The organism is Streptomyces sp. NPDC001750 (assembly GCF_042892615.1).
Classification (GTDB): Bacteria; Actinomycetota; Actinomycetes; order Streptomycetales; family Streptomycetaceae; genus Streptomyces.
In genome coordinates this window covers 1-54,950 of the sequence record NZ_JBIAUE010000019.1, presented here as the reverse complement: position 1 = coordinate 54,950, position 54,950 = coordinate 1, and the positions used below count along the sequence as shown (strand labels likewise).

At 71.2% G+C, this 54,950-nt stretch carries 53 protein-coding genes, 5 pseudogenes and 1 riboswitch (1 of these 59 running past the window's edge); of the genes and pseudogenes, 26 read left to right on the top strand and 32 right to left on the bottom strand.

Going from position 1 to position 54,950, the window contains the following annotated elements; translation table 11 throughout:
• The 3 genes in view from crcB (ACFYY6_RS26190) to crcB (ACFYY6_RS26180) are tightly spaced (each overlapping or abutting the next) and all read right to left on the bottom strand, a layout consistent with a single transcriptional unit that may run on beyond the window.
• Positions 1–27: the 5' end (the start) of a fluoride efflux transporter CrcB gene (gene crcB, locus ACFYY6_RS26190; RefSeq protein ID WP_351519430.1), read on the bottom strand. The gene continues 348 nt to the left of window position 1, outside the view; 27 of the gene's 375 nt are visible here — the first part of the coding sequence; its start codon is at positions 25–27; the stop codon falls past the left edge of the window.
• Positions 24–401 (bottom strand): DUF190 domain-containing protein, encoded by a 378-nt coding sequence (locus tag ACFYY6_RS26185; RefSeq protein WP_386608306.1) that lies wholly within the window; start codon positions 399–401, stop codon positions 24–26. Before ACFYY6_RS26185 ends, crcB (ACFYY6_RS26190) begins: the two co-directional genes overlap by 4 nt.
• Complete coding sequence (gene crcB, locus ACFYY6_RS26180) at positions 398–868, bottom strand: fluoride efflux transporter CrcB (protein ID WP_351519491.1); 471 nt, start codon at positions 866–868, stop codon at positions 398–400. Before crcB (ACFYY6_RS26180) ends, ACFYY6_RS26185 begins: the two co-directional genes overlap by 4 nt.
• Positions 869–1,269: 401 nt before the next feature.
• On the opposite strand from crcB (ACFYY6_RS26180), the gene ACFYY6_RS26175 reads away from it, so the two are divergent.
• The gene (locus ACFYY6_RS26175; RefSeq protein ID WP_389195430.1) at positions 1,270–1,836 is read left to right on the top strand and encodes an inorganic diphosphatase; all 567 of its coding nucleotides are present in this window, start codon (positions 1,270–1,272) and stop codon (positions 1,834–1,836) included.
• Between the two features lie 23 nt (positions 1,837–1,859).
• The gene (locus tag ACFYY6_RS26170; RefSeq protein WP_389195427.1) at positions 1,860–2,519 is read left to right on the top strand and encodes a SixA phosphatase family protein; all 660 of its coding nucleotides are present in this window, start codon (positions 1,860–1,862) and stop codon (positions 2,517–2,519) included.
• Between the two features lie 2 nt (positions 2,520–2,521).
• On the opposite strand, the gene ACFYY6_RS26165 is transcribed toward ACFYY6_RS26170, so the two are convergent.
• Positions 2,522–3,022, bottom strand: coding sequence for an inorganic diphosphatase (locus ACFYY6_RS26165; RefSeq protein WP_389195513.1), 501 nt, complete (start codon positions 3,020–3,022; stop codon positions 2,522–2,524).
• Between the two features lie 278 nt (positions 3,023–3,300).
• Positions 3,301–3,786: a hypothetical protein gene (locus ACFYY6_RS26160; protein WP_389195424.1), complete on the bottom strand. Its 486-nt coding sequence runs from the start codon at positions 3,784–3,786 to the stop codon at positions 3,301–3,303.
• A gap of 158 nt (positions 3,787–3,944) precedes the next feature.
• On the opposite strand from ACFYY6_RS26160, the gene ACFYY6_RS26155 reads away from it, so the two are divergent.
• Positions 3,945–4,616: a hypothetical protein gene (locus ACFYY6_RS26155; protein WP_351519440.1), complete on the top strand. Its 672-nt coding sequence runs from the start codon at positions 3,945–3,947 to the stop codon at positions 4,614–4,616.
• 231 nt (positions 4,617–4,847) lie between these two features.
• Here ACFYY6_RS26155 and ACFYY6_RS26150 read toward each other — a convergent pair whose 3' ends face one another.
• The gene (locus ACFYY6_RS26150; protein ID WP_351519442.1) at positions 4,848–6,257 is read right to left on the bottom strand and encodes an FAD-dependent oxidoreductase; all 1,410 of its coding nucleotides are present in this window, start codon (positions 6,255–6,257) and stop codon (positions 4,848–4,850) included.
• 313 nt (positions 6,258–6,570) lie between these two features.
• A pseudogene (locus ACFYY6_RS26145) lies at positions 6,571–7,257 on the bottom strand (rhomboid-like protein); the annotation flags it as partial.
• Positions 7,258–7,281: 24 nt separating this feature from the next.
• On the opposite strand from ACFYY6_RS26145, the gene ACFYY6_RS26140 reads away from it, so the two are divergent.
• The 3 genes and pseudogenes from ACFYY6_RS26140 to ACFYY6_RS26130 all read left to right on the top strand — a co-directional run.
• A complete protein-coding gene (locus ACFYY6_RS26140; RefSeq protein ID WP_389195510.1) occupies positions 7,282–8,295 on the top strand; it encodes an aminoglycoside phosphotransferase family protein in 1,014 nt (337 codons plus the stop codon).
• Between the two features lie 249 nt (positions 8,296–8,544).
• Complete coding sequence (locus tag ACFYY6_RS26135; RefSeq protein ID WP_386608309.1) at positions 8,545–9,021, top strand: GNAT family N-acetyltransferase; 477 nt, start codon at positions 8,545–8,547, stop codon at positions 9,019–9,021.
• 84 nt (positions 9,022–9,105) lie between these two features.
• Positions 9,106–9,774 (top strand): annotated as a pseudogene (locus ACFYY6_RS26130) (pentapeptide repeat-containing protein); the annotation flags it as partial.
• 103 nt (positions 9,775–9,877) lie between these two features.
• Here the strand turns inward: ACFYY6_RS26130 and ACFYY6_RS26125 are convergent.
• Positions 9,878–10,375 carry a hypothetical protein gene (locus tag ACFYY6_RS26125; RefSeq protein ID WP_351519450.1) on the bottom strand — a complete coding sequence of 166 codons (498 nt, stop codon included), beginning with the start codon at positions 10,373–10,375 and terminating at the stop codon, positions 9,878–9,880.
• Positions 10,376–10,569: 194 nt separating this feature from the next.
• Between ACFYY6_RS26125 and ACFYY6_RS26120 the strand changes: the two genes are divergently transcribed.
• The gene (locus tag ACFYY6_RS26120; RefSeq protein WP_351519452.1) at positions 10,570–10,845 is read left to right on the top strand and encodes a hypothetical protein; all 276 of its coding nucleotides are present in this window, start codon (positions 10,570–10,572) and stop codon (positions 10,843–10,845) included.
• A gap of 10 nt (positions 10,846–10,855) precedes the next feature.
• Here ACFYY6_RS26120 and ACFYY6_RS26115 read toward each other — a convergent pair whose 3' ends face one another.
• Both ACFYY6_RS26115 and ACFYY6_RS26110 read right to left on the bottom strand, forming a co-directional pair.
• Complete coding sequence (locus ACFYY6_RS26115; protein WP_389195421.1) at positions 10,856–11,485, bottom strand: response regulator; 630 nt, start codon at positions 11,483–11,485, stop codon at positions 10,856–10,858.
• Positions 11,482–11,640 carry a hypothetical protein gene (locus tag ACFYY6_RS26110; protein ID WP_389195523.1) on the bottom strand — a complete coding sequence of 53 codons (159 nt, stop codon included), beginning with the start codon at positions 11,638–11,640 and terminating at the stop codon, positions 11,482–11,484. Before ACFYY6_RS26110 ends, ACFYY6_RS26115 begins: the two co-directional genes overlap by 4 nt.
• Positions 11,641–11,649: 9 nt before the next feature.
• On the opposite strand from ACFYY6_RS26110, the pseudogene ACFYY6_RS26105 reads away from it, so the two are divergent.
• Positions 11,650–12,033 (top strand): annotated as a pseudogene (locus ACFYY6_RS26105) (heme-binding protein); the annotation flags it as partial.
• 365 nt (positions 12,034–12,398) lie between these two features.
• A complete protein-coding gene (locus ACFYY6_RS26100; RefSeq protein ID WP_389195507.1) occupies positions 12,399–13,850 on the top strand; it encodes a M1 family metallopeptidase in 1,452 nt (483 codons plus the stop codon).
• A gap of 79 nt (positions 13,851–13,929) precedes the next feature.
• Here the strand turns inward: ACFYY6_RS26100 and ACFYY6_RS26095 are convergent, their stop codons facing one another.
• Together ACFYY6_RS26095 and ACFYY6_RS26090 are read right to left on the bottom strand one after the other, a co-directional pair.
• Positions 13,930–15,510, bottom strand: coding sequence for a M4 family metallopeptidase (locus tag ACFYY6_RS26095; protein ID WP_389195418.1), 1,581 nt, complete (start codon positions 15,508–15,510; stop codon positions 13,930–13,932).
• 346 nt (positions 15,511–15,856) lie between these two features.
• Positions 15,857–16,432, bottom strand: a complete 576-nt coding sequence (locus ACFYY6_RS26090; RefSeq protein ID WP_351519458.1) for a TerD family protein — start codon at positions 16,430–16,432, stop codon at positions 15,857–15,859.
• A gap of 306 nt (positions 16,433–16,738) precedes the next feature.
• Here ACFYY6_RS26090 and arfB point away from each other — a divergent pair, with 306 nt between their 5' ends.
• Positions 16,739–17,173 (top strand): alternative ribosome rescue aminoacyl-tRNA hydrolase ArfB, encoded by a 435-nt coding sequence (gene arfB, locus ACFYY6_RS26085; protein WP_389195415.1) that lies wholly within the window; start codon positions 16,739–16,741, stop codon positions 17,171–17,173.
• Between the two features lie 230 nt (positions 17,174–17,403).
• Here arfB and ACFYY6_RS26080 read toward each other — a convergent pair whose 3' ends face one another.
• The gene (locus tag ACFYY6_RS26080) at positions 17,404–17,910 is read right to left on the bottom strand and encodes a flavin reductase family protein (protein ID WP_073789241.1); all 507 of its coding nucleotides are present in this window, start codon (positions 17,908–17,910) and stop codon (positions 17,404–17,406) included.
• Between the two features lie 525 nt (positions 17,911–18,435).
• Between ACFYY6_RS26080 and cdgB the strand changes: the two genes are divergently transcribed.
• Complete coding sequence (gene cdgB, locus ACFYY6_RS26075; protein WP_351519461.1) at positions 18,436–20,082, top strand: diguanylate cyclase CdgB; 1,647 nt, start codon at positions 18,436–18,438, stop codon at positions 20,080–20,082.
• 162 nt (positions 20,083–20,244) lie between these two features.
• The gene (locus ACFYY6_RS26070; RefSeq protein WP_351519463.1) at positions 20,245–21,198 is read left to right on the top strand and encodes a CBM35 domain-containing protein; all 954 of its coding nucleotides are present in this window, start codon (positions 20,245–20,247) and stop codon (positions 21,196–21,198) included.
• 161 nt (positions 21,199–21,359) lie between these two features.
• Here the strand turns inward: ACFYY6_RS26070 and ACFYY6_RS26065 are convergent, their stop codons facing one another.
• The 4 genes from ACFYY6_RS26065 to ACFYY6_RS26050 all read right to left on the bottom strand — a co-directional run bounded on the left by ACFYY6_RS26065 (position 21,360) and on the right by ACFYY6_RS26050 (position 25,761).
• Positions 21,360–22,211 carry a ketose-bisphosphate aldolase gene (locus ACFYY6_RS26065; protein WP_386608313.1) on the bottom strand — a complete coding sequence of 284 codons (852 nt, stop codon included), beginning with the start codon at positions 22,209–22,211 and terminating at the stop codon, positions 21,360–21,362.
• A 118-nt stretch (positions 22,212–22,329) separates the two neighbouring features.
• Positions 22,330–23,358: a 1-phosphofructokinase family hexose kinase gene (locus ACFYY6_RS26060; protein WP_389195411.1), complete on the bottom strand. Its 1,029-nt coding sequence runs from the start codon at positions 23,356–23,358 to the stop codon at positions 22,330–22,332.
• Between the two features lie 316 nt (positions 23,359–23,674).
• Positions 23,675–24,829, bottom strand: a complete 1,155-nt coding sequence (gene nagA / locus ACFYY6_RS26055) for an N-acetylglucosamine-6-phosphate deacetylase (RefSeq protein WP_386608314.1) — start codon at positions 24,827–24,829, stop codon at positions 23,675–23,677.
• Entirely contained in the window at positions 24,829–25,761 is a 933-nt protein-coding gene (locus ACFYY6_RS26050) for an ROK family protein (RefSeq protein ID WP_351519471.1), read from the bottom strand. The genes nagA and ACFYY6_RS26050 overlap by 1 nt, the downstream gene beginning before the upstream one ends.
• Before the next feature lie 411 nt (positions 25,762–26,172).
• On the opposite strand from ACFYY6_RS26050, the gene ACFYY6_RS26045 reads away from it, so the two are divergent.
• The 4 genes from ACFYY6_RS26045 (at position 26,173) to ACFYY6_RS26030 (ending at position 30,267) form a co-directional block, all read left to right on the top strand.
• A complete protein-coding gene (locus ACFYY6_RS26045) occupies positions 26,173–27,417 on the top strand; it encodes an extracellular solute-binding protein (RefSeq protein WP_351628488.1) in 1,245 nt (414 codons plus the stop codon).
• Positions 27,418–27,638: 221 nt separating this feature from the next.
• Complete coding sequence (locus ACFYY6_RS26040; RefSeq protein ID WP_351628539.1) at positions 27,639–27,920, top strand: DUF3263 domain-containing protein; 282 nt, start codon at positions 27,639–27,641, stop codon at positions 27,918–27,920.
• Positions 27,921–28,173: 253 nt separating this feature from the next.
• Complete coding sequence (otsB, locus tag ACFYY6_RS26035; RefSeq protein WP_386608315.1) at positions 28,174–29,070, top strand: trehalose-phosphatase; 897 nt, start codon at positions 28,174–28,176, stop codon at positions 29,068–29,070.
• Between the two features lie 150 nt (positions 29,071–29,220).
• Positions 29,221–30,267 carry a hypothetical protein gene (locus ACFYY6_RS26030; protein WP_389195407.1) on the top strand — a complete coding sequence of 349 codons (1,047 nt, stop codon included), beginning with the start codon at positions 29,221–29,223 and terminating at the stop codon, positions 30,265–30,267.
• A gap of 174 nt (positions 30,268–30,441) precedes the next feature.
• Here the strand turns inward: ACFYY6_RS26030 and ACFYY6_RS26025 are convergent, their stop codons facing one another.
• Both ACFYY6_RS26025 and ACFYY6_RS26020 read right to left on the bottom strand, forming a co-directional pair.
• Entirely contained in the window at positions 30,442–31,833 is a 1,392-nt protein-coding gene (locus ACFYY6_RS26025; RefSeq protein ID WP_351628496.1) for a trehalose-6-phosphate synthase, read from the bottom strand.
• Between the two features lie 186 nt (positions 31,834–32,019).
• Positions 32,020–33,015 (bottom strand): glucosyl-3-phosphoglycerate synthase, encoded by a 996-nt coding sequence (locus ACFYY6_RS26020; RefSeq protein ID WP_351519501.1) that lies wholly within the window; start codon positions 33,013–33,015, stop codon positions 32,020–32,022.
• Positions 33,016–33,168: 153 nt separating this feature from the next.
• Positions 33,169–33,296: riboswitch (SAM riboswitch) on the top strand.
• Positions 33,297–33,314: 18 nt separating this feature from the next.
• Between ACFYY6_RS26020 and thrC the strand changes: the two genes are divergently transcribed.
• The 4 genes from thrC to groL all read left to right on the top strand — a co-directional run bounded on the left by thrC (position 33,315) and on the right by groL (position 37,710).
• Entirely contained in the window at positions 33,315–34,649 is a 1,335-nt protein-coding gene (thrC, locus tag ACFYY6_RS26015) for a threonine synthase (protein WP_351519481.1), read from the top strand.
• 33 nt (positions 34,650–34,682) lie between these two features.
• Positions 34,683–34,961, top strand: coding sequence for a MoaD/ThiS family protein (locus tag ACFYY6_RS26010; RefSeq protein WP_351519483.1), 279 nt, complete (start codon positions 34,683–34,685; stop codon positions 34,959–34,961).
• A gap of 489 nt (positions 34,962–35,450) precedes the next feature.
• The gene (locus tag ACFYY6_RS26005; protein WP_003967346.1) at positions 35,451–35,657 is read left to right on the top strand and encodes a cold-shock protein; all 207 of its coding nucleotides are present in this window, start codon (positions 35,451–35,453) and stop codon (positions 35,655–35,657) included.
• A 430-nt stretch (positions 35,658–36,087) separates the two neighbouring features.
• Positions 36,088–37,710: a chaperonin GroEL gene (groL, locus tag ACFYY6_RS26000; protein WP_351519485.1), complete on the top strand. Its 1,623-nt coding sequence runs from the start codon at positions 36,088–36,090 to the stop codon at positions 37,708–37,710.
• Between the two features lie 163 nt (positions 37,711–37,873).
• Here groL and ACFYY6_RS25995 read toward each other — a convergent pair whose 3' ends face one another.
• From ACFYY6_RS25995 to ACFYY6_RS25980, 4 genes are all read right to left on the bottom strand, one after another.
• Entirely contained in the window at positions 37,874–39,115 is a 1,242-nt protein-coding gene (locus ACFYY6_RS25995; protein WP_351525836.1) for a hypothetical protein, read from the bottom strand.
• Positions 39,116–39,380: 265 nt separating this feature from the next.
• Positions 39,381–40,232: a hypothetical protein gene (locus ACFYY6_RS25990; protein WP_389195404.1), complete on the bottom strand. Its 852-nt coding sequence runs from the start codon at positions 40,230–40,232 to the stop codon at positions 39,381–39,383.
• Between the two features lie 59 nt (positions 40,233–40,291).
• Positions 40,292–40,537 (bottom strand): ferredoxin, encoded by a 246-nt coding sequence (locus ACFYY6_RS25985; RefSeq protein WP_351628507.1) that lies wholly within the window; start codon positions 40,535–40,537, stop codon positions 40,292–40,294.
• 5 nt (positions 40,538–40,542) lie between these two features.
• On the bottom strand, positions 40,543–41,733 hold the full coding sequence (locus ACFYY6_RS25980) for a cytochrome P450 (RefSeq protein WP_351525831.1): 1,191 nt from the start codon (positions 41,731–41,733) through the stop codon (positions 40,543–40,545).
• A gap of 138 nt (positions 41,734–41,871) precedes the next feature.
• Here ACFYY6_RS25980 and ACFYY6_RS25975 point away from each other — a divergent pair, with 138 nt between their 5' ends.
• A complete protein-coding gene (locus ACFYY6_RS25975; RefSeq protein WP_389195400.1) occupies positions 41,872–42,522 on the top strand; it encodes a TetR family transcriptional regulator in 651 nt (216 codons plus the stop codon).
• Between the two features lie 535 nt (positions 42,523–43,057).
• On the opposite strand, the pseudogene ACFYY6_RS25970 reads toward ACFYY6_RS25975, so the two are convergent.
• The 3 genes and pseudogenes from ACFYY6_RS25970 to ACFYY6_RS25960 all read right to left on the bottom strand — a co-directional run.
• Positions 43,058–43,325, bottom strand: a pseudogene (locus ACFYY6_RS25970) (transposase); the annotation flags it as partial.
• 159 nt (positions 43,326–43,484) lie between these two features.
• The gene (locus ACFYY6_RS25965; RefSeq protein ID WP_324783286.1) at positions 43,485–44,054 is read right to left on the bottom strand and encodes a GNAT family N-acetyltransferase; all 570 of its coding nucleotides are present in this window, start codon (positions 44,052–44,054) and stop codon (positions 43,485–43,487) included.
• Positions 44,055–44,210: 156 nt separating this feature from the next.
• Positions 44,211–44,486: pseudogene (locus tag ACFYY6_RS25960) on the bottom strand (transposase); the annotation flags it as partial.
• Between the two features lie 551 nt (positions 44,487–45,037).
• Here ACFYY6_RS25960 and ACFYY6_RS25955 point away from each other — a divergent pair.
• The 3 genes from ACFYY6_RS25955 (at position 45,038) to ACFYY6_RS25945 (ending at position 46,853) form a co-directional block, all read left to right on the top strand.
• Positions 45,038–45,874, top strand: coding sequence for a nucleotidyltransferase domain-containing protein (locus tag ACFYY6_RS25955; protein ID WP_386608319.1), 837 nt, complete (start codon positions 45,038–45,040; stop codon positions 45,872–45,874).
• Positions 45,875–46,309: 435 nt separating this feature from the next.
• Positions 46,310–46,555, top strand: coding sequence for a hypothetical protein (locus ACFYY6_RS25950; RefSeq protein WP_351525189.1), 246 nt, complete (start codon positions 46,310–46,312; stop codon positions 46,553–46,555).
• Positions 46,545–46,853 carry a hypothetical protein gene (locus ACFYY6_RS25945; RefSeq protein WP_351627111.1) on the top strand — a complete coding sequence of 103 codons (309 nt, stop codon included), beginning with the start codon at positions 46,545–46,547 and terminating at the stop codon, positions 46,851–46,853. Before ACFYY6_RS25950 ends, ACFYY6_RS25945 begins: the two co-directional genes overlap by 11 nt.
• A 394-nt stretch (positions 46,854–47,247) precedes the next feature.
• On the opposite strand, the gene ACFYY6_RS25940 is transcribed toward ACFYY6_RS25945, so the two are convergent.
• The 3 genes from ACFYY6_RS25940 to ACFYY6_RS25930 form a co-directional block, all read right to left on the bottom strand.
• Positions 47,248–48,849, bottom strand: coding sequence for a PTS transporter subunit EIIC (locus tag ACFYY6_RS25940; RefSeq protein WP_388650664.1), 1,602 nt, complete (start codon positions 48,847–48,849; stop codon positions 47,248–47,250).
• A 40-nt stretch (positions 48,850–48,889) separates the two neighbouring features.
• The gene (gene murQ, locus ACFYY6_RS25935) at positions 48,890–49,951 is read right to left on the bottom strand and encodes an N-acetylmuramic acid 6-phosphate etherase (protein ID WP_389195396.1); all 1,062 of its coding nucleotides are present in this window, start codon (positions 49,949–49,951) and stop codon (positions 48,890–48,892) included.
• A gap of 143 nt (positions 49,952–50,094) precedes the next feature.
• Positions 50,095–51,012 (bottom strand): MurR/RpiR family transcriptional regulator, encoded by a 918-nt coding sequence (locus ACFYY6_RS25930; RefSeq protein WP_073789205.1) that lies wholly within the window; start codon positions 51,010–51,012, stop codon positions 50,095–50,097.
• A 172-nt stretch (positions 51,013–51,184) separates the two neighbouring features.
• Between ACFYY6_RS25930 and ACFYY6_RS25925 the strand changes: the two genes are divergently transcribed.
• Positions 51,185–51,553 (top strand): hypothetical protein, encoded by a 369-nt coding sequence (locus tag ACFYY6_RS25925; protein ID WP_351525192.1) that lies wholly within the window; start codon positions 51,185–51,187, stop codon positions 51,551–51,553.
• Positions 51,550–51,864, top strand: coding sequence for a DUF4031 domain-containing protein (locus tag ACFYY6_RS25920; protein ID WP_351525193.1), 315 nt, complete (start codon positions 51,550–51,552; stop codon positions 51,862–51,864). The genes ACFYY6_RS25925 and ACFYY6_RS25920 overlap by 4 nt, the downstream gene beginning before the upstream one ends.
• Positions 51,865–51,931: 67 nt before the next feature.
• Here ACFYY6_RS25920 and ACFYY6_RS25915 read toward each other — a convergent pair whose 3' ends face one another.
• From ACFYY6_RS25915 to ACFYY6_RS25905, 3 genes are all read right to left on the bottom strand, one after another.
• Complete coding sequence (locus ACFYY6_RS25915) at positions 51,932–53,230, bottom strand: Cmx/CmrA family chloramphenicol efflux MFS transporter (RefSeq protein WP_389195394.1); 1,299 nt, start codon at positions 53,228–53,230, stop codon at positions 51,932–51,934.
• Between the two features lie 173 nt (positions 53,231–53,403).
• The gene (locus tag ACFYY6_RS25910) at positions 53,404–54,087 is read right to left on the bottom strand and encodes a hypothetical protein (protein ID WP_351525194.1); all 684 of its coding nucleotides are present in this window, start codon (positions 54,085–54,087) and stop codon (positions 53,404–53,406) included.
• Positions 54,088–54,503: 416 nt separating this feature from the next.
• The coding region (locus ACFYY6_RS25905) for an HAD-IC family P-type ATPase (protein ID WP_389195391.1) at positions 54,504–54,950 on the bottom strand (447 nt) is incomplete at its 5' end.

Genomic DNA, 54,950 nt, shown 5'->3' with positions numbered 1-54,950 from the left:
ACCCGCGATCACGAGCAGCCAGTTCACCGTTCCTCCTTGCCGTGGTGGGTCTTGTCGTGGCCTTTGCGATCGTGGCCGGTGCAGCGGATGACCTCGCAGTCGTCGAGGATGACCAGCCCCTGGGCGACGAGTTCGTCGAGCTGCGGCAGGAAGGCCCGGATCCGCTCCTCGGTGTCGACGATCACGACGGCGACCGGCAGGTCCTCGCTCAGCGACAGCAGCCGGACGGTGTGGATCAGGGAAGAGGCCCCGAACCCCTCGATGCCCCGGAAGACGGAGGCGCCCGCCAGCCCGGCCTCGCGGGCCCGGTGGACGATCTCGGTGTACACGGGCTTGTGGTGCCACATGTCCATCTCGCCGACGAACACGGTGACACGCAGTGCGGAACCGGTGAGCCTCATGGCTGCCTCCACGTGATGACGCGGCGCGTCAGCGCGACCGCGAGCCATACGGCGGTCAGGGCGACGACCGGGGTGAGGGCCAGGTAGGCCAGGCCGGTGCGTGCTTCCCGGCCGTCCACCAGGCGCTGGATGTCGACGGCGTAGGTGGAGAAGGTGGTGAAGCCGCCGAGGACGCCGGTGCCGAAGAAGGGGCGTACGAGACGGTGGGCCGCCCAGGTGTCGGTGATGACCACCATGAAGACCCCGATCACCGCACAGCCGACGGCGTTGACGGTCAGGGTCGTCCACGGGAAGGAGCCGGTCGCCGTGGGCCACAGCAGCGAGGCCCCGTACCGCGCGGTCGCCCCCACGGCGCCGCCGACCGCCACGACGGCCACCACCGGACCCTGTCGCGACAGCCGGGAGTCCTTGCGCCGACCGTCGGGTACGCGGAGGTCGACGTCGGGGTCGACGGGTTCGTTCAGCATCGGGGTCGGGGTCCGGGGATCTTCCATGCGTGTCTCCTACTCGCCGGGCACGGGAACGTTCGGTGCGCGTCGCAAGTAGGGACCGTTGGCGGCGGCGTCGCCGCGGTTCGGGTACGGCGGGCCCCACCGCCGTGCGATGGGCGAGGAGACCGTGTGACTACGCGATCACCGCTGGGAACACCGCTCGGACCAGCCTACCGGGCGCCGCCGCGGTTCTCCTGCCGGGCCGCAGCGCCGCCCGTACGGCTCGGCGCGGTGAGCGGGGAGCGGTGGTTGTTCCGGCCGTACGGGCGCGGGACACTGGAATTCGCCTGGTGACGAGGCTTGCCGCGCCCGCGCCGGTGCGGCGCGGGCGGCTGCCGTACGAGCCGGTCGCCCGGCGTCGCGGGAGGTGGGCAGCGGTGTCACGCATCACCGTCGAGGTCGAGTCGACCATCGGTTCCTCCATCGGTTCGTCCATCGGTTCGCCCGGCGGTCCCTCCGCCGGTTCTTCTGTTGGTCCATCCAGCGGGTCCTCCGCCAGGTTCTCCCCGGCTGATGTCCCGGACGCGTCGGACGGGCCGGAAGCGAGTGGCGGTGCCGACGGCTGGCCCGTGGGCGAGGGACGTGTCGAGGACACCCTGGACTCGGACGGGCGGTCCGTGCGGACCCTGGTCCTGATGCGGGAGCCGGCCCGGCCGGGCGACGAGGTGGCGGCCTGGCCGGTGGCGTTGCTGCATCTGAACGACGGACGTCATGACGTGGACGAAGTGCTGTGCGTCGCCGAGGCCGAGCCCTTCGTCGACCTGGTCGACGCCACGGACCTGCGCCGCTGGCACGCGGAGCCCGACGTGTGGGCGACGGCGCTCGGCCGGCTGGCGCCCGGGACCGCGTACCGGGTGACGGGCTGCGGCAGCCGCAGGGAGGCCGACCAACTGGTCTCGGACGCGCGCCATGCCTATCTCCGGCTCACTGGATGTCTGGAGTGACCGGGGTGGCAGGGGTGGTAGGGGTGACTGAAGCGACTGAAGCGACTGAAGGGCCCGAGTTCGGTGCCGGGCCCGAAAGCGGTGGCGGTCGGCTGATCGTGCTGCGGCATGCCAAGTCGGCCTGGCCGGACGGTGTCCCCGATCACGAACGGCCACTCGCGGGCCGGGGCCGTCGTGATGCCCCGGCGGCAGGGCGCCGACTGCACGAGACGGGGCGCGTGCCCGGCCTGGTCGTCTGCTCGACCGCCCGGCGCGCCCGGGAGACCTGGGATCTGGTCGCGACGGAGCTGTTCGCGCCCGAACCGGACGTGGCGGCACCGGACGTGGTGTACGAGCCGAGGGTGTACGCCGCGAGCGCGTCCGACCTTCTCCGCGTACTGGACGAGGTGCTCGACGACGTGCTCGCGCGTGGTGGCCGTGACGGTCGCGGCGGCCCGGCGCCGGGTCGCACGGTGCTGCTGGTCGGGCACCAGCTCGGGGTGCAGGAACTCGTCCTGTCCCTCGCGGGCGGCGGCGACGAACAGGCGCTCGCGCGGGCCCGTACCAAGTTCCCGACCTCCGCGTTCGCGGTACTGGCGCTGCCGGGTACCCGGGCCGGAGGCGGGGCCGGGCTCACGCCCGGCGCGGCGGTGCTCACCGACTTCGCCGTTCCCCGCGGCCCCGTCCCCGCCGAGCGGGGCTGATGTCACGTACGCCCCTCGGCCCCGGCGCGTCGGGCGCGTTCGCGTGACGCCTCGATCTCCGCGTACGCCGTGTCCCGTCCCTCCCAGTGGGAACCCTCGACGGACTTGCCTGGTTCGAGGTCCTTGTAGACCTCGAAGAAATGGGTGATCTCCAGGGTGTCGAAACGGGGGATGTCGTCGATGTCCTGCACGGCGGCGTAGCGCGGATCGTGGGCCGGTACGCACAGCACCTTCTCGTCGGGGCCCTTCTCGTCCCTCATGACGTACATGCCGACGGCCCGGCACTCGATGGCACAGCCGGGGAACGTGGGGTCGCCGACCAGGACGAGCGCGTCGAGCGGATCGCCGTCGCGGCCCAGCGTTCCTTCGATGTAGCCGTAGTCCGCCGGGTACTTCGTGGATGTGAACAGCATCCGGTCCAGGCGGATGCGGTGCAGGGTGTGGTCCATCTCGTACTTGTTGCGGGATCCACGGGGGATCTCCACCATCACGTCGAACTCCATGACCGCCTCCATGACCGCCTCCGGGCCGTGCCGGCCGCACCCGTACCGGGTGCGGCGGACGCGCGTCCCGTTCATCGTCGGTCGCCGTCCGGCTCCCGGCAGCGTGGCGGGGCCCCGGTACGCCCGATCAGGTCAACCCGGCAGGGACCGGACGCGGGCGCCCGGCGTCCCGGCGGGCACGGCAGCCGGTTCCCGCGGCACCTGGCTTCCACGGCCGTCGGCCGTCTTGGCGGCCGGGTCGGCATCGCCGAGCGGCCGTCGCGGCGGGGCAGCCGCCGTCACGGCAGATCGGCGCGGCCAAGCCAGGCAGGCCGCACGGGCACCCCGTCCGCGTACCGTGCCACGTCCTCCTCCGCGGGATGCTCCGCACGCCGCCGCCTCGCGTCCTCTCGCGCGGCCGCGGGTGAAGGGGCGGGGGCGGGGGCGGGAGGCGTTTCGGCCTCGGGGTCAGGAGCCGGTTCGGGCTCCCGCGCCGGTTCGGGTTCGGGCGCGGCGCTGTCCTCCAGCAGCTCCGCCACCGTGAACCGGGTGCTGTACGACTGCCAGGTGCCGTCGATCACCAGGAGGAAACCGTCGTCCTTCCGGAAGAGTCGGCGCCGCTTCGGGTTCCAGGGGTGTGTCGGGGTGTGGACCCGGGCCCGCCGTTCCAGTTCCAGCAGGGCGTCCTCACGGGTTCCCGCCATGTGTGCCAGCACGTATGTCTCGATGTGCTTGCGCTCCCCGCCGCCCACGGTGGTCTCCATGATCAGTCCCCAGGTCGTCATACGCCCCCCGTTCCCTTGCCCCTCCGCGTGCGAAGCACAGTCTTCCGCACCCGGGAACCACGGCGGACGTTTATGTCGTCCTTGCGCGCGCGAGCTACTGCACGCGGGCATGACAAGCGCCGCGCGGGCTCGCCACGTACTCGAATCCAAGGAGCGGCATGACAGTCCACGGCATCACGCGATCCCTGAGCAGCGGAACGGAGGGGGACGTTCCGGTACGGCGGCGTGGTCCCCGCAGGGCTCTCCTGGACTGCTCGAAGGCGGCGTTGCTCGTCGCGCTCGTCCTGGCGGCCGGTACGGCATGCAGCAAGGAGGCCCTGGACGACGCGGCCTCGGGCGGCACCCACAAGGCCAAGGACTGGAAGGTCGGCGACTGCGCCGGGCCCGACGCGAAGGAGTCGAAGGACGCCTACCAGGCCCTGGAGTGCGATGACCCGAAGGCGACGATCAAGGCCCTTGAGATCAAGAACGGCGCCATCTTCGCCGACTCGATCCAGTGCCCGGCCGGCACCGACGTGATCATCTCCGTGAAGATCTCCTTCGGTTCGAGCCAGAGCACCAGCGGCATCCCCAGCAAGACCGTCTGCGGCCGGAACCTGTCCGGCGACCACCCCGGTGACGCCGGGGCGGGCGGCGGCCAGCTGGTGAAGGGCGACTGCGTGAACGACCAGGCCAAGGAGGTGCCCTGTGGCAACGGGGGCAGCGGCGTGTTCAAGGTGCTCGCCCTGACGAAGACGGCCAAGGAATGTCCGTCCGGCACCGACAACCCCATCGAGCTGTTCCCGAGCCCCGGCCGTCCGTACGACGCGATCTGCACCAGCAAGGCGTGAGTTCCGCGCGGGACGAGGGCCCCGCGCGCCAAGGCCCCTCAGGAGGCTCCGGCGCGGGCCTGTTGGGGGCCTCCTGTTGAGGGTCTGGGCTCGTTCTTTCCGGGGGCCCTTCCGGGGGCCGTACGGAGGAGGCACAGAGCGCGCGGTGAGGGTGTCCTGAGGGCGCTTCACGGGCATCCGCCACTTCGGTGGCGGATGCCCGTTCGTCTGTGCCCGCTCCTCTCCGGACGCTCAGTGTCGTCCGGCCAGCCGGTCCGCGGCCTTCGCGATGGGGTCGGTGCCGGGGCGGGGCGAGGTGAGTTCGCGGCGGTCGGCGGCGCGGTAGGCGGCGTACATGCCGTGGACGCCGAGCCAGCGGAAGGGCTCGGGCTCCCACTTGCGGACCTTGTGCCCCACCCAGGGCAGGGTGGTCAGTTCCGTGGGGCCCGACTGGCCGGAGTCCTGCTGGATCAGGTCGCGCAGGGTGCGGGCGGCAAGGTTGGTGGTGGCGACGCCGGAGCCGACGTAGCCGCCGGCCCAGCCCAGGCCCGTGGAACGGTCGAGGGTGACGGTGGCGCACCAGTCACGGGGCACGCCGAGGACTCCGGACCAGGCATGGTCGATGCGGGCGCCCGCGGCGACGGGGAAGAGCCGGACGAGGATGTCGCGGAGCGCCTCGATGGTGGCGGGCTGGGTGCGGGCCGTGTCGTTGAAGTGGGCGGCGGCCGAGCCGTAGCGGTACGGGACGCCGCGTCCACCGAGCGCGATGCGGCCGTCGGCGGTGCGCTGGGCGTACATATAGGCGTGGGCCATGTCGCCGAGGGTTTCGCGCCCCTCCCAGCCGATGGCGTCCCAGACGGACCCCGGAAGCGGCTCGGTGGCGATCATCGAGGAGTTCATGGGGAGCCAGGTGCGCTTGTGGCCCTTGAGGTTCGCGGTGAAGCCCTCGGTGCACCGCAGGACGTAGGGGGCGCGGACGGTGCCGTACGGGGTACGGGCGTGCTTGGGCTCGATGGCGGTGACGGGCGTCGACTCGTGGATGGTGACGCCGAGCGCCTCGACGGTCGCGGCCAGGCCCGTGACGAGCTTGACCGGGTGCAGCCGCGCGCCGTGCGGGGTCCAGGTTGAACCGACGGCTCCGGTGACGTTGACGCGCTCGGCGGTCTCGCGGGCGCCCCGCAGCACGCGGTCGGTCTCGCCGAAGGCGATCTCCACGGAGTGGAAGTCCTTGAGGCGGGCCAACTGGGCGGGTGTATATGCAACTTCGAGTACCCCGCCCTGATGGATGTCGGCGTCGATGTCCTCCTCGGCGGCGACGCGCACGACCTCGGCGACGGTGTCGTTCATCGCCTGCTGGAGCCGGACGGCCGCCTCGTGGCCGTGGAGCTTCGCGTAGCGGTCGCGCCCGGCGATGCCGTTGTAGAGCCAGCCGCCGTTGCGTCCGGAGGCGCCGTAGCCGCAGAACTTGGCTTCGAGGACGGTGATGTTGAGGAAGGGGACGGCCTTCTTGAGGTAGTAGGCGGTCCAGAGTCCGGTGTACCCGCCGCCCACGATGCAGACATCGGCCGTGCTGTCGCCGGGGAGGGGTTCCCGGGCGATGGGTGTGCCACGGTCCGCGTACCAGAAGGATATGCCGCCGTTGACGGTGCTGACGGTGCTCATGTTGTCCCTGCTGTCCCTGCTTCGTCCGGTGTGAAGGCTGTGGTGGTGGGGGGCTTTCCGGCTTGCGCCGGGGCGGACGTTACTGCGCCGGAGGGTTTCCCGTCCCGTGCGGGGACGGGCGGCCGGGCCGGTCGTGGGACTCATTGCTGGACTCATCGATGTATTCGCCGCTGGACCGGTTGGGCTGCTTGGACCGGTCGGAATGGCCGGTCTGGTCGCCCGACGGGTGTCGGGACCGTTCGCGGCGCGGGCTCCGGGGCCGGCCCCCGTCCCCGTCCCGGCTCTCGTCCTGGTTCTCGTCCCGGGCCCGGCCCCGGGTCAGCGGATAGCAGGCCAGGCCGATGAGTACGGCGGTGAAGTGCCCGAGGTCGGTGAAGGTGCTGCGGCCACTGATGAGCGGGATGCCGTAGAAGACGGCGACGGCGAAGAGATACCCGTGCCGCCAGGGCGATGGAACCCGGTATGTCAGGACGGCGACGACACCCGCGAGCGCGTAACTGACGCCGATGTCGAGCGCATTGGTGGCGGTCGGTGTCACGTACCCGTGCCTGATGGCCCAGGCCAGTACGCCTTCGCTGACGAGGGTGGCCAGGACGTGCGCCGCGGCGGCGACGGTGAGCCAGCGCAGGGTGCCGAGCCATCGTTCTGCGCGGGAGTGGAAGACGGTGTAGAGGACGGCGTACGGCGCCCACAGGCCGTTGTCGGTCCAGAAGGCACTGGCGATCAGTACGCGTACGGGGTCCTCGGAGAGTTCGTGGAGGTTGGTGGACCGTCGGCGCAGGAAAGCCTCTTCGAAGTCCGGGGACATCTGATGGATGATCACGGTGGTGACGACGAGCGCGGTCAGCCATAGGTAGGTGCCGGGCGCGCTGCGGATCCACGGGCCGACGCCGCGGAGCCATGAGCCGACGCCGCGGATCCACGAACCGGCGGTGGTGCGCGGCCGGTCGGGGGGAGCGGGGCCCGGCCGGCCGGGCGGGGCGGGGCTGCTGGGGGCCATATCCGATTGACGCACGGCTCTACGATCGTCCGCGTGATCGACATCCCGGACGCATTGATCGCCACCCAGTCCAAGTACAACGGGGAGACCGGGCGGGCATTTATCGCGGCGCTGCCGGGGAGGGCGGCCGAGTTCCTGGAACGGTGGGGGCTCCGGGCGGACGGCGCGGCTCTCCACGGGATGTGCGCGCTGGTGCTCCCGGTGGTGCGTGAGGCGGACGGCCGGCCGGCGGCGCTGAAGCTCCAGCCGGTGGACGAGGAGACGGTGGGCGAGCCGGTCGCGCTGCGGGTATGGGGCGAGGCGGGCGCGGGAGCCGTGGAACTGCTCGACCACGACCCGGCGACGGGGACGACGCTGCTGGAGCGGCTGGACAGCGGACGTTCGCTGGCAGGAGTGGCGGACGAGCGGGAGGCGGTCCGCGTTCTGGCGGAGCTGCTGGCCCGGCTGTCGTCAGTACCGGCTCCGGCCGGGTGCGGGCTGCGGCGGCTCGGGGACGTCGTGGCGCGGATGCTGGAGGAGGCGCCGGGCGCGGTGGAGGCGTTGTCGGACGAGGCGGAGCGGAGGTTGCTGGCCGACTGCGCGGCGGCGGTGCGGGAGGTCGCGGGGGAGCCCGGGGACCGGGTGCTGCACTGGGACCTGCACTACGGGAATGTGCTGGCGGGTGGGGCGGCGGACCGTGGTGCGGCGCTCCAGGACCGGGAACGGGGCCCGGACCGGGAACCGGGCCGGGGCGGGTCGGGAGCTGTTGATCACCGCACGGCCGGCGACCGCTGGGTGGCCATCGACCCGAAACCGCTGGTCGGCGATCCGGGGTTCGAGCTGCTTCCGGCGCTGGTCAACCGGTTCGACGCGGCGGCGGTGCGGTGGCGGTTCGACCTGATGACGGAGGCACTGGGCCTCGACCGGGAGAGGGAACGGGCGCGCGCCTGGACGTTGGGGCGGCTGCTGCAGAACGGGTTGTGGGCCGTCTCGGACGGGGAGCGGCGGCTGGAACCGGAACAGGTCGAAATCGCCCGGTTGCTGCTGGGGCGGGGATGAGAGGGCGTGGCCGACGGGTGCGGGGCACCGGGTGCGGGCCGGTGGCTGCGGACCGGCGGGGCGGTGGCATCGGGCGCGGACACTCGGGTTCCGACCGGCGGGGCGGTGGCATCGGGCGCGGACACTCGGGTTCCGACCGGCGGGGCGGTGGCATCGGGCGCGGACACTCGGGTTCCGACCGGCGGGACGGTGACGTCGGGTGTGGACCGTCGGGTGTGGTCCGGCACGCGTCGGTTCTACGCTGCCTCCATGATTCGTACCGCTACCCCCGCCGATGTCCCCGCCATCCACGCCATGATCCGTGAACTGGCCGACTACGAGAAGGCCCTGCACGAGGTGAAGGCCACCGAGGAGCAGCTGCGCGAGGCACTGTTCGGCGAGCGCCCCGCCGCGTACGCGCACATCGCCGAGTCGGACGACGACGGCGAGGTCGTCGGATTCGCGCTGTGGTTCCTGAACTTCTCCACCTGGCGCGGCGTGAACGGCATCTACCTGGAGGACCTGTACGTACGGCCGGAGCGGCGCGGCGGCGGGCACGGGAAAGCACTGCTCACGGAGCTGGCACGGATCTGCGTGGAGCGCGGCTACGAACGTCTGGAGTGGGCGGTGCTGAACTGGAACGCCCCGTCCATCGCGTTCTACGAGTCGCTGGGGGCACGGCCGCAGGACGAGTGGACGGTGTACCGGCTGACGGACGAGGCGCTCGCGAAGCTCGGCGTCCGGTAGGACCCGACCGGCGCCCACCGGGGTACTCCCTGGCACCGGTGATTGTCAGCGGTGATTGTCAGCGGTGTGGTCCACGATGGGGGCATGGCACGCAGCAGCAGGAAGAAGGACACCGTCGCGGCGGCCCGGCGGCCGGAGGTACGGCTGCCGCCGCTGGTTCCGTACGACGGGAAGGGCCTGGAGCCGGATGGGGACTACGACGGTCTGCGCTTCGACGGGACGGACCTCGCGGACGGGTCGGGGCGGGGCGCGCGGTTCATGGACTGTGTGCTGGACGGCTGCGCCCTGGACCGTACGGACCTGGTCAGGGCCCGCTTCATCGACTCGGTGCTGACGGGTGTCCGGGGGGTCGGCACCGACCTCGCGGAGGCGTCGTTGCGCGACGTGGAGATGACGGACGCCCGGCTCGGCGGGGTGCAGTTGCACGGTGCCGTGCTGGAACGGGTGCTGGTGCGCGGCGGGAAGATCGACTACCTGAATCTGCGGAAGGCGCGGCTGAAGGACGTGGTGTTCGAGGGCTGTGTGCTGTCCGAGCCGGACTTCGGGGAGGCGCACCTGGTGCGGGTGGAGTTCCGCGACTGCGCGCTGAAGCGCGCCGACTTCAGTTCCGTGCGGATGGAGTCGGTGGATCTGCGGACGGTCGCGGAACTGGACATCGCCAGGGGAGTGGAGCGGCTGTCGGGTGCGGTGATCAGCCCGGCCCAGCTGATGGAGCTGGCGCCTGCGTTCGCGGCGCAGATAGGGGTGCGCGTGGGGCGTAGCGCGTGGAGGTGGGTTCACCACCGGGCCGGGCGTCCGACCCGGTCGGGCTGGGGCCGAGTTTGGCGCAGGGATGGGTATCAGACGCGGGGGTGGGTCAGACGCGGGGGAAGCGGGCCTGGAGGTCCCAGATCGCGGGGTTGTCGGCGAGCCCCTCGTGCATGTCGGCGAGGTCCGCGATCAGGTCGTGCAGGAAGTCGCGGGCCTCCCGGCGCAGCAGCGCGTGGTTGAAAGTGAGCGGGGGTTCGTCACCGGGCATCCAGTCGGCCTCGACGTCCACCCATCCGAAGCGGCGCTCGAAGAGCATGCGGTCGGACGACTCGGTGAAATCCAGCTCGGCGAACTGCCGTTGGTGCGAACGGCTGCCGCGTGGGTCACGGTCGAGCTGCTCCACGATGTCGCACAGGGCCCACGCGAAGTCGAGTACCGGCACCCATCCCCAGGCTGTGGACAGTTCGCGGTCGGCCTCGGTGTCGGCGAGATAGACGTCCCCGCAGAACAGGTCGTGCCGCAGGGCGTGGACGTCCGCGCGGCGGTAGTCGGTCTGCGGGGGGTCGGGGAAGCGTCGGGAGAGGGAGTAGCCGATGTCGAGCACGGTCCGATGGTGTCATGCCCGCACGGTCGTCAATATCGCGGTACAGACTCGTCAATTTCGCAGCATGGCTCCGTCGATGCCGCAGTGCGGACCTGTCAATGTGGCGCCGGTGAATGCCTTCGATCAGGTGGTGCGTGGGGAAAATGGGGTTTTGGCCTGGGGACACCCCGGCCCGCAAAATCTGGAGGGATTTGATGAGCACGAGTCTCAGCCACTTCCACGGCATCGTCGCCGAGAGCTTCCGCAAGGAGGGGCGCCAAGAAGGTCGTGAAGAAGGTCGTGAAGAAGGACGCGAGGAGGGCGTCGCGAAGGAGCGGGCGCTGAGTGTGTTGCGGGTCCTGGACCATCGCGGTGTGGCTGTGGACGAGGCGGTTCGGGAGCGGATCGGTTCCTGTCGGGATCTGCGGGTGCTGGATGTCTGGGTCGACCGGGCGTTCACGGTGAAGACGATCGACGAACTCTTCGCGTGACGAGGCCGGGCTACGGCAGCAGCCGCTGCTCCTTCGCCACGGCCACGGCGCCCGCGCGGGTGTCGACGCCGAGTTTGTCGTAGATGCGGCCCAGGTGGGTCTTGACCGTGGCCTCGCTGATGAACAGCGCCCGGGCGATGTCCCGGTTGCCCAGGCCCTGGGAGAGCTGGGCCAGGATGTCGAGTTCGCGGCCGGTGAGGGCCGGCCGGGGCTCGCGCATCCGGGCCATGACACGGCTGGCCACGGGCGGGGAGAGCGTGGTGCGGCCCTGGGCGGCCGAGCGGATCGCGGCGAACAGCTCCTCCGGGCGTTCGGCCTTCAGCAGATAGCCGGTGGCGCCCGCTCCGATGGCCCGGGTGATGTCGGCGTCCGTGTCGTACGTGGTGAGGACCAGCACGTGGACGCCCGTGGCGGAGATCCGGCGGGTGGCCTCCACTCCGTCGATGCCCTCGCCCAGCTGAAGATCCATCAGGACGACGTCCGGGGTGAGCTTTGTGGCCAGGGCGACGGCCTCCTCGCCGCTGCCCGCCTCGCCGACCACCTCGATGTCCGGTTCGCTGCCGAGGAGGGCGAGCAGTCCGGCGCGTACCACCACGTGGTCGTCGCAGAGCAGGATGCGCACGGGCGGCGTCGCGTTCATGCGGGGTCCTCCGGGGCGGCAGCGTCGGGAGCAGGGGCGGGGGCCGGGGACGCGGGAGCGGGGGAGAGGGGGACGGCGGCGGACAGCACCGTACCCTCGCCGGGCGCCGACTCGATCGTCAGTGTGCCGCCGAGCTGCCGCAGCCGGGCGCGCATCGCGGGCAGCCCGTGGCCGCCGCCACCAAGGCCGCGCAGGCCACCCTCGACGCCGCGAAGAAGGAGAACCAGCGGGTCTCCGTCGCCGTCGTCGACCGCAACGGCAACACCATCGTCACGCTGCGCGGCGACGGCGCGGGCCCGCAGTCGTACGAGTCGGCCGTGAAGAAGGCGTACACCGCCGTCTCCTGGAACGCCCCCACCTCCGAGCTGACCAAGCGCCTGGCCCAGGCCCCGACCCTCAAGGACATCCCTGGCACCCTGTTCCTCGCGGGTGGGTCCCCGGTGCAGGTCAACGGCGCCCCGGTGGCGGCCATCGGGGTGGCCGGCGCCCCCAGCGGCGACCTCGACGAGAAGTTCGCGAACGTCGGCGTCGCCGCCCTTGCCAGGTAATTGCACGAGTCGCCGCCCCGGCCGAGTGATCCACGAGTCGCCGCCCTCGTCGGCTGCCTCGGATGCCCGGGAGGGACCGCGCCCCGGTCCGCGTCCCGGTCCGCCGAGCCGGTCCGCGCCCCGGTCCTGGTGCCTCCCCGGGCGGACCGCCGCCGGGAAGCCCCATCGTCCCGGCGAGGGCCGGCGCCGGCCGCTCCGGCGACGCCGCCGGTGCCCGTCACCCCGGCGGTCGGTCACCCCGTGCGTCCGCCCGGCGCGCGCCTAGGATCGCGGGTGTGAAGCAGCGAATACCCGTACGTCGTACGGCGCGCGCACGCCGCACCGCACGTCCGCGCCGCACGGCGCGCGGACGCCGTACGGGACCCATATGCCGCCCGGCACGTGCCGCCGCTCTCGCCCTGCTGGTTCTGGCGGCCTCCACCGCCTGCACCGGCATCGGCGGGGTCGACGGCACCCCCGGCGCCTCGGGCCTGCGCGATCCGTACTTCCCGAAGCTCGGCAACGGCGGCTACGACGTCACGCACTACGACCTCGTGCTCGACGTGGATCCGGGCGCCCACCGGCTGAGCGGCACCGCCACGATCACCGCGCGCGCCACCCAGGACCTCAGCGCCTTCAACCTGGACCTCGCCGGGCTCACCGTGCGGTCCGCCACCGTCGAGGGCCGCCCCGCCGCCGTCAACCGGGCCGGCCACGAGCTGACGCTGCGGCCCGACGCCGGGATCGGACACCGGCTCCGCAAGGGCAGGACCTTCCGCGCGGTCGTCCGCTACTCCGGCTCCCCGGAGATCCTCACCGACCCCGACCAGTCGGAGGAGGGCTGGCTCAGGACGTCGGGCGGGGCGGTCGCGCTCGGCGAGCCGACGGGCGCCATGGCCTGGTTCCCCGGCAACAACCACCCGAGCGACAAGGCGTCGTACGACATCGAGGTCACCGTCCCTCAGGGCCTGACCGCCGTCTCCAACGGCGAACTGGTTTCCCGTACCACCTCCCGCGCCGCCACCACCACGGGTGGCGCCACGGACGGATCCTCGGGCGGCACCAGCACGTACCACTGGCGCGTCGCGGAACCGATGGCCAGTTATCTCGCCACGCTCGCCGTCGGCCGCTTCGACATGAAGGCGTCGAGCACCCCGGACGGCATCAAGGTGTTCACCGCCGCCGACACGGCGGTCGCGGCCCGGAGCGCGGCGGTCCTGGCCCGCGTCCCCGAGGTCGTGGCCTGGGAGGCGGAACGGTTCGGGCCGTACCCCTTCTCCGCCACGGGCGCGATCGTCGGGCGGGACGGGGACGCCGGTTACGCGCTGGAGACCCAGAACCGGCCCTTCTTCCCGGGACCGCCGAGCGTCGGGCTGCTGGTCCACGAGATGGCGCACCAGTGGTTCGGGAACTCCGTCACGCCGGCGAGCTGGCGGGACATGTGGCTCAACGAGGGACTGGCGACGTATGCGCAATGGTTGTGGGAGGACGACAAGGAGGGCGAGCCGGTCGAGGACCGGTTCGAGGCCGCCTTCTACAACGACGACAACTGGGCCTTTCCGCCCGCCGAACCGCCGACGGCCGCGGACATCTCGCGGGCGCCGGTGTACGGACGCGGCGCGATGGTCATCCACAGGATCCGGGAGGCCGTCGGCGACGACGAGCGCTTCTTCGCGCTCGTGCAGGGCTGGACACGGGCCCACCGGCACGGCACCGCGTCGACCGCCGACTTCACCGCATATGTGGACGCGCATGCGGAGCGGGCGACCGGCAAGGACCTGACGGAGTTGTGGGACACCTGGCTGTACGGGAAGAGCCGGCCCACCCCGAAGGGCTGACCGGCTCCCGTTCCGCACAGCTTCTCCGCGCGGTCCCCAGGTGGCCCGGCAGGGCTCGGACGACCGGTGCGCGTCGGCGCTACTTCACGTTGACGCCGTCCCAGGCGGCGTCGACGGCCGCGAGTTCGGCGCTGTCCGCTCCGTACAGATCGGTCGCCGCCTTCTCGGTCGCCGTGCGGGCGCCCGCGTAGTCGGTGCTCGACGTCATGTACTGGGAGAGTGCCTTGTACCAGATCTGGACGGCCTTGTCCCGGCCGATGCCGGTGACGGTGGAGCCGTCGGAGGTCGGGGAGTCGTAGTCGACACCGTTGATCGTCTTCGCGCCGCTGCCCTCGGACAGCAGGTAGAAGAAGTGGTTGGCGACGCCGGAGGAGTAGTGGACGTCGAGGTCGCCGACGTTGCTGTCCCAGTAGTCCGCGGAGCCGCCGTCCTTGCTCGGCTTGTCCATGTAGCGCAGCGGGGTGCCGTCGCCGTTGATGTCGATCTTCTCGCCGATGAGGTAGTCGCCGACGTCGGTGCTGTTGTCGGCGGAGAACTCCACGGCGGTGCCGAGGATGTCGCTGGTCGCCTCGTTCAGGCCACCGGACTCGCCGTAGTAGTCGAGGTTGGCGGTGGACGCGGTCAGGCCGTGGCTCATCTCGTGGCCGGCGACGTCGAGGGCGGTGAGGGCGCTCTTGTTGCCCGCGCCGTCGCCGTACGTCATGCAGAAGCAGCTGTCGTCCCAGAACGCGTTGACGTACTCGTTGCCGTAGTGGACGCGCGAGTAGGCGGCCTTGCCGTCACCGGCGATGCCGTCGCGGCCGAACGCCGACTTGTAGAAGTCCCAGGTCTTCGCGGCACCGTAGGCGGCGTCGACGGCGGCGGTCTGGCGGTCGTTCCCGGTGCCGTCGCCCCAGGTGTCGTCGTCGTCCGTGACGAGTGAACCGGTGCCGCTCTCGCCCTGGTCGAGGTCGTACGTCTTGTGGCCGCCGCGGTCGCCGTCGGTCAGCTCGTAGCCGGAACCGGCCTGGGTGGTCGTCAGCTCGACCTTGCCGCTGTACTGGCTGTTGCCGACGCCGGTCTCGACCGACTCGTAGCGGCGCAGTTCCTTGCCGGTGGTCGCGTCGGTGATGATGTGCAGCCGGCTGGGCGTGCCGTCCTTCTGCGTCCCGTGCCGCACCGACTCGAAGGCGAGGACGGGCTTGCCGTCGCTCGCCCAGATGATCTTGCGGGCGCTCGCCGCGGTCTTGATCTTCGCCGTCGTCGTCGGCACGGATATCCGGGCGTCGGTCGCCTTGGTGATGCCCTTGACCTTGCCGTCGCGGGCGGTGTGGGTGATGAGGTCGCCGCCGAGGACCGGGAGCCCGGCGTAGGTGCGCTCGTAGCGGGTGTGGACGGTGCCGTCGGCGTCCTTGATCACATCACGCACGATCAGCTTCTCCTGAGCGCCGAGGCCGAGCGACTCGGCGGTCGAGGAGACGTCGGCCTGGGCCGACTTGATGGCGGCGGTGCGCTGGGAGGCGTTGTTCGCACCGAAGGGGACGGTGCTGCGAGTGGCGGAGGGGGCGCCGGTTCCCTGGTCGGGCGCGGCGTTCGCCGCTCCGGTCTGGACACCTACGACGACCATCGCGGCGACGGCGGCGAGAGCCGCGGCGCGACGGGTGTTCATGTGGGGGGTCATGCGTTCTCCGTTGCTCGTTCCGTGGGGGGTTACGAGCGGAGAGCGTGCCACCGAATGACCAAGATTGACGGTGTACTAACAAATACCTCACATTTTTTTGACCACCTCTTGTCCGTCTGGGGTTCGCTCGTGTCCGATATTTGATGACTATTCAGCGAGGTTTGACGTCTCTTTGATTCACGCGGACGCGCGGCGCATGGACGCGCGGCGCATCCGCGTGCCGCGCGGGCGAGCGGCCCACGGGCGTGTGGACGTTCGGGCGTACGACAGGCGGGAGCCCCCGGCCGCGGACGAGCGGCCGGGGGCTCCCGGCGGGTACGGACCGGGTCCGCAGGACCCGGGTGCGTCAGATGTTGACGCCGAAGTCCTGGGCGATACCGGCCAGGCCCGAGGCGTAACCCTGGCCGACCGCGCGGAACTTCCACTCCGCGCCGTTGCGGTACAGCTCACCGAAGACCATGGCGGTCTCGGTGGCGGCGTCCTCGCTCAGGTCGTAGCGGGCGATCTCGGTGCCGCCGGCCTGGTTGACGATGCGGATGAACGCGTTGCGCACCTGGCCGAAGTTCTGGCTGCGGCTCTCGGCGTCGTAGATCGAGACCGGGAAGACGATCTTGTCGACGTCCGCCGGCAGGCCCGCCAGGTTGACGTTGATCTGCTCGTCGTCGCCCTCGCCCTGGCCCGTGACGTTGTCGCCGGTGTGGACGATGGTCTGGTCGGGGGTGGACTTGTTGTTGAAGAAGACGAAGTGGCTGTCGGAGACGACCTTGCCGGCCTGGTTGACCGCGATGGCCGAGGCGTCGAGGTCGAAGTCGGTGCCGGTGGTGGTGCGGACGTCCCAGCCGAGGCCGACGGTGACGGCGGTCAGGCCCGGGGCCTCCTTGGTGAGGGAGACGTTGCCGCCCTTGGACAGGCTTACAGCCATGGGAAGTCCCTTTCATCGTCGAGTGCGGGCTTCATGTCATCACGAAGCTACCGTCACTGGTCATAACGCGGACAAGGGACCACGAGGTTCCTGCCCCCTTTACTTTCTTTACCGAAGTCCCCCCGGTCGGCCGGTCGGCCCGGTCCGGGCGCCCCGGTCGGCCCCTTCTGTCGGCCCGCCCCGGTCGGCGTCCTCGTCGGCGCCTCCGTACGACAGGAGCCGGAACAGCCGTAGAGCCGTACGGCAGAAGAGCCGGCACGACCGTCCGGCAAAAGAAGGTGACGGACACCCGCTGGGGCGGGGAACATGGGTGTCATGTCCGGGCCCTATGTCATCCGCGGCTCGGTCTCCCTGCCGGAGGCCGAGCTCATGTGGCGTTTCTCGCGCTCCTCCGGCCCCGGCGGACAGCACGTCAACACCAGCGACTCCCGGGTGGAACTGCGTTTCGACCTCGCGGCGACCGAGGCGCTTCCCCAGGTGTGGAAGGAACGGGCGCTCCAGCGGCTGGAGAACAGGCTCGTGGGCGGGGTCGTCGTGGTGCGGGCGTCCGAGCACCGGTCCCAGTGGCGCAACAGGGAGACGGCTCTCGTGCGGCTCGCCTCCCTGCTGGCCGAGGCCACGGCGCCGCCCCCCAAGCCGCGCCGCAGGACCAAGATCCCGCGCGGCATCAACGAGCGCCGACTGCGCGAGAAGAAGCAGCGCGGCGAGACGAAACGCGGCCGCTCCGGCCGCGACTGGTGACAGCCGCCGCGCGCATCGTGAGGGGCGGGTGCGGTACGGGCCGGCATGCGCGTACCGCGCCGCCTCAGAGCCTGTCGGGTGACCTCTGGCCGGGCGGCCACGCCCCGGTACGCACGCTTCCTGCGTTGCCGGGATGTCCTGGTAGCGCCGCTACCAGGACATCCCGGCGCCTTGGAATCGCACGCACCATACCGCGTCCGCTTTCCGGCCGAAGGTCACCCGACAGGCTCTCAGCCCAGGTGCCGGTACCGCCCCCGGAAGTACATCAGCGGCGATCCGTCCCCGCTGGGCAGGGCCGCGCTCAGCACCCGGCCGATCACCAGCGTGTGGTCGCCCGCCAGGACTCGCTGCTCGGTGCGGCACTCAAGGGTGGCCAGTGCGCCGCCGACCAGGGGAGCACCGGTGAACTCCCCTCTCCGGTAGGGGATGTCCTCGAACAGCAGCCGGTCGCTGATCCGGCCCCTCATCGCGAACCGCCCGGCGATGTGCCGCTGGCTCTCGGCGAGCACGGAGACCGCCCACAGCGGCTGTTCCGACAGCAGGTCGTCCATCCGCGAGTCGTTGCGCAGACTGACCATGACCAGCGGCGGGTTCAGCGACACCGACATGAAGGCGGTCGCCGTCATCCCGACGTCCTCGCCGATTCCGTTCTCGTCCAGCGGTGGTTCCTCGGCCGTGACCAGCACGACTCCGGCGGCCAGGCGGGACAGCGCGGCCCGGAACTCATCATTGCTCACCCCCTCAGCATGGGGGACGAGGTCCTGGTGAACGAGGTCCTGGGGGACGAGGCCCTGGGGAGTGGGGCCGGAACGCGGGGCGGGGGACTCTGTCTGCAACACACCGGCACGCTATCCGCGGCCGGGGCGTGGCCGCATCGGGCCAGGGGACCAGCCTGGTCCTAGGACCCCCTCCAGCCCCTTCACTCCCGCGGGCCCCGGCCCTCGACGCGCACGGTTCCCGGCACTTCGCCCCGTCGGCCCCGGCCTTCGCCGCCCCACCGGCCCCGTACTGCAACGCCCGGATTTGCGTTCAAGAAAAGGACGGACCGCACCCGGCCGACGTCCGGACCCCTTTACCATCTTTTGTGACTTGAGTCACAGAGAGCAATATTTGCTGACCCTGTGTACCGACGGCACAGCTCACTGTGATTCAGTGGCCGTGACACTTCATTAAGTAAGTCATCTAAGTGGGTCATCCAAGTACGTCATCAAGTACGCCGATATGAACATGGAGTGCTGTCGAGGTCTCGGGGAGTGCGAGCAATGGAGGCCGAGTCGGAGCCGTATGTCCGTCTAGCGACGCTGCGGCAGCTGCACCAGGCCGTCGCCGACCTGAATACGGCGCGGAGCCTGGCCGACACCGTGCAGACCGTGGCCGACGGAATCGTCGGGGGTCTCGGATACGGACTGGCCTGCGTGAACCTGGTGAGGCAGGACGGAGACCTCGTCGTCGCCGCCTTCGCGGGCAACAGTGCCGCGGAGGCCCTGATCACCGGACGCATCGGTTCGCGCACCTCGTGGGAGCGCAGGCTGGCCATGGGCGAGGCGTGGGACGAGCTCCGCTTCATACCCCACACGGACGGCTGGGTGCTTCTCGACGACGACGTGCCGCAGTGGCACACCGAGGGTCCCGAGCCCCGTTTCGAGGACGAGTGGCACCCCCAGGACCGCCTCTACGCGCCGATGTACGCCTCCGGCGGCGGACGCGACCTGCTGGGCGTCATATCCGTCGACCGTCCGCGCAACGGCCGCCGCCCCGGAGCCTGGGGGCGGGAGGCCCTCCAGATGTACGCCTCGCAGGCGGCCATTGCGATCAGTAACGCACGGCTCAGAGCAAACATGCAGCGGGCCCTGGTCCGTCTGGAACGGGAGCAGCAGGCGCTGCGCGCCAGCGAGGAGTCCTTCCGCCAGGCGTTCGAGTACGCGCCCAGCGGCATGGCCATCGCCGAGATGGGCGGCGACCAGCACGGGCGGCTGCTGCGCACCAACGACGCCCTGTGCAGGCTGCTCGGCCGCCCCGCCTCCGTGCTCCGCCGCTACTCCTTCGCCGACCTCGTCCACCCCGAGGACATCGGCACCCTGCTGCGCACCTCCGCCGAGGGCGGCCGCGCCGAGCTGCGGCTGGGGCGGCGGGACGGCAGCTACCTCTGGGTGTCGCTGCGCAACTCCGTCGTCGCCGACACCACCGACGGACCGCGCTTCCTGCTCACCCATGTCGAGGACATCGAGGAGCGCAAGCGCCACGAACTCCATCTCGCGCACCGGGCCTCGCACGACGCCCTCACCGGCCTGCCGAACAGCGCGGAGCTGCGGTCCAGGCTCAGCTCGCGGCTCTGCGACCGCCCGAACGCGATGGCCGCCACCGCGATCGAGACGCTGGACGCGGCGTACGCCGACATCGACGCCGACCCGGACGCGCGGGCGCACGGCTACGACGTGGACGCGGGGCCCGACGGCCCGTACGACCACCATGTGCACGCCGTCGCCCCGGACACCGAGCAGGACGACGGGGCGAAGGGGATCGCGGTCCTCTTCTGCGACCTCGACGGCTTCAAGTCCATCAACGACCGCTTCGGGCACCACACCGGTGACGCGGTGCTGATCGAGGTCGCCCGCCGCCTCAGCACTGGCGTGCGCGACGGCGACACGGTCGCCCGTCTCGGCGGCGACGAGTTCGTCGTCCTGGCCGACGGGCTCGGGGCGGCGGACGCGGCGGACCTGGCCGTACGCCTCCGCAACGCGATCATCCCGCCGATCCGGGTCGACGGGCGGGCGGTGCGGGTCGGGGCGAGCTTCGGCATCGGCTGGGCCGCCTGCGGCATGTCGGTCGAGGAGGTGCTGGCCTCCGCCGACCAGCGCATGTATGTGGAGAAGCGGTCCCGGTCGAAGGTCAACCGCCGGGCCGGTTGATGTTCACGCGACGTTCACGCAGGTGGTGGGCCCTTGCTGCGAAGCGGTCACAGGACATGTGAGGGCAATTCTTGGCGTGGTCCGTTCGGGGTAGGCTCGGCCGGTCGGCCACGGCTGGCGAGATACGGCGACGGCTGGCGAGATGGTGAGGAGTGACCAGGGATGACGGCCGGGAACAACGGCGCAAACACGCCCGAGGACGACGATCCGTTCGGCTACCTGTACCAGGACGGGCAGGCGTCGGGCGCGCAGTCGCCACGGCAGGGCGGGTACGGCTACCCTCCGGTGGCCCAGCCGGGTGTGCCCCGGACCTCGTACAACCAGGTGCGGGCCGTCGGTGAGCGCCAGTACGGGCAGCAGGTGCCGCCGCAGCAGCCGTACGGCGGGCCGAGCGCCCAGTACGCGGCCCCGGAGACCTACCCCGGCGGCGCCCCCGCCGGACACGCCCCGCAGCAGCCCGGCCGCATCGCCCCCGGCGGCTCCGGCAAGGGCGGCCCGAACACCAAGGGCCTGCTGATCGGCGCGGTCGCGGTGGTCCTGGTCGTGCTCGTCGGCATCGGCGCCATGCTGCTCACGAACCAGGGCAACGACAAGGACCCGAAGAAGGACGAGGCCGCCTCCTCCCAGGCCCCCTCCGATCAGGTCGAGGAGTCCCCGAAGCCCGAGCAGACCACTGGTGCCGAGGCCCCGGCCGAGCTGCCCAAGCAGGACGCGGCGACGCTGAAGCTCGGCGGCTCGGCGGCCGTCGACCAGTCGATCAAGGGTGCGCAAGGCCCGAACGGCTCGTACGTCACCGGTTTCAACGCGGTCGGGTCGTCCGTGACGTGGAAGGCGGCGATAGCAGAGGGCGGCAAGTACCGCCTGACGGTGCGCTACGCGATTCCCGCCAAGGACGCCAATGCGACGCTGACGGTGAACGGGAAGCCGAATCCGCAGCCCATCGGTCTCAAGAACTTCATCGACTCGTCCGACTCGAACTGGGAAAAGAACTGGCAGACCACCTGGGCGCCGGTCGACCTGAGCAAGGGCGAGAACGAGATCAGCATCTCGTGCCAGGAAGGGAATCAGTGCGACGTGATCCTGGATTGGCTGGAAGTCACCTCTGCGAACGGCTGACCCACTGAGGGCGAATGCCCTGCGACCTCTCCTGGTGTCCGAACCCGGGAGAGGTCGCATTTTTCCCTGAGCGACTTGACGTCTGTCGCGCGAATGCTGCCCCTTGCGTCGGCAGTGCCCCGGTGCGGGCCGGGATCACGCGTTCCGGTGCGTCGCCCCGGTCAGCCCATCAGCGCGAGGAAGCCCGCCACCGTCGTCGCCATCGCCTCGCGGCCCGGCGCGATGTACTTCCTCGGGTCCACGCCCGTGGTGTTCTCGGCCAGGTAGGACCGCACCGCGCCGGTGAACGCCGTGTTGAGCGCCGTGCCCACGTTGATCTTGACCATGCCGGAGGAGGCGACGGCCTGGCGGATCTCCTCGTCCGGGACGCCGCTGGAACCGTGCAGCACCAGCGGGACCGGGACCGCGTCGCGCAGTCGGCCGATCAGCTCGTGGTCCAGGACCGCTGTGCGCTCGGTCATGGCGTGGGAGGAACCGACCGCGACGGCCAGCGCGTCCACCCCGGTGTCACGGACGTACGCGGCGGCCTCGGCCGGGTCGGTGCGTACGCCGGGGGCGTGCGCGTCGAGCGGGGCCTCGCCCTCCTTGCCGCCGACCTTGCCGAGCTCGGCCTCGATCCAGATGCCGCGCTCGTGCCCCCAGGCCACCGCCTCGGCCGTGGCCCGCACGTTCTCCTCGTAGGGGAGCTTCGAGGCGTCGAACATCACCGAGCCGAAGCCCTCCGCGTGCGCCTGGTGCAGCAGGTCCACGGACTCGACGTGGTCGAGGTGGAGCGCGAGCGGGGCGCCGGAGGTGCGGGCGACGGCGGCGGCCGCAGCGGCGATCGCGGAGAGCCGTCCGCCGTGGAACTTCACTGCGTTCTCGGAGATCTGCAGGATGGCGGGCGCCCCGGCACGCTCCGCACCGGCGGCTATGGCCTCCGCGTGCTCCAGCGTGATGACATTGAAGGCGGCGATCCCGCGTCCTTCGGCCTGGGCGGCGGAGACGAGTTCACCGGTGCTGACGAGCGGCATGCTGACCTCTGTTGCTTCTGTGCTGAACGGCCCGTCCGGTCGTGGTGACCGGATGAGCCGGTCCGGGGGGCGGCCCTCGAACCGGCCGCCGTCCGGTCGGGACGGTACGGGTGGCGGCTCAGGCCGCCGTGGTGTGTTCCTCGACTCCGACGCGCGGCAGCAGCTCCTCGTACGCCGCGCGGTCGAAGTCGCCGGCCGTCGGGGAGAGCACGGTCGCCGTCGACAGTGCCACCGCCCGTCGCAGCCGGTCCGGCCAGCCCAGCCCCTCGACGAGGCCGGACAACAGCCCGGCCACGGCGGAGTCGCCCGCACCGGTGGGGTTGCCCAGCACCTTGGCGGGCGGGGACGCCTGCCAGACGCCGTCGGGGGTGACCGCCAGCATGCCGTCCGGCCCGAGCGACGCGACGACCGCGTGCGCCCCGCGTCGGCGGGCGTCGCGGGTGGCGCGCAGCGGGTCGCGGGAGCCGGTGAGCTGGGCGAGCTCGTCGGCGTTCGGCTTGATCAGGTCGGGGCGGGCGGCTATCCCCCGGCGCAGCGGCTCGCCGCTGGTGTCGAGGAGCACGGGGACGCCGGCCGCGCGGGCGGAACGGACCAGTTCGGCGTAGGCGCCGACGTGGATGCCCGGTGGCAGGCTGCCGCAGAGGGCGACGGCGTCGGCCCCGGTGAGCAGTTCCTCGTACCGGGCGAGGAGGGCGGACCACTCGTCGGCGCTGACGAGCGGGCCGGGTTCGTTGAGCTGGGTGGTGTCGCCGGTGGTCCGGTCGACGACGGCGATCGTGCGACGGGTGTTCCCGGCGACGGTGACGAGGGCGTCGGTGATCGGCGCGGGTGCGGGCGCGGGCGAGGAGACGGGGGCGGAGGTGTCCGCGACCGGGCTGGAGTCGGCCGCCGGGCCGGAGGCGGCGGGCGCGGCGTCCCGGGACGGCAGGTCGGCCAGCAGCTCGCGCAGCACCGCTCCGGTCGAGCCCCCGGCGAATCCCGTGACCACCGTTTCGTGGCCGAGGGCGGAGAGCACCCGGGCCACGTTCAGGCCCTTGCCGCCGGGGCGCTCGGAGATGTCGCTGACGCGGTGGCTGGCGTGCGGGACGAGTTCCGGGACGCCGTACGTCAGGTCGAGTGCCGTATTCAGTGTGACCGTGAGGATCACCGCGGCCGCTCCCTCGATCCCTGCCTGGAGCGCGATTCCTCGGGATGGAATGCGCTTTCTCTCCCTGATACGGGCGTTCGGACCGCCCGTATCAGGGACGATCATGTCAAAGAGGCGGCGGTCGGCCCAGACCCCGGGACCAACCGCCGTCTCTTCGTTACGTATTCAACTCGCCGTCAACAGCCGTCAACTGCCGTCAACGGTGGTGAACGCCACAGGCGCTCGCGCGAGGCCGCGGTCAGGCCGGTCAGGGTCCCGTCCCAGGCGGCCCCGGCTTCGGACCCCGGACGGCCCTCTGCCGGTCTTCGGCCGGTCCTCAGCCGGTCCAGGGCTTGATGATCCACTCGCCCTTGCGCATGACGCCCTTGAGCGCGAAGCCCGCGTCCAGGACCACCAGGTCCGCGTCCTTGCCGGGTTCCAGCGAGCCGACCTTGTCGTACACGCCGAGCAGCCGGGCCGGATTGGCGGAGATGGACTGCACGACGTCCTCGACCGGGATCCGGTCGATGGTCACGGCGCGATGGAACGCGGTATCCAGGGTGAGCGTCGAGCCCGCGATCGAGTTGCCCTCGACCAGTCGCGCGACGCCGTCCTTGACCTCGACCGCGAGCGGGCCGAGCTGGTAGCGCCCGTCGCCGAACCCAGCCGCGTCCATGGCGTCGGTGATCAGTGCGACGCGGTCGGCGCCCGCGTGGTGGTAGGCCAGCTCCAGGGCGGCGGGGTGCAGATGCGTGCCGTCGTTGATCAGCTCGACCGTGACCCGTTCGTCCTCCAGGAGCGCCGCGATCGGGCCGGGCGCGCGGTGGGCCAGCGGCGGCATCGCGTTGAACAGGTGCGTGGCGACGGTGGCGCCCGCGTCGATCGCCTCGACGGTCTGCTCGTACGTGGCGTCCGTGTGACCGATGGCGGCGATGACGCCGTGTTCGGCGAGGAGCCGCACCGACTCGATGCCGCCGGGAAGCTCGGTGGCGAGGGTGAACATCTTCGCGGTGCCGCGCGCCGCGTCCATCAGTTTGCGGACCTCGGCCGGGTCCGGGTGGCGCAGCAGGTCCTCGCTGTGCGCGCCCTTGCGGCACGGCGAGATGAACGGGCCCTCGAAGTGGATGCCGGCCAGGTCGCCCTGCTCGACCAGTTCGGACAGGACGCCCGCCCGCTGGGCCAGGAAGTCCAGTTCGCCGGTGACCGTCGATGCGACCAGCGTGGTGGTGCCGTGCTCGCGGTGGGTGCGGATGCCGGTGAGGACCTCGTCGACGGTGCCGGAGGTGAAGGACGCGCCGCCGCCGCCGTGGTTGTGCATGTCGACGAAGCCCGGGACCAGCCAGTGGTCGCTCAGATCGACGATCCGGGCGTCCTCCGGGGCCGAGCCGGCGATCCGGGTGCCCTCGACGATCAACCGTCCGTTCTCGGCGGTACCGGTGGGAAGCACCACCCGGGCACCTGCGAGAACCGTGCTGTCTGCGCGTCCGGCCATCAGGCGGATACCTCCGTGGAGAGAAGATCCCAGGCGAGCAGCCCTGCGCCCAGGCATCCGGCGGTGTCCCCGAGGGCCGCCGGGACGATGTGGGGCAGCTTCTGGAACGTGACGCGTTCCTCGACGGCCGCACGGAGCGGTGTGAACAACGTTTCCCCAGCCTCGGCGAGCCCGCCACCGATGATGAGCATGCGGGGGTCGAGCAGCGTCACTGCGGTGACCAGCCCGGCGGCGAGCGCGTCGACGGCGTCCCGCCAGACCTCCACGGCCGCGGGGTCGCCCGACTCGACGGCCTTCGCGCAGTCCGCCGCGTCCGCCGCGGGATCACCGGACGCGGCGGCCCAGGCCCGGGTCACCGCGGAGGCCGAGGCCAGGGTCTCCAGACAGCCGCGCTGACCGCAGCCGCATTCCGGGCCGTCCGGGCGGACCACGATGTGGCCGATCTCGCCCGCGTACCCGTGCGCGCCCTCCTCGATGGTGCCCGCGATGCCGATGGCCCCGGCGATTCCGGTGCCCAGCGGCAGGAAGAGGAAGCGGTCGGTGCCCTTGCCCGCCCCGATCCGCCCCTCGGCGAGCCCGCCTGTGCGCACGTCGTGGCCGAGCGCCACGGGGACGCCGCCGAGCCGCTCGCCGAGCAGCCGCCGCATGGGTACGTCGCGCCAGCCCAGGTTCGAGGCGTAGACGGCGATGCCGTTCTCGGCATCGACGATGCCGGGCACGGCGACGCCGGCCGCGAGGGCGCTTTCGCCGAGGTGCTTCTCGCCGTGCGCGCGCAGGTCCGCCGCGAAGGTGAGGATCGACTCCACGACGGCGTCGGGACCGCGCTCCCTGCCGGTGGCCCGCCGCGCCTCGTGCAACAGGGTGCCGTCGGTCCCGACCAGTGCGGCCTTCATTCCGGTGCCGCCCACATCGAGGGCGATGACGTGTTTCACGGGAAACAGTCTCGCCCAGGGACCCCGATAGGTCTAGTCCACTCCTCTGGTTTGTTGCGGATCCATACAAAATCCCCCTCCGCAGGTGTCGACGGCCTTCGTCGCGGTCGGTCCGGTTCGACCGGGAGCGATGAGGTGTGCGCGTCGCCCCTGCCCCCGGCGCGCGCCGTTCCTGGTGAGGGGGAGGCGTGGCGTCGGTCGTTCGGTCGAAGTTCCGTCCCGTGAAAGCATGTTCACCGATCGATTCAGGTCGATGGGTAGGCAATTCGCGTCAACCAGGCTCCGTGCAGGGCCGGTTGTGAAAGCGATGGCTTGCTGGTGTAGACCCCCGATGGGCGACCGGGAAGGTTCGCGGCTCGTCCGGAGGGCTTCATGAGAACGGAACTGGGTGTGCGGCGGCTTTACTTGGGAATGACGGCGGCTGTGGTCGCGATGGGGATGACTGCGGTGCTCGCGGGGTGCGGAGGGGGCGGCGGACCGGGCGAGGTCACGCTCCGGCTGGTCGCGGCGGACTACGGCACCGGCCCGGCCGACAGCTCCAAGAAGTACTGGGACGACCTGGTCAAGGGCTTCGAGGCGTCCCACCGCGGCATCAAGGTCGACGTCAGCGTCCACTCGTGGAAGGACATCCACCGCGAGGTCGCCACCATGGTGAAGAACGGACAGGCTCCCGACATCGCCCAGATCGGCGCCTACGCCGACTATGCGAAGGCCGACAAGCTCTACCGGGCCGACCAGCTGTTGTCCATACGTACCCAGGCCAATTTCCTGCCCCGTCTGGCCGACGCGGGCAGCGTGGACCGTACCCAGTACGGGCTGCCGTTCGTCGCCAGCACCCGACTGCTCTTCTACAACAAGAAGCTGTTCGCCGACGCGGGCCTGTCCGCCCCGCGGACCTGGGACGACATCCGCGACGACGCGGCGGTGCTGGAGCAGCGCGGTGTGAAGTACCCCTTCGCGCTGCCGCTCGGCCTGGAGGAGGCACAGGCCGAAGCCATGATGTGGCTGCTCGGCGGGGGCGGCGGCTTCATCGACGACTCCGGTTCGTACGACTTCGACTCGGCCGAGAACATCAGGACGTTCGACTGGCTGCGGACGAACCTGGTCGGCAAGGGGCTGGTGGGCCCGGTCGCCCCCGGCGATCTCGACCGGGGCAAGGCGTTCGCCGCGTTCACGCGCGGCGAGGTCGGCATGTTGAACGGCCACCCGACGCTGATGCGGGAGGCGCGGAAGAACGGGATCTCCGTCGGCATGGTGCCGATGCCCGGCGCCGACGGGCCCGGCACGAGCCCGGTGGGGGTCGCCGACTGGATCATGGGCTTCAAGCAGCGCGGCCACCGGGTGCAGCTGGGCAAGTTCTTCGAGTACCTCTTCACCGACAAGAACGTCATCGAGTTCGCCGACAAGTACGACCTGCTGCCGGTCACCGGCAGCGCCTCCGCCGCGATGGAGTCCGACGCCGAGCACGAGCCGCTGCGGCAGTTCCTGACCGCGTTGCCGAACGCGGAGTTCTACCCGTACGGCAGGACGTCCTGGGCCAGGACCAACGAGTCGATCAAGGAGAACATCGGCAAGGCGGTCGCACCGGACGGGAACGCCGCGGCCGTCCTGGGGAGGATCGGACGGGACGCGGCGACCGCGGAGGCCGCACGGTAGCGGGGGCGCCCGGTGGCGGAGGGCCGCGCGGTCGCGGGGTGGCGGTCCTCCGGCCGGGCGATAGGTTGGCTGATATGACCACCTCCGAGCACGGCCCCGACGACACGGCCCGCCCGGCCGAGCCGGTCGGTTCCGCCGAACCGGTCGGCCCGGTCGAACCGTCCGCCCCTTCCGCCCCGCCGGCGCAGCCCGCCCCGCCTGCCTCGTCCGATCCCGCGGAACTGCCGGGACCGTCCGACGAAACCGATGGGCGGGAGACGTCCGAGGCACCGAACGCATCCGGCCTCTCCGACCGCGACCGTGCCGTACTGGCCCTGGAGCGCCGCTCGTGGGCCGGCCCCGGGGCCAAGGAGCGGGCGATCCGCGAGCAACTCGGCATCTCGCCCACGCGTTACTACCAAGTGCTGAACGCGCTCCTCGACGACCGCCGGGCGCTGGAGGAGGACCCGGTGACGGTGAACCGCCTGCGCCGCGTCCGGGACGCCCGCCGCGATCGCCGCTGACGCGGCTGCCTGTCTGGTTGCCCACGCCGCCGCTGACGCGGCAGCCCACCACCCCGCCGTCGGCGTAAGCCGCTGACGCGTCCGTCCGGCCGCGCACGCCGCTCATGCGGCCGTCGCGTAGCCGCTCATGCGCCCGTCGTGTACGCCTCCGGGGCGGCAGCCCGACCACTCCGCGCCGCCGCGAATCCCGCCACCGCGGACGCCCCGCCGCGATCGCCCCCGCCCCTCCGACCGCCGCCTATAGGCTCGCCCCATGGGCAGCAACCCGCACGCACCCGCGCCGAGCGCGACCCCGTCCGAGTTCCCGACCCCCACCACCCCGGCAGGCCGGGAGGCGCTCGCCGCGATCCTCGCGCGCCCGGACCGTGCCGTCATCGCACTCGACTTCGACGGGACGCTCGCCGACATCGTCCCGGACCCGGACCAGGCCCGCGCCCATCCCGGCGCCGTGGACGCCCTCGCCGCGCTCGCCCCGAAAGTGGCCTCCGTCGCCGTGATCACGGGCCGCCCGGCCGGCGTCGCCGTCCGGCACGGCGGCTTCGCCGGGGTGGCGGGCCTCGACCACCTCGTCGTCCTCGGCCACTACGGCGCCGAGCGCTGGGACGCCGTCACCGGCACCGTCCAGGCCCCCGCCCCGCACCCCGGCGTGGCAGCGGCCCGCGCCGAACTGCCCGGCGTGCTCGACCGGCACGGCGCCTGGCACGGCACCTGGGTCGAGGAGAAGGGCCGGGCGCTCGCCGTCCACACCCGCCGCGCCGCCGATCCCCAAGGCGCCTTCGAGGCCCTGCGCGAACCCCTTGGCGAACTCGCCACCCGCCACGGGCTGATCGTCGAACCCGGCCGCCTGGTGCTGGAGCTGCGCCCACCCGGCATGGACAAGGGTGTCGCGCTCGCGCGGTACCTCCGCGAGACGGGCGCCGAGTCCGTCCTGTACGCGGGCGACGACCTCGGCGACCTCGCCGCGTACGCCGCTGTCGAGAAGCTCCGCACCGAAAGCACCGAAAGTGCCGAGGGCGCCGACAGCATCCCGGGCCTGCTGGTCTGCAGCGGCAGCGCCGAGGTCACCGAGCTGGCCGAACGGGCCGATCTGCTGCTGGACGGCCCGGCCGCCGTCGTACGCTACCTGGCGGCCCTGGCCGCACGCCTCTGAGCCGTCAGCGGTTCGGTGCGGCGGAAGCCATGGTTGCCGCCCCTCCGTCCCGGCCAGGAGGGGGATGACGGGTGTCCGGGCAGACCGCCGACCCACGGGCCGACTCAGAGGCGACCCAGAGGCAGAGGCGGCAGCGGGGAGGGTGACGCAGTGGCGGTTTCATGGGCGGCGCGGAGGCTGCTCGACAGGTACGCCGTTGATCCGACGACGGTGACCTGGCAGTGGGAGTCGATGGCCGTGGACGTAGTGCTGCGGTACGGGTCCCGCTCCGACGCGGAGGCGCTGCTTCCGGTGTTCCTGGACGATCCCGGAGCACGTGAGCAACTGATTCCGGTCTTCGCCCGGCACGGAGACGCCGGCGTGGCCGAAAGGCTGCTGGAGGCGAGTGTCCGGGCGGGCAGGTTGCGCGACGGCGTACCGGCCGGCGTGCTGCACGCTGTCGGCTGCCTGGGGTGCGAGTCGGCCGAGCGGATGCTGTGGGAGCACGTCGAGGGCGGCTACGACGAGTCGGTGTCCGCCTGTCTGGGGTTGGCGCACCTGCCGTGCCGGGATCTGCGCGCCGAGATAGCGGAGGCTCTGGAACGGCACGTCGGTTCTCACCTGTTCCCCGAGTTCCTGCCGGTCCTCGCGACGAAGACGGGTGATCCGACATGGCTGAAGAGGCTCGTCGAATGGGGCGAGGGGGCCGCGTCCACGGATTGCAACGGTGGGCTGATCCTGGGCATCGCCCTGCACGGTGACGCCGGGCGCGCAGCGTTCACCCGGCTGCTGTGGAACCCGCGCTGGGAGGCCTACGGAGGCGGCACGGGATCGGACCGCTGGGCGTACGTGGGTGCGCGCGCGCTGAGCCTGGGAACAGCGGAGCTGTACAAGGATCTGGTCGCGCGACTGACGTCCGGTACGGGTGCCGACGATCCGTGGCACTGTATCCGGACCTTTGCCTCGCTTCTGAGGCACCGGGTGGAGCGCAGATGGCTCGGTCTGCGCATGGTGGCCGATCGGGACGAGAGCAGCGAAGCGCTGTGCAGCCTGCTGTTCGACTGGTCGACGCCTCACGAGGACGACTCGTTGATCGGCCTCGCCGGTCGTGTGCTCGACCGCGACGACCCGCTCATCACCACGCTGTACCACTTGGAGGAGTTGTTGCGGAGTGAGGTGGGACACGAGCTGGAACTGCGCACGATCGCGTCTCGTTGACGGGAGCGTCAACGCCGGATCCGCAGGTTTCGCCCACACCGGATCCGTGGGTTCCGGCCGCCCCGGGCCGTCCCTGCCGGCCCGATCGGCCCGGCCGTCCGCGGCCGTTCCGTCGACCGTGCCAGGCCCCGGCCGGTCGCCCGGGGCCGCCCGCTTCGCTCCCCGCCGGGAGCGTCAGTCGCGCAGTGCGGCCAGCTGGTCCAGGAACCACTGCTGCGGCGGCAGTGCGACCGCCGCCGCGGCCAGCCGCCGCGTGCGCTCGGCGCGTTCGCCGTCCGCCATCGTCAGCGCCTCGTGGAGGGCGCGCGCCGTGGCGGACACGTCGTACGGGTTCACCACGACCGCGTCGTCGCCCAGTTCCTCGTACGCCCCCGCCTCCCGCGACAGCACCAGCGCGCAGCCGTGGTCGGAGACGACCGGGACCTCCTTGGCGACCAGGTTCATCCCGTCGCGGATCGGGTTGACGAGGGCCACGTCGGCCAGCCGGTACGCGGCGAGCGAGCGCGCGAAGTCGTCCTTGACGTGCAGTACGACCGGCGTCCAGCCCGGCGTTCCGTACGCCTCGTTGATCGCGTCGGCGACCTGCCGGACCTCTGCGGTGTAGTCGCGGTAGACGGCCAGGTCCTGCCGCGACGGGTAGGCGAAGGCGACATGGACGACGCGCTCGCGCCATTCGGGCCGTTCGTCGAGGAGCGTGCGGTAGGCGAGCAGGCCGCGCACGATGTTCTTGGACAGCTCCGTCCGGTCCACCCGCACGATCGTCCTCCGTCCGGGGCCGATCTGCTCGCGCAGCGCGGCCATCCGCTCGTCCACGTCAGCCTCGTGCGCGCGCCGGCGCAGGAAGTCGGCGTCCGCGCCGAGTCCGTGCACCCCGATCCCGGTCCGTCCCGTGCCGCCCAGGAACTCCGTGCAGCAGGCGGTGAACGCGTCGGCCCAGCGCCGGGTGAGGAAGCACGCACGGTCGGCGCCCAGGATGCCGCGCAGGAGTTGTTCCGCGATGTCGTCGGGGAGCAGCCGGAAGTAGTCGACGGGCGCCCACGGGGTGTGCGAGAAGTGGCCGATCCGCAGGTCGGGGCGGAGTTCGCGGAGCATGCCGGGCACCAGCGCCAGGTGGTAGTCCTGCACCAGGACCGCCGCGCCCCGGCCCGCCTCCTCGGCGAGAGCCTCGGCGAAGGCCCGGTTGTACGTCTCGAACGACGCCCACTGCCGCCGGAACTCCGGGTCGAAGACCGGCTCCAGCGGGGTCTGGTACAGCATGTGGTGGAGGAACCAGAGCACCGAGTTCGCGATGCCGTTGTACGCGTCCGTGTGGACGGCCGGGTCGATGTCGAGCATCCGCACGTCCGGCTCGCCGACCCCGCGCCGGACCGCCGCGCGGTCCCCGTCGCCGAGCGCGGCGCACACCCAGAGCTTGTCCTCGACGGCGCTCAGCCCGGAAACGAGCCCGCCCCCGCCACGCTTCGCGTCGAGCGTTCCGTCCGTCCTCAGGGTGTACGACACCGGGCCGCGGTTCGACGCGACGAGAACACCGGCTTCGGCGGACTGGGCTTCGTGCTCGGGGACCATGTTGCGGAATCTAGCCCGATCAGGAACCACTCAAACGTGCGAAGCCGGACGACGTTCGGCGGCACCCGGGTGGCGTGCGCACGGCTCTCGTGGTTCCCGACGGTTTCCCGTGCCCCCACGGGCGCCCCGTGAACGGTCCCATGGTTTCCGCGGTTCCGCGGTGGTGTCGTACGGTGCGCGCTCGCGTCACGCCGCACGGCGCGAGACGTACTCCTCGATCTCGCGCATCGGGGGCCGCTCCTCGGTGTCCACCGCATGGGTGCGCGGGACGAAGCCGTGCTCGCCGCGCTCGAACTGGGTCAGCGCCGGGCGCACCAAGTGACCCCTGGACAAGCGCAGTTGGGCGGTCCGGTAGATCGTCGCCGCCATCCGGCCGAGCGCCTGGCCGTCCTGGTGGCGGTGTCTGCGCACACCCACGTCGACCTGGGCCAGCGCGTCCAGGCCCACCGTGTGCAGTGCATCGACGAGGAGGCCCAGCTCCACCCCGTACCCGACGGGGAAGGGCAGCTGTTCGAGCAGGGAGCGGCGCGCCGCGTACTCGCCGCCCAGCGGCTGGACGAAGCCGGCCAGCCGCGGCCAGTGCAGATTGAGCAGCGGCCGGGCCACCAGCTCCGTGACCCGTCCCCCCTGGGCCGCGGCCCCTCCGGGGGCGGGTTCGGCGGGGCCGGCCGGGCCGACGGGTCCGTTGCCGAATGGCCGGTCGTACATCGCCTTGACGAGGCAGACCTCCGGGTCGGTCAGCAGCGGGCCGACGATGCCGGAGACGAAGTCCGCCGAGAAGTCCCTCAGATCGGCGTCGACGAAGCAGACGATGTCACCGTGCGTCACCAGGAGCGAGCGCCACAGCACCTCGCCCTTGCCGGGCACGGCGGGTATCCGGGGGAGTATGTCGTCCCGGTGCACCACCCGGGCACCGGCTTCCCGGGCCACCTTCGCGGTGGCGTCCGTGGAACCGGAGTCGATCACCACGAGTTCGTCGACCAGCCGGATCTTCTCCATCAGCTCGCGCCGGATCGTCGTGACGATCCCGCCGACCGTCGCCTCCTCGTTCAGCGCCGGCAGGACGACACTCACGCTCCCGCGCCGCGGGTCCTTCGCCTTGGCGGCCAGGAGGCGGTCCAGCGGACGGTCGGCGGCCGACCAGGAACGCCTGGTCAGCCAGCGTTCGACCTCTTCCAGCACGGTCGATACTCCCTGTATGTGATCCATCTCGCGGTTCGGACGACTATCTCGACGGTCCGGTGCTTCGGTTACAGTCTTGAACAACGCGGACGACCGTCGCATGCCGGGGTCGGTCCGCCGACAAATGCCTGGAGCATCGCTCCAGTGCCACAGCGCTCATCCAGAGGGACTGAGGGAACGGCCCGTTGACGTCCCGGCAACCCTCCTGCCGACCGCGAGGTCACGGTGGGGAAGGTGCCAATTCCGGCTTGCGACGAAACGCGTCGCAAGGAAGATGAGGAGAAAGGGCCTCCCCCATCATGGCCGTGCAGACCGCTGCGACCGCTCCAGCGAACACCTCTTCCGCCGACGATTCCTCCGCCGGCACCGTGCCCGCCGACCTCGATCTCGGACCCGCCGCGGCGCTCTCCTGCCGCGAATGCGGCGAGCGTTTCGCACTCGGTCCGATCTTCGCCTGCGCGTCCTGTTTCGGGCCGCTCGAAGTGGCGTACGACCTGCCGAGTGGCTCCCCGGAGGAGCTGAGGAAGCGCATCGAGGCCGGACCGAACAGCATCTGGCGGTACGCGCCGCTGCTGCCGGTCCCCGCCGACGTCGCGGAGAAGCCCAACCTCAACCCCGGCTTCACCAAGCTGGTCAAGGCCGACAACCTCGCCCGCGAGCTGGGCGTCACCGGTGGCCTGTACGTCAAGGACGACTCCGGCAACCCGACGCACTCCTTCAAGGACCGCGTCGTCGCGATCGCCGTCGAGGCCGCCCGAGCCTTCGGTTTCACCACTCTCTCCTGCTCCTCCACCGGCAACCTCGCCGGTGCGGTGGGGGCCGCCGCCGCCCGCGCCGGCTTCCGCTCCTGCGTGTTCATCCCGCACGACCTGGAGCAGGGCAAGGTCGTCATGGCCGCGGTGTACGGCGGCGAGCTGGTCGGCATCGAGGGCAACTACGACGACGTCAACCGCTTCTGCTCGGAGCTCATCGGCGACCCGCTCGGGGAGGGCTGGGGCTTCGTCAACGTCAATCTGCGGCCGTACTACGGCGAGGGCTCCAAGACCCTGGCGTACGAGATCTGCGAGCAGCTCGGCTGGCGCCTGCCCGACCAGATCGTCATCCCGATCGCGTCCGGCTCGCAGCTCACGAAGATCGACAAGGGGCTCCAGGAGCTGATCGGGCTGGGGCTGGTCGAGGACAAGCCGTACAAGATCTTCGGCGCCCAGGCCGAGGGGTGCTCCCCGGTCTCCACCGCGTTCAAGGCCGGTCTCGACGTCGTACGGCCCCAGAAGCCGGACACCATCGCCAAGTCCCTAGCGATCGGCAACCCGGCCGACGGCCCGTACGTCCTGGACATCGCCCGGCGCACCGGCGGCGCGGTCGAGGACGTGGACGACGAGCGGATCGTCGACGCGATCAAGCTGCTGGCCCGCACCGAGGGCATCTTCGCGGAGACGGCGGGCGGGGTGACGGTCGGTGTGACGAAGAAGCTGATCGAGAACGGGGTGCTCGACCCGTCGCTGACCACCGTCGTCCTCAACACCGGTGACGGCCTCAAGACCCTGGACGCGGTGGCCGCCACCTCGCAGGCGACCGCGACGATCCGCCCGAGCCTGGACGCGTTCCGCGCCGCCGGCCTCGCCACCGCCTGATCCCCACCGCGACCGAAGAAAGGCACACCCATCATGAGCGTCAAGGTCCGCATCCCCACCATCCTCCGCACCTACACGGGCGGCCGGTCCGAGGTCCCGGCCGAGGGCGAGAACCTCTCCCAGGTCATCGAGTCCCTGGAGCGCAACCACCCCGGCATCGCCGCCCGCGTCCTGGACGACCAGGGCAAGCTGCGCCGCTTCGTGAACGTGTATGTGAACGACGACGACGTGCGCTTCGAGGACGGCCTGGAGACGGCGACCCCGGACGGCGCCGGCATCTCGATCATCCCCGCCGTGGCGGGCGGCTGCTGACGGTCCGAAGGCTCCCCGCACCGCGGCCGGTCACCGGTCGGTCGCCGTCGTCGGTCATTGGCCGGTCTCCGACCGGGACGACTTCACGAGTTATCCGAATTGCCCTCTCCGAGAGAAAACGGAGGGGGCAATTCTGCATGGTTGAGCGGGGTAGAGTGGGGGAAGTCCCCCCAGCTTCGCGTGCCGCCCGCCAATGAGAATGCGCCCGGTCACGATAAGAAGTGGCCAAAGTGTGTGATCTTCCTGCGTCATAAGTCACCTTTGCCCGGCCCGACTTGCCCCGGGATCTTGTGAATTCTTCAGATCCGGGCGATCGATGCTGCCCGGAATTCTCGTCCGATTGACCTGTTGCAGAGGGCAGTTGGGCAGATACATTCAGCCGCGGTCGACGCGTTCCGGCGCACACACCCTCTCCTGTCGGAGGGTGAGTTCTGACCCGGGTCCGCGAAGTGCGGTCCTGCGCAAGGGCCAGTAATAGGGGAGTTAGGCATGGCTCAGGGCACCGTCAAGTGGTTCAACGCGGAGAAGGGGTACGGCTTCATCGCGGTCGACGGTGGTGCGGATGTTTTCGTCCACTACAGCGCGATCCAGATGGACGGCTACCGCACCCTCGAAGAGGGTCAGCGAGTTGAGTTCGAGATCTCGCAGGGCCAGAAGGGGCCGCAGGCGGACATGGTCAAGCTCGCCGTCGGCTGAGTTCGGCGCGGTCGGCCACCAACGACACCACTCACGTACGCAGGGCCCGTACCCGGGGAGCACCCAGGGGCGGGCCCCGCGTGCGTTCCCGGAACCTTCCGGGGGTCCGGCCGCCCAGGAACGTTCCTGGCTGTTCGGCGCGGCGGGAGACCGGCCGGGACCACGCGCCCGTACGGGTTCCGGGGTGTCCGCCCTCCGCCTGGATCCGGCGTTCGGGGTTGTCCACATCCCGAGGGGGACGCTTGCACTCCCGGGGGTCGAGTGCTAATCATTGGCGTTAGCACTCTCCGGGTGAGAGTGACAGAACTTGGGCCGGGCCGGTGAGGTCCGCAGCGCCGGTGGGGCAAGGAACCACCGGTACGCAGGCCGTCCGTCGCGGGCGCCACTCGGTCCGGAGAAAATCCACCCCTGTCCGGGAGGACCACTTCACATGGCCAAGATCATCGCGTTCGACGAGGAGGCCCGGCGCGGTCTCGAGCGCGGCATGAACCAGCTCGCTGACGCCGTCAAGGTCACCCTTGGCCCCAAGGGTCGCAACGTCGTCCTTGAGAAGAAGTGGGGCGCCCCCACGATCACCAACGATGGTGTGTCCATCGCCAAGGAGATCGAGCTGGAGGACCCGTACGAGAAGATCGGTGCGGAGCTGGTCAAGGAGGTCGCCAAGAAGACGGACGACGTCGCCGGCGACGGTACGACCACCGCCACCGTTCTCGCCCAGGCTCTCGTCCGCGAGGGTCTGCGCAACGTCGCCGCGGGTGCCAACCCGATGGCCCTCAAGCGGGGTATCGAGAAGGCCGTCGAGGCCGTCTCCGCCGCTCTCCTGGAGCAGGCCAAGGACGTGGAGACCAAGGAGCAGATCGCTTCGACGGCCTCCATCTCCGCCGCCGACACCCAGATCGGTGAGCTCATCGCCGAGGCCATGGACAAGGTCGGCAAGGAAGGCGTCATCACCGTCGAGGAGTCCCAGACCTTCGGTCTGGAGCTGGAGCTCACCGAGGGTATGCGCTTCGACAAGGGCTACATCTCGGCGTACTTCGCCACCGACATGGAGCGTATGGAGGCGTCCCTCGACGACCCGTACATCCTCATCGTCAACTCCAAGGTCAGCAACGTGAAGGACCTCCTTCCGCTGCTGGAGAAGGTCATGCAGTCCGGCAAGCCGCTGCTGATCATCGCCGAGGACGTCGAGGGCGAGGCCCTGTCGACCCTGGTCGTCAACAAGATCCGCGGCACCTTCAAGTCCGTCGCCGTCAAGGCCCCGGGCTTCGGCGACCGCCGCAAGGCCATGCTCGGCGACATCGCCATCCTCACCGGTGGTCAGGTCATCTCCGAGGAGGTCGGCCTCAAGCTGGAGAACGCCGGTCTCGACCTGCTCGGCCGCGCCCGCAAGGTCGTCATCACCAAGGACGAGACGACGATCGTCGACGGCGCCGGTGACAGCGACCAGGTCCAGGGCCGCGTCAACCAGATCCGTGCCGAGATCGAGAACTCCGACTCGGACTACGACCGCGAGAAGCTCCAGGAGCGCCTGGCGAAGCTGGCCGGCGGCGTGGCCGTCATCAAGGCCGGTGCCGCGACCGAGGTCGAGCTGAAGGAGCGCAAGCACCGCATCGAGGACGCGGTGCGCAACGCCAAGGCCGCCGTCGAGGAGGGCATCGTCGCCGGTGGTGGCGTGGCTCTGCTCCAGGCCTCGGCCGTCTTCGAGAAGCTGGAGCTCTCGGGTGACGAGGCGACCGGCGCCAACGCTGTCAAGCTGGCCCTGGAGGCCCCGCTGAAGCAGATCGCCGTCAACGGTGGTCTCGAGGGCGGCGTCGTCGTGGAGAAGGTGCGCAACCTGGCCGTCGGCCACGGTCTGAACGCCGCGAGCGGCGAGTACGTCGACATGATCGCCGAGGGCATCATCGACCCGGCGAAGGTCACGCGCTCCGCCCTGCAGAACGCCGCGTCCATCGCCGCGCTGTTCCTCACCACCGAGGCCGTCATCGCCGACAAGCCGGAGAAGGCCGCCGCGGCCGCTCCGGGCGGCATGCCGGGCGGTGACATGGACTTCTGATCCCACGGGATCGGCAAGTCCGGCACAGCTTCGCTGTAGCGCAGGCCCCCGGGACCTCCTGGTCCCGGGGGCCTGCGCCGTATCCGTGCCGTGAAGACCGCGAACGTCGCTACGACGTCGCCACGACGTTCGCGGTCTTCGCGGGTCCGCGGCGTTCGCGACGCTACGGGAGCCGGTCGAGGAGCCAGGTGCAGAGCTCCTCGGTCACGAGGGTGTGGCCCTCGTTCCGGGAGGCCAGTCGGAATTCGTCGAGCCCGCTGTCCTCGGACGGGAGCGCGGAGATGTCCGCGTACAGATCCTCGTCGGTGTCCAGGTCGCGGATGTCGACCGCGCTGACGGACGGCACGAAGCAGTGCGAGCGGATACGGACGTCGGTCTTGAAGCCCAGGATCGGATTGAGGGCGTTGAAACCGTCGGCGAGGATGCCGAAGCCCTCCAGCGAACCACCGGGGGCGCCGTCGATGGACGGGAGGCCGGACGTGCGTACCTCGTTGGACTTCAGGGTCACCACCCTGGGCTTCGCGACGAGTTCGCCGTCGCCCGGTGCCTGGGTGTAGAGCTCGGTGCCGACGACCGACAGTCCCTTGCCCTCCAGGGCCAGTTCCCCGGCCCGGACATCGGTGCCGCTTCCGTCGGCCGTGCCGTTGGCGACCCCGATCAGCCGCGGCCTGCGCGGCCATTCGCCGACGTTCCTCATCTCGGCGAGGAACGCGGTGCGTTCGTCGCTCTGCGCCGGTACGCCGTTCCATTCCTCGATGTGCCGCCACAGCAACTGGCGGGCGGCCGGGCTGTTGATCTGGTCGGAGAACCGGCTGTCGAGCACCTTGATGTAGTGCGCGAACGCCTGGAGCGCGACCGGGATCCAGGCACCGCGGTGCGGGCTGTCGTACGAGAAGTACAACGCGGTCCGATGGTCCACGCGCTCGTGCTCCAGCTTGGCCAGCGCGTGCCGGGTGACCAGGCCGCCCATGCCGAACCCGCCGACGGCCAGTGGTGTGTCGCCCCGCCGCTCGGCGATCGCACGCATGATCGCGGCCTGCGCGGTCCGGGAATTGTCCAGAACCGACGCACTGCGTTCGTGGTACCCGAGGAGGATCACGTCGTGTCCCCGGCGGCGCAGTTCGCTGATGAGCGCGTAGTCGCCGAACTCCAGGCCCTCCCAGGAGAAGTCCAGACTGCTCGGCCCGGTGTTGAATCCGTCGGCCAGGATCACGGGCCGTACGAGATCCCGGTTCCCCTCGCCGAAATACACCCAGGCGGTGCCGCCCGGCAGGTCCCACACGGTACTGGGCGGCAGCGGAAGGGCGCCGTGCGGCTCGGCCTCCAGACGGAGGCCGGGAGTCAGGGCGATAGGAGGCTTGCTCCGCAGCGCCGAGGCGATCTGCTCGCGGGTCGGTTCGGACACAGGTCGTTCCCCTTTGGGCCGGTTCATCACAACAGGCGTCATGGTGAACACGAGGAGTAGCGGCCGGGTGGAAGAAGTGGATCAAACCACTCCCAGGTGGGAGCCGGATTCGGACATGTGGGGGCTGGTGAGGGTCGTGAGGCGTGCCGAGCGCTGTGGTCACACCGTCCGGCACCGCTGCTCCGACCGGCACGGCCGCTCCGGCCGGCTCCGGGGGCGGTCGCGCCGCAAGCGAGTTCCGCCCCAGCCGCAGCGGGGCGTTCCGCTACGGCCGCAGCCTGGACGGCCGTTCGGAGCGCGGGATCAGCCCGGCCCGGACCTCGCTCATCCGGTCGCGGACGTGGAACGGGGGAACGGCTCCGAGCGGTCCGGCGGGGGGCGCCTTGTCGGCAGTGCCGCGGCAGGGGCCGCAGCGGCCCCCGATCAGGGCCTCCGCGGGGCCGGGGGCGCGGCACTCGCCGCATTCGAGGGTGCGCAGCAGCGGGCGCGGTGCCGCCGCTCCGGTCGAGGCCGCGATGCGCGCGCGATCGGGCGGCATCTTGTCGACCAGCCGCGTACGGACGAGGCCCGGGGCGTGGTGGACGGGGTTGGGGAGACCGTCGGTGAGGGCGTGCAGGAGTTCCGCCTCCGTGGCGCCGCGCTCGAACCATTCGGTGATCAGCGGTTCCAGTGCCGTGCAGTCCTTCTCCGCCAGGGTGAGCGAGGGGGCGTTGTGGCCGAGGGCGGCGAGCAGCACGAACGCCCGGGAACGGGTGGGCCGTCGGCGCTGCTCCGGGGGAACGTCGCCCCGGGTGAACGCCGCCCACCAGTCGTCGTCCCGCGCGGTACGGGAGAAGAACGTGCGAGTCACCCACAGCAATGTCCGGTCGCCGCCGACGCATTCACTGCCGCGTCGCAGATGCCCGGCGTCCTGGAGCCTGTTGAGGGCGGTCCGCAGGGCGCACTGTCCGTAGGGGAGGACCTTGGCGAGCGTCTTCACGGAGATGTCGGCGCCCTCGGGCAGCTGGTCGAGGTAGGCGGCGATGGACGCCTCGCGGGCCGGAAGGTGCGCGAAGTCGTGGCCCGTGCGGGGGAGTTGCGAGGGGGTGGAGCGCTTGCCGTAGCCCGGGTTGGCCATCGGGTGTGTGGTCTGCGGTCCGGGGTCCGGCGGGAGGTCCGCCGGACCCCGGACGGGGCTCAGTCGCGGCTCGGGGCGATGACCGATGTGCCGTCGTGCACGGTGATCGCCAGCGCGGGACAGATGTCGGCCGCGTCCAGGACCCGCTCGTCCGGCTCGATCCCGTCGGCCTTGACCCGGGCGTGCTCGCGCCCGTCACGCATCCCGTCCAGCGCGAACACCTCGGGGACCGTTCCGGCGCACATGCCCGATCCCTGGCAGAGTTCCGGATCGACGCGTACGTTCCACTTGGTGACATCGGTCATGGCGGTCACCAGCCGATCGGCATGACGCGCGGGCCGCGCACCAGCATCTCGGATTTCCAGGTCACGTCGTCCGCCAGCCGCAGCCCCGGGAAGCGGGCGATCAGGGCGCTCAGCGCCTCCTGGAGTTCCAGCCGGGCGAGCGGGGCGCCCAGGCAGTGGTGCACGCCGTGGCCGAATCCCAGGTGCTGATTACCCTCGCGGGCGACGTCCAGCACACCCGGGGCGGAGAACCGCAGTGCGTCGCGGTTGGCCGCGCCGATGGCGACCAGGACCGGGCTCCCGGCCCGGACGAGCGTTCCGCCGACCTCGATGTCCTCGGTGGCGTAACGGGGCTGACCGGATCCGCTGCCCAGCGGCACGAAGCGCAGCAGCTCCTCGACCGCGTTCGGGATGAGTCCGGGTTCGGCCCTGAGCCGGGCCAGCTGGTCCGGGTGATCCAGCAGTGTGAGAACGAAGTTGGGGATCTGCGACGCCGTGGTCTCGTGTCCGGCCACCAGGATGCCGACGCACAGATCGACGAGTTCGAGCTCGGAGAGCCGGTCGCGGCCGTCGCGGGCCTCGATCAGGGCCGTCATCAGGTCGTCGCGCGGTTCCGCACGGTGCTGCGCGATCAACTCGGCCATGTACGCCCGCAGTTCCTCGCGGTTGCGGTCGAACTCCTCGGCGGTGAGCGAACTCGTGGACAGCGCGGCATCGCTCCACACGCGGAATTTCGGGCGGTCCTCGGTGGGGACGCCCAGCATTCGGCAGATCACCGCGACCGGCAGCGGAAGCGCGAACAGATCGACCAGATCGGCAGGTTGGCCGGCCGCTTCCATCTCGTCGAGCAGGTCCGACGTCAACGCCCGTACCTGCGGGCGGAGTTTCTCCACCTGGCGCACCGTGAACGCCTTGGCGACCAGGGAACGCAGTCGGGTGTGGTCGGGCGGGTCCATGCTGAGGATGCCGCTGTCGCGCCGCCCCTCGGACTGCCGGGGCTCGTCGTGCGAGAGGGCCGCCGCCCGGCTGAAGCGCTGGTCACCGAGGACCAGCCGGGCGTCCGCGTAACGGGTGACGAGCCAGGCCGGCTCGCCGTAGGGCATCTGGACGCGTAACAGACCCTGCTGGTCGCGTACGCGTTCGTACTCCTCGGAGAGTTCCAGCCCTGCGGCGGTGTTGAAGGGATAGGCGAGGGGGGTGACGTCTGCTGTGGTCACTGCGACCTCCGGTGGTAAGCGGCTTTCGTTATGTAAGCAGCTGCTTACAACGGTAGGAGTGGCCGTACGGCAGGTCAACGACGCATTACGGCCGTTATCCTTACGGGCCGCTCCGAGAGGTCCGAGAGGAAGGCCGACATGGAGTCCGCCCCCGCCCTGCCGTTCCAACAGCGCCGCCGGGACGCCGCCGCCACGCCTCGTCGGGACGCCGCCGCCACACGCCGTCGTCTGCTGGACGCGGCCCACGACCTGTTCGCGGAACAGGGTTACGAGGCGACGACGGTACGGAGCATCGCGGCACGGGCGGGGGTCAACCAGGCACTGCTGTTCCGCTACTTCGGCTCCAAGCAGGGGCTGCTCACCGAGGTCCTGGCCCAGGGCGGACTGGAGCAGTTGCGCGCCACCCCGCCCGAGGAGCTTTTCGAGACCGCCCTGCGCTCGATGCTGACCCGCAGCGCGGGAGACACGGGAGACCGCACCCTGGAGGTCTACCTGCGGTCCATCGGTCGGGGCGACGAAGCGGCCGGAACCCTGCGGGAGCTGGGGGAGGAGTACCAGAAGGCGCTTTCCGGGCTCTCCGGTACGGCGGACGGCGCCCTGCGCGCGGATCTGGCCATGGCGTGGCTGCTCGGAATCGGCCTGATGCGGACGGTCGTCGCCCGCGAGCCGCTGGCCGGGGCGGAGCCGGACGACGTCTGCCGGCTCGTGCTCGGTGCGCTCGGGCACCTCTGGTCGGCGCCGGAACAGGAGCGGGAGCAGGAGCCGGGTGCGCGGGAGCGGCAGGGGTAGCGGGAGCGGCGGTGGGGGAGTGGGGCGGGGAACGGGACGAGGAACGCGGCGGGCCCGGCCCCGGAGCTCAGGCCCCGGGGCCGGGCCCGGCCATGTGTGCGCCGTGACCGGCTCTCGCACGCGCGGGGTCAACGGTGTCGCGCGGGGCACCGGTGTGCCGTGCGGGTTTACGTCAGGCGCTCCTCGACGCGGGCTGCCAGCGACTGGGTGAAGCTCCCGGCCAGGGCGTCCAGGTGCCGGCCCTGAACCGGGATGTCGACCGGTAGTGCCGTGACCGGCAAGGTTTGCCCGGAAGGAGCGGCGTCCGGTGCTTCCCCAAGCTCTCAGCCTTGTTCGAGCAGGGGAGACCCCATTGATCGCAAGGCGGCCGGAAGCCCTCGGATGGGGTCTCCCCTGCTCGAACGAAGTCGAGAGCTTGGGGAAGGGCTACGTGGGCTTTCGGCCAACGCCGAAGGGGGTCCCCCTGGCCCTTGAGGCCTTGGGGGAGTGCGTGCCGGACGGTGCGACGGGGCAAACGTTGCCTGATGCGGCACTAGTCCGGCCCCGCCCCCGCGGCCAGATAGCGGAAGGCCACATCATCGGTGCACTTGCGCTCGATCGCCCGCGACGAGCGCACTCCAGTGGTGTACCCGTAGATCAGCAGCCGGACCATCAACCGCGGGTCATACGGCGGGAATCCGCGCTTCTCGGTGCAGGACGCCAGGATCGGGCCCAGGTAGCGCCTCGTCGACCAGTTCGGCCACGAATCGGGCCGGATGCCCCTCGGGCAGCCACTCATCCAGTGACGGCGGCAGCATCAGCATCCGGTCGGGGGCGAACGCCCGGAAGGTCTTCGTCACTGCCACCGTCGGGCGGTCTCCGGCTTCACCACCGCCGCCGGATCCACCTCGAACAGGCCACCCCCACCGGACATACCAGGATTCTCCCATCTGGAAGATCACGAACAGGAGGCGGCGTCGGGCTCAATCGCCTGATCGACTGCCAAGATCCGCGGACAGCGCCGCGTAGATGTACTCGCTGCCCCAGCGATCCCCGTCGAGGTCGTTCTCGACCAGGTGCGCCTCCCGGCGCATCCCGAGGCGCTCACAGACCCGCACGGACCCGGTGTTTTCCACATCCAGCCGTGCGTAGAGCCGGTGCACGCCCAGCGTGTCGAAGGCAAACCCGGCCAGCGCCGCGGCCGCCTCGGTCGCGTAGCCGTGCCCCTGGTGACCTGGGTCGAGAGTCCAGCCGATCTCGGCCTGGGCGGCGCGGGCATCGGCCAGGGCGAGGCTCACCTCGCCAAGGACGCCGGGCTCATCGCGTCGGCAGACAGCGAGCGCCAGCTTGTCCCCGTCGGCGCGCCAGGCCGTCTGCGCCGCGCGCTCGGCGGCAACCTGCTCGCTGCGCTCACGCGTATGCGCCGGCCGGTACAAGTAGCGCGCCACGCTCGGCAGGCTCTGGTAGGCGTACAGGTCGTCGGCGTCGCCGGGAGTGAACAGACGAAGGGACAACCGGGCCGTGGTCAATGGCAGCAGCGAGGCGACGTCCATGCGGACCTCCTGGACGCGGATGTGGATCAAGTTGCGGACTGATTTTCGCATCACGGCTGCCCGGCAGCCACGCCTTTTCAAGACCCTGCAGCCACGCCTTTTCAAGAGCAGCGCTCGGCAGCCGCACTTGGTGCGGCGGGCCACCTCGGCCACATCGGCCTTCGGCGAGGCCGGATCCCAGCTCTCGGGCACAAACAGCCGCCAGTCGACGGCCGCCGAGGCGCCATCGGAAGCCAGGTGCAGCGAGATGCCGGCCCGGCAGGCGGCGACCATGCGGTAGCCGGTGGGTGCGGAACCGCGGACCCACAGCCTGCGACCGTCGCGGAACGTGTACTCCAGCGACGCGCGGGCGAGGTCCTTCAGCTCGGTGCAGCGCAGACCGTACGTCCTGGCCGCGTACTCGTACTCGTGGCTGATGTCGATCCGTGAGACTTTCGCCCGCGAGCTTGATCAGGAACTCGGTCGCCTCGGGCAGCGCCTTGAAGAACGCACTCAGCCGCTCCGGCCGGTTTTGCAGCGAGTCGAGGTGGGCGGAGGTCCGCCGCTCGGTCGGGTCACCGTACGGGGTGAGAACTGGGCGGCGGAACGCGGCGACGCGTCCTCGGCGGGGGCCGACGCGGCGGCCGGAACCGCCGGGAGCAGGGACAGCACGGTGAGTGCGCCGAGCCCGGCGGAGAGAAGGGACTTGGGACGGTGAGTCGTGCGATTCGATGAGATCACCGCCGCATGATTGCGCCGCGGAATGATTCTCATCGAAACGATATGCATGGCCGAAAACTCCCACTCGGCGGAGTGTGCGTGCGCCGTCCTCGTTCCTTCGGGCTACAGGGGCGGGGCCGGGCGTGGGCACTCTGCGAAGATGGCGGCCATGGGCTGCAACTTCTCCTGAGCGGACGGCGGTATCCGCACCGATCCGCCCGGCGCGTGCCGGGCTTCGTCAGCGTGCCTGCCCGGCGCGCGTGATTCAGGAGACAGGACCCATCATGTCCGTTCGTTCCGCATGCCCCGCCCTCGACGACCGCATCGCCCGGCTGCGGCGGATCGCCCACGCCGACGACCGTCTCGAAGGCGTCCTGCTCTACGGGTCCTGGACCCTGGGCGAGGCCGACACCCACTCGGACATCGAGGCGTACCTCTACGTCCACGACGACCGGCTCCCCGAGTTCGACGGTCCCGCCTTCCTCGGGCAGCTCTCTCCGCTCAAGCTGGCGTACACCAACATGTACGGAATCCTCGCCGTGGTCTTCGACGACCTGATGCGCGGCGAGTTCCATCTGACCGCCGCAGGTGCCGGGATCGAGGAAGTGCCCACGTGGCGGGGGATGGTGCACCTGCCCCGCCCCGAGGACGCCGTCCTGCTCGACCGGACCGGCCGCCTGACCCGGGCGGCACGGCAGCTGGCCGAGTTCCGCCCGCCCGAGCCGGCCGTCACCGCCCAGCAGCTCACCGACGAGTCGGCGAACTGGACGCTTATGCTCGCCCACGTCCTGGCCCGTGGTGAGATCGCCCGAGCCCATGCCCTGCTGCACACCGCCGTGGCGCCGCAGCAGCTCCAGCTCTGCCGTCTGCTGCGTGGCAGGACCGCCCACTGGCTCACCCCGAGCCGGGCGCTGGAACAGGACCTGCCCGCCGCTGACCGTGATCGTTACACGGCGACCACCTCCGCCGCCCGGGAGACGGAGGTGCGCAGGGCGGCACGTGAAAGCTGGCGCTGGAGCCGGGAGCTGGCCGCCGAGGCGGCCGACCGCTGGGCCGTCCGTCTGCCGTACGGACTCCACGACGAGATCAGCGGCCTTCTGGACGGCCCGTGCCGAAGTTGACGGTTCACGCCGAAGTCGACGGCCCGCACCGAAGTTGACGGTCCGAGCTGAAGTTGACGGCCGGCGCCCGGGCCTGACGGTCCGGGCGCCGAGCTCGATGGTTCGCGACCGACTTCGACGGTCCGGGCGCCTGGCTCGTTGGTCCGGGCAGAGCCCCTGACGGCCCGCGCCATTGGTCCTCACCGATTCACCCGGCGGCTCGGCCCTCAGGGGGCATGCAGCGGCTCGCCCAGTGGTTCATGCAGTGGTTCATCCGTTGGATCCTTCAGTGGTTCGTCCGGCTTCCGCGCCGGTCCGGCCTCTCGCTCTGGGCCCCGACATGACAACTCCCTGTGACGCACGTGCGGTTGTAGCTTCTGCGCCTCTTCCTGGTCCGTCGCGCGTTGGACACTCTGGGTATGCATTGTCATTACGCAGAGTGGAAAGGTATAGATCATGACGACGATGGAACGGCGCGAAGCGGCGGAGGGGAAAGTGCGGGCGGCGGAGGATGCGGTGGCACGGTTGAAAGAAGGTTTCTCGGGGGTGGGGATCACGCTGCCGTCGTTGCGGGTCGATCCGGTGTCGTGCGCCGGGAGTGATCCCACGCCGCTGGTGGAGCTCGGCCGGTGCAACCTGGACACGGCGCTGCGGCTGAGCGTGGTGCTGGAGGCAAAGGGGATGGCCGGACATGACCGGTGAGGACATCGGGCCGGGCGCCCAGGGCTCGGAGGGTGCGCAGGAGACACACGGCGTGCAGGGTTTGCCGGGGGCGTCGGTGTCACCGGGGGTGCCTGAGCCCGGGACGTTCGCGGTGGACGCGCGGGACGGACGGGTGGGGCGTGTGATGGGGAGCGTCGGGCCGTACGTACAACTTCGGGCGCCGGGCGGCGGAGCGGAGTGGGACTGCCCGCCGCACCTCGTACGGGCGGCGCCTCCAGGACTGGTGCTGCGGGCGCGGGTGACGGAGGTCAACCGGGAGGGGCGGCTCCCGCGCTGAACGCGGGACACACCGGTGGCCCAGGCCGACACCGTGCGGCAACCGACCGGCCTTTGCGGGGATGCGCGGTGGATGTGCGGGGCGCGGGTGGTCTGGCGGCCGGATCGGCAGGCGGCCGGATCGGTCAGGGGCCCGGATCGGTCAGGGGGTCTGATGCCCGGGAGGCCAGGCGGCCGGGCGCGGTCCGGTGGCTTCTTGTGCCCTTCGAGACGACACTGCTCAGGGGTGAATTCCCCTGTGGGACGTGACGGGGCGGGACGAGATGGGACCGGGCGGCGACCCGACGCGCACCGGACAAAGAGCGGAGGCGATCGGACGAAGACCGCAGGGTGGCCGGACGGCGGAGAGGGCGGCGCCCGTTCCGGGTGCCGCCCTCTCCGTGTCGTTCACCTGGTCACAGGCCCGCGGGTTCCTTTGTCTGGTCCGGGCCCGGACCAGGGGCCGGGGCCGATGCCGTGCCCGTGGCGGTGCCGGGGGCGCCGGAGGCCGTGGCACCCGCCGGTTCCTGCGAGACGTTGAACTCGGCCAGGAGTTCCTTGCCGAAGCCGAAGAAGTACGTGGCGAGGAAGCCGGCCAGGTAGCCGATCAGCAGCCCGCCGCCGTAGATCGCGACCGTGGTGCCCAGGCCGCGGTTGCCGTCGAGGAGCGGGAACAGGGCCCAGCCGGAGGGGCCGATGGCCGTGGAGCCGACCTTGTCCCCGAGCTGGTTGAACAGGCCGATGAAGCCGCCGCCGAACGCGCCGCCCACGCACGCCGTGATGAACGGGCGGCCCAGCGGGAGGCTGACACCGTAGATCAGCGGCTCACCGACGCCGAGCAGACCGGCAGGGAGGGCGGACTTGATGGTGCGGCGGACCGAGCCGTTGCGGGGCAGCCGGAAGTAGACCGCCACGGCCGCACCGACCTGGCCGGCGCCCGCCATCGCGAGGATCGGGAGCAGGACCGTGTAGCCCTGCTGCTCGATCAGGGTGGTGTGGATCGGGATGAGCGCCTGATGCAGGCCCAGCATCACCAGGGGCAGGAACAGGCCGCCGAGCACGAAGCCCGCGCCCGCGCCGCCGTTGGCGAGCAGCCAGTCGGCGAACGAACCGATCGCGGTGGAGACCTCGCCGGCCACGAACATCAGGCCGAAGATCGTCACCAGGCCGGAGACCAGGACCGTGAATGTCGGGGTGACCAGGACGTCCAGCGCCTCGGGCACCCAGCGGCGGCACCACTTCTCCACGTACACCGCGAGCACCGCCGCGCCGAGCGCGCCCAGCACACCGCCCTGTCCGGGGGAGAGCTTCTGGCCGAACGCCTCGATGTTCGCGACGCCCGGGAAGACGATGATCGCCGCGACCGCGCCGCCCAGGATCGGCGTACCACCGAACTCCTTCGCCGCGTTGAACCCCACGAACACGGCGATCAGCGCCATGAACCCGGACGCCATCGCGGCGAGCGCGGGCGTGACCGAGGTCAGCCAGCCCAGGTTCACCAGCAGGCCGTTGAGACCCGCGATGATGCCGCAGCCGATGAGCGCCGGGATCAGCGGGACGAAGATGTTCGCGATCCGGCGCAGGAAGAGCTTGAACGGGGTGGCGTTCTTCGCCTTGCGCGCCGCCTTCATCGCCGCGCCCTGAGAGGCCAGTTCCTCCGCGGAGGCGGCTTCCGAAGCGGACGCGGAGGCGGGGTCGGAGGCGGGGGCGGGCCCGGAGGTGGGGGTGGACGCGGGCGCCGGGGTGGCGGCCTCCCTGCCCTCCTCCACCAGCCGTTCGAATTCCGGTGTGACCCGGGCGACGGTGCCCGGGCCGAGGACGATCTGGTACGTGTCGTCCTCGACCACGCCCATGACGGCGGGTATCGCCTTCAGGGCCTCGTCGTCGACGAGCGAGCGGTCGTGCAGACCCAGCCGGAGCCGGGTCATGCAGTGGGCGATGGAGTCGACGTTCGCGGCGCCACCGACGAGCGGAAGGATCGCGGCGGCGGTGGCGCGGTTCTTGTCTTCTGGTGCCATGGTGCGGGGTGCCTTGCTGTGCGGGGGTGGTGCCGATGGTTCAGGTGGTGCTGGTGGTTCGGCTGGTTTCGGTCGTGTTGGTCGTGCCAGTGGAGCTGGTCGTGCCAGTGGTGCTGGCGGTTTCGGTGGTTTGTGGGGCGGCGGCGAGGGCGGCCCGGAGATGGCCGCCGGACGCGGCCAGCAGGCTCTCGGCCGTGGGGCCGTCGACCTGGCCGAGGATGGCGAGGATGGCGTTCTTCACCTCGCCGTCGGTCGCGGTGAGCGCGGCCTCGATCTCGGCGTCGGACGCGCCGGCGGCGAGGGAGACGATCCGGCGGGAGCGTGCGCGCAGCTTGTCGTTGGAGGCGCGGACGTCGACCATCAGGTTCCCGTACGTCTTGCCGAGCCGGATCATCGTGATCGTCGAGATCATGTTGAGGACGAGCTTCTGCGCCGTACCGGCCTTGAGCCGGGTGGAGCCGGTGATCAGTTCGGGGCCGACGACGACCTCGATGCCGTGCTCGGCCGCGGCGGCCAGCGCCGAGCCCGCGTTGCAGGACAGCCCGATGGTCAGCGCGCCCTTGGCCCGGGCGTGCTCGACGGCGCCGATCGCGTACGGCGTGCGGCCGGAGGCGGAGATGCCGACCACCGTGTCGTCGGTGGTGAGTCCCAGGGCCTCCAGATCGGCGGCGGCCAGCTCCTTGCTGTCCTCGGCGCCCTCGACGGCCTTGACCATGGCGGACGGACCACCCGCGATCAGGCCGACGACCTGGGACGGGTCGGTGTTGAAGGTGGGCGGGCACTCGCTGGCGTCCAGCACGCCGAGCCGGCCCGCGGTGCCCGCGCCCGCGTAGATCAGTCGGCCGCCCCGGGCCATGCGCTCCGCCGTGCCGTCGATCGCCGCGGCGATCTCGGGCAGCCGGGCGCCGACGGCGGCCGGGACCGACTGGTCCTCGCCGTTCATGACCCGGGCGATTTCGAGCGTGCTCAGCCGGTCGATCTCGGCCAGCTCAGGGCGGAACGCCTCGGTGGTGAGCGTGTCGAGCTGGGCGCGGAGTTCTCCGTACCCGGCGGGGGAGGTGGCTTCGGCGCCCGTACGGTCGGCGTCGGTCGTGGAGGTCATGGAGGAAGGCTCTGCTTTCTCTTTCTCGGTCTCGTACGGTTTCGCGGGTGCGGGTGCGGGTGCGGGTGCGGGTGCGGGTGCGGGGCCTGGGACAGGTGGTCGCGGTACGGAGGTGCTGCGAGGCGCCCGGGCCGGCGCAGGCGTCAGCGCGGGCGTGGGGTGTGGCGGTGGGCCAGTGCCTCGTAGGAGGCGGCGAGGGCGGGGGCGGCCGTTTCGTAGGTGCGCTGCGCGACTCCCACGAACAGGCAGTCGACGACGAGCAGTTGACTCGTGCGGCTCGACATCGCGGCGGGTCTCAGCTCGGTCTCGCGGGCGGTGGACGTGGTCAGCACGTGATCGGCGTACTGCGTCACGGGGCCGTCGGGGCGGCCGGTGATCGCGATCGTCGTCGCGCCGTGGTCGAAGGCGACCCGCAGCGGCTCGATGACGTCGACGGTGGAACCGGAGTGCGTGATCGCTATGGCGACATCGCCGGAACGCAGCTGCACGGCGTTGGTCACCGCGAGGTGCGGGTCCGTGTGGGAGTGCGCGATCAGGCCGATACGGGCCAGCTTCTGCGCCAGGTCCTGGCCGACGAGGGAGGAGGCGCCCACGCCGTAGATGTCGATGCGGCGCGCGGTGGAGGCGGCGGCCACGGCGGCACCGAGCTGGACCGTGTCGAGCCCGGCGGCCGTGTCGGCGAGGGTCTGCTGCTCGTCGTAGGCCAGCTTCGCGACCACGTCGGCAATGGGGTCGTCGACCGCTATGTCGGCGGTGACGGACGGCGCCCGGCCCGACTGCTGGTGCGCCGCGAGGCCGGCGAGGGCGAGGCGCAGATCGCGGTAGCCGGGGTAGCCGAGGAGGCGGGCCGTACGGACCACCGTCGCCTCGCTGGTGCCGGTGAGCTCGGCGAGACCGGTGACCGTCAGGGCGGCGCAACCGGCAGGATCACCCGCGACGGCTTCGGCGACACGCTGCATGGAGCGGGTCATCGACGGCGCGAGCGTACGCACCTTGGCCGCGAGGGCCGCCGGGGCGGGCGGGGAGTCGGCGCTGAAACTTTCCTTCAGGTCGTTGGTCACCTTTGAAAGATATTTTCAACCCGAGGGTCCGTCAACCCCCCATTCGGCGGTCCCGTGCCCGGGAGTCGCTTTTCGGCCCCCTGCCCGGAAGTCGGTTTCCGGGCAGGGGACCGCCGAAGGGGGAAGTCCGCTCGCGATCCGACAGCCTCGCGGGTCGGGTGACAATGGGCGTATGGAGATGAATCCCTTGGAACAGGCGTTGCATACGGCCCGCGCACTGGTGATGGCCGATCTCGCCGCGGGCGGCGTCGCCGAGGCCGGGATCGTCTCGCTGGTCGAGGACGCGGTGACGCATCGCCGCTGGTGGGTCGAGCAGTGGCCCGAGGGCATCGCGTTCGTCGTCGGTCTGGTCGCTCAGGACGTGCAGGACGCGCTGCTCGAACGGTACGGGCGCTGGCCGCTCTGCCCGGTCTGCGACGCGGGCGACCCGCATGCCCTGGACGTCGAGCCGGAGCTGGGCCCGGACCCGCACTGGGTGTGCACGAAGGCGGCCGTCGCCGTGGCACCGGTCGGTTCGCTGGGCGGGATAGCGCGCCGGTGACGGTCTACATCGACCCGCCGCAGTGGCCGGGGCATGGGCGGCTCTGGTCGCACCTGGTCAGTGACGTGTCCTTCGAGGAACTGCACGCCTTCGCGGAGTCCATCGGCTGCCCGGGGCGTGCGTTCGACCGGGACCACTACGACGTACCGGAGTCGTGTTACGAGGACGCGGTGCGTGCCGGGGCGAAGGAGATCGGCTCGAAGGAACTCGTCCGGCGGCTCACGGCCGCCGGGCTGCGACGGCCCAAGGGGCGCCCGGTCCCGGCCCTGGCCCCGCCTCCGGTCCCGGTCCCGGCCTCCCGAACCCACTGAATGGGACGGACCCACTGACGGGGACACACCCGCCGGGACCGTGCCCGCCCCAGGGCATCCAGGGCGCTCAGGCCCCGGTGGTGCCCGTCTCCGCGCCCACCTCCGAAGCCGAGGCCGAGCCCGAAGGCGAAGCCGTGGAGGTGGACGTGATCGAAGCCGTGGACGTCGTCGATGCCGACGCCTTCGGGGCGGGTGAGCCGGTCACCCGCAGGGACCTGCCCCCACGAGCGTGCAGCCTCAGCGAGACCACCACGGCCACCAGCGCCAGCACGGTCATGGCCGCTCCCGCCCACGCGGTCGCCGCGAAACCGAGGTCGGCGTCGATCACGGCACCGCCCAGCCAGGGGCCGCCCGTGTTGCCCAGGTTGAACGCGGCGGTCGTGGTCGCACCGGCCAGCGTCGGCGCGGCGCCCGCGACGTTGAACATCCGGGCGTTGAGCGCCGGGGCCGTGTAGAACGCGGACACGCCCAGCAGGAACGAGAGCCCGATCGCGGCCACCTGGTACGACGCGAGCAGCGCCAGCGCGATCAGGAACACCGTCGAGGCCGCGATGCCGCTCATCAGCACCCCGAAGAGATGCGCATCCGCGACCCGGCCGCCGATCGTCGTACCGACCAGCGCACCGATCCCGAACAGCGCGAGCACCGTCGGCACCCACCCGGAGTCCAGCCCGGCCACATCCGTGAGCAGCGGGGCCAGGTAGCTGAACGCGCAGAAGACACCGCCTGCGGCGAGGGCCGTGACCACGATCGACAGCCACACCTGCCGGTCCCGGTAGATGGCCATCTCCTGCCTGAGCCGCGGCTTGCGCTCCGGCAGCGGAATGCGCGGAATCAGCGTCACCACGCCGACCAGTGCCACGGCGGACGCCGCGCCCACGGCCCAGAACGCCGAACGCCAGCCGAGGTTCTCGCCGAGCAGGGCCCCCAGGGGCACGCCCAGCACGTTGGCGATCGACAGGCCGCCGATCATCACGGCCATCGCGCGGGCCCGGGCGTTCAGCGGCACCATCGCGATGGCGACCGCCGCACCCACCGCCCAGAATCCGGCGCAGGCGAAGGCGCTCACGATCCGCGACGCGAACAGCACCTCGTACGTCGGCGCCAGCGCGCCCACGACCTGTCCGAGGCCGAAGACGGAGATGAGGGAGATGAGTGTGGTGCGGCGCGGCAGTCGCAGGGTGGCCACGGCGAGCAGCGGGGCGCCGATCACCATGCCGATCGCGAAGGCGGATATGAGGAGTCCGGCACGGGGGATGGACACGTTCATGTCGTCGGCGATCGGCGGCAGCAGACCGGAGAGCATGAACTCGCTGGTGCCCAGGGCGAAGACGGAGAGACCGAGGATGTAGACGGCCAGGGGCATACGGGAAGGACGAGCGGCGGAGTCGGGCATGACTGCTGACAACCGCCCTCGCCGTCGCGTCATTCCCTCCGACGGCGCCTTTACGCAGGTGTCACACACCCGCCATGTACGGTGCGCCGACCGTGCCCCGGTCCGTCGTCCGGTGCTCCTGCCCGTCGTCGGGCGCCCGTGCCTCAGCGGTCGAGCAGCTCCAGCTCGGTCAGCAGATTCTGCCGTGCGCGGGGCTCCCAGTGCTCCGCCCCGTACGGCGTGCGGAACAGGCAGGGCAGGCTGAGCAGTTGACGCAGTACGGTCGTCCGCCCCTCACGGAACGCGTCGTCGGGCACGAAGTCGTACTCCTCGCGCACCTGTGCCGCGTAGGCGGCGTACTCCTTCGGGGGCGCCGCCAGGATCGCGAGGTCGGCGTCGCACAGCACCTCGCCGTCGGCGTCGCCGTCCGCCGGATCGTGGGTGACGGTGAGCCGGACGAGCCGGGCCACCTCCGCGGTGACGTCGTCGGGTACGCCCGCCTCCGGCAGGGCGCGTTCGGCGAGGGCGGCGCTGCGTTCCTCGTTCTCGGACCGGTCGGGCCGGTACACCGCGTCGTGGAACCAGGCGGCCAGACGTACGGCGTCCGCGTCGGCCGCGTACGCGGCGAGCGTGTCGACGTGGTCGAGCACCGCGATCAGGTGCGCGGTGGTGTGGTAACGCCGCTGCGGCTCGGCCCATCGGGACAGCAGATTGTCCGCGTACGGCCCCGGATCGGGTCCGGGAGCCCCGCGCCGGGCGGCGACGAGCGTCTCCCGCCAGCGGTCGCGGAGCCGGGCCTCGGCGTCGTCCTCCTCGTGGGCGCTGTGTCCGCGTGAACTCTGGGTCATGGCCCGACCCTAGTGCTGCGACCGGAGAGGTTCACCGGCTCGCGGCGTCCGGCGCGGCACCTCGCCGCGTTGTCGCATCACCCGAGTACGTCCCGTACGAGGCGATCCTCCGCCGTGCGACGCACCGCACCGGACGCCGCGAGCTTCCCGGCAAACCTTTCCGGCCACGGCACTAGACGTATCTACTGCTCTACGGCACCGGGCGCTGATTTCCGTCACTGCTGTCGTCGCCGTTGTCACCGCCGACGGCCTCCGCCGATGACCATCGCTGCCGCTGCCGCTGCCGCTGCCGCTGCCGCTGCCGCCGTTGCCGTTGCCGTTGCCGTTGCCGTCGGCCGGGATTCGCGGACACGCGCGACGGGGCCCGCCGGGCCTGGAAGCGGCCGGGCAGGCCCCGTCGGGGCGGGGGGAAGGGCCTACGACGCGGCCCGGAACCCCCGCAGCCGCAGCGAGTTGCCGACCACGAAGACCGACGAGAACGCCATCGCCGCGCCCGCGATCATCGGGTTGAGCAGTCCGGCCGCGGCGAGCGGCAGGGCGGCCACGTTGTAGGCGAAGGCCCAGAACAGGTTGGTCCGGATGGTGCCCAGCGTCCGGCGGGCGAGCCGGATGGCGTCCGCCGCGGCCCGCAGGTCCCCGCGCACCAGGGTCAGGTCACCGGCCTCGATCGCGGCGTCCGTTCCCGTACCCATCGCCAGGCCCAGGTCGGCCTGGGCGAGCGCCGCCGCGTCGTTCACGCCGTCGCCGACCATGGCGACGGAGCGCCCCTGGGACTGGAGTTCCTTGACGACGTCGACCTTGTCCTCGGGCATGACCTCCGCGTACACCGTGTCGATCCCGACCTCGGCCGCGACGGCCTCGGC

Excerpts from the sequence above, each read along its gene's own strand:
- ACFYY6_RS26160 (WP_389195424.1), bottom strand. The coding sequence starts at position 3,786 with ATGACGACCTGGGGACTGATCATGGAGACCACCGTGGGCGGCGGGGAG.
- ACFYY6_RS26045 (WP_351628488.1), top strand. The coding sequence starts at position 26,173 with ATGACGGCGGCTGTGGTCGCGATGGGGATGACTGCGGTGCTCGCGGGG.
- ACFYY6_RS26115 (WP_389195421.1), bottom strand. The coding sequence starts at position 11,485 with ATGAACGCGACGCCGCCCGTGCGCATCCTGCTCTGCGACGACCACGTG.
- arfB (WP_389195415.1), top strand. The coding sequence starts at position 16,739 with ATGGGTGTCATGTCCGGGCCCTATGTCATCCGCGGCTCGGTCTCCCTG.
- thrC (WP_351519481.1), top strand. The coding sequence starts at position 33,315 with ATGGCCGTGCAGACCGCTGCGACCGCTCCAGCGAACACCTCTTCCGCC.
- ACFYY6_RS26095 (WP_389195418.1), bottom strand. The coding sequence starts at position 15,510 with ATGACCCCCCACATGAACACCCGTCGCGCCGCGGCTCTCGCCGCCGTC.
- ACFYY6_RS25990 (WP_389195404.1), bottom strand. The coding sequence starts at position 40,232 with ATGGCCAACCCGGGCTACGGCAAGCGCTCCACCCCCTCGCAACTCCCC.
- ACFYY6_RS25975 (WP_389195400.1), top strand. The coding sequence starts at position 41,872 with ATGGAGTCCGCCCCCGCCCTGCCGTTCCAACAGCGCCGCCGGGACGCC.
- ACFYY6_RS26110 (WP_389195523.1), bottom strand. The coding sequence starts at position 11,640 with ATGCGCGCCCGGCTGCGGCAGCTCGGCGGCACACTGACGATCGAGTCG.
- ACFYY6_RS26010 (WP_351519483.1), top strand. The coding sequence starts at position 34,683 with ATGAGCGTCAAGGTCCGCATCCCCACCATCCTCCGCACCTACACGGGC.
- ACFYY6_RS26120 (WP_351519452.1), top strand. The coding sequence starts at position 10,570 with ATGAGCACGAGTCTCAGCCACTTCCACGGCATCGTCGCCGAGAGCTTC.
- ACFYY6_RS26185 (WP_386608306.1), bottom strand. The coding sequence starts at position 401 with ATGAGGCTCACCGGTTCCGCACTGCGTGTCACCGTGTTCGTCGGCGAG.
- ACFYY6_RS26090 (WP_351519458.1), bottom strand. The coding sequence starts at position 16,432 with ATGGCTGTAAGCCTGTCCAAGGGCGGCAACGTCTCCCTCACCAAGGAG.
- ACFYY6_RS25940 (WP_388650664.1), bottom strand. The coding sequence starts at position 48,849 with ATGGCACCAGAAGACAAGAACCGCGCCACCGCCGCCGCGATCCTTCCG.
- ACFYY6_RS26135 (WP_386608309.1), top strand. The coding sequence starts at position 8,545 with ATGATTCGTACCGCTACCCCCGCCGATGTCCCCGCCATCCACGCCATG.
- groL (WP_351519485.1), top strand. The coding sequence starts at position 36,088 with ATGGCCAAGATCATCGCGTTCGACGAGGAGGCCCGGCGCGGTCTCGAG.
- ACFYY6_RS26150 (WP_351519442.1), bottom strand. The coding sequence starts at position 6,257 with ATGAGCACCGTCAGCACCGTCAACGGCGGCATATCCTTCTGGTACGCG.
- otsB (WP_386608315.1), top strand. The coding sequence starts at position 28,174 with ATGGGCAGCAACCCGCACGCACCCGCGCCGAGCGCGACCCCGTCCGAG.
- ACFYY6_RS26070 (WP_351519463.1), top strand. The coding sequence starts at position 20,245 with ATGACGGCCGGGAACAACGGCGCAAACACGCCCGAGGACGACGATCCG.
- ACFYY6_RS25955 (WP_386608319.1), top strand. The coding sequence starts at position 45,038 with ATGTCCGTTCGTTCCGCATGCCCCGCCCTCGACGACCGCATCGCCCGG.
- murQ (WP_389195396.1), bottom strand. The coding sequence starts at position 49,951 with ATGACCTCCACGACCGACGCCGACCGTACGGGCGCCGAAGCCACCTCC.
- ACFYY6_RS25945 (WP_351627111.1), top strand. The coding sequence starts at position 46,545 with ATGACCGGTGAGGACATCGGGCCGGGCGCCCAGGGCTCGGAGGGTGCG.
- ACFYY6_RS25985 (WP_351628507.1), bottom strand. The coding sequence starts at position 40,537 with ATGACCGATGTCACCAAGTGGAACGTACGCGTCGATCCGGAACTCTGC.
- ACFYY6_RS26065 (WP_386608313.1), bottom strand. The coding sequence starts at position 22,211 with ATGCCGCTCGTCAGCACCGGTGAACTCGTCTCCGCCGCCCAGGCCGAA.
- ACFYY6_RS26005 (WP_003967346.1), top strand. The coding sequence starts at position 35,451 with ATGGCTCAGGGCACCGTCAAGTGGTTCAACGCGGAGAAGGGGTACGGC.
- nagA (WP_386608314.1), bottom strand. The coding sequence starts at position 24,829 with ATGGCCGGACGCGCAGACAGCACGGTTCTCGCAGGTGCCCGGGTGGTG.
- ACFYY6_RS25950 (WP_351525189.1), top strand. The coding sequence starts at position 46,310 with ATGACGACGATGGAACGGCGCGAAGCGGCGGAGGGGAAAGTGCGGGCG.
- ACFYY6_RS25965 (WP_324783286.1), bottom strand. The coding sequence starts at position 44,054 with ATGGACGTCGCCTCGCTGCTGCCATTGACCACGGCCCGGTTGTCCCTT.
- ACFYY6_RS26165 (WP_389195513.1), bottom strand. The coding sequence starts at position 3,022 with ATGGAGTTCGACGTGATGGTGGAGATCCCCCGTGGATCCCGCAACAAG.
- crcB (WP_351519491.1), bottom strand. The coding sequence starts at position 868 with ATGCTGAACGAACCCGTCGACCCCGACGTCGACCTCCGCGTACCCGAC.
- ACFYY6_RS25915 (WP_389195394.1), bottom strand. The coding sequence starts at position 53,230 with ATGCCCCTGGCCGTCTACATCCTCGGTCTCTCCGTCTTCGCCCTGGGC.
- ACFYY6_RS26155 (WP_351519440.1), top strand. The coding sequence starts at position 3,945 with ATGACAGTCCACGGCATCACGCGATCCCTGAGCAGCGGAACGGAGGGG.
- ACFYY6_RS25910 (WP_351525194.1), bottom strand. The coding sequence starts at position 54,087 with ATGACCCAGAGTTCACGCGGACACAGCGCCCACGAGGAGGACGACGCC.
- cdgB (WP_351519461.1), top strand. The coding sequence starts at position 18,436 with ATGGAGGCCGAGTCGGAGCCGTATGTCCGTCTAGCGACGCTGCGGCAG.
- ACFYY6_RS26025 (WP_351628496.1), bottom strand. The coding sequence starts at position 31,833 with ATGGTCCCCGAGCACGAAGCCCAGTCCGCCGAAGCCGGTGTTCTCGTC.
- ACFYY6_RS25925 (WP_351525192.1), top strand. The coding sequence starts at position 51,185 with ATGGAGATGAATCCCTTGGAACAGGCGTTGCATACGGCCCGCGCACTG.